The organism is Dactylosporangium sp. NPDC050688, from assembly GCF_040654515.1.
Lineage (GTDB): Bacteria > Actinomycetota > Actinomycetes > Mycobacteriales > Micromonosporaceae > Dactylosporangium.
In genome coordinates, this window is sequence record NZ_JBFAIC010000053.1 from 1 (window position 1) to 57,671 (window position 57,671).

Annotated in this window: 30 protein-coding genes and 6 pseudogenes (1 of these 36 running past the window's edge); 21 read left to right on the top strand and 15 right to left on the bottom strand. The window is 71.1% G+C overall.

Annotation, left to right across the window (positions count from 1 at the left end; genetic code table 11):
• Positions 1 to 330: pseudogene (locus tag AB0H83_RS36575) on the bottom strand (integrase); the annotation flags it as partial.
• A 182-nt stretch (positions 331 to 512) separates the two neighbouring features.
• Entirely contained in the window at positions 513 to 638 is a 126-nt protein-coding gene (locus AB0H83_RS36580) for a hypothetical protein (protein ID WP_360103242.1), read from the bottom strand.
• A gap of 140 nt (positions 639 to 778) precedes the next feature.
• On the opposite strand from AB0H83_RS36580, the gene AB0H83_RS36585 reads away from it, so the two are divergent.
• Both AB0H83_RS36585 and AB0H83_RS36590 read left to right on the top strand, forming a co-directional pair.
• Positions 779 to 1,468: an IS6 family transposase gene (locus AB0H83_RS36585; RefSeq protein WP_360103348.1), complete on the top strand. Its 690-nt coding sequence runs from the start codon at positions 779 to 781 to the stop codon at positions 1,466 to 1,468.
• A 110-nt stretch (positions 1,469 to 1,578) separates the two neighbouring features.
• Entirely contained in the window at positions 1,579 to 2,043 is a 465-nt protein-coding gene (locus tag AB0H83_RS36590; protein WP_360103244.1) for a hypothetical protein, read from the top strand.
• A gap of 4 nt (positions 2,044 to 2,047) precedes the next feature.
• Here AB0H83_RS36590 and AB0H83_RS36595 read toward each other — a convergent pair whose 3' ends face one another.
• Positions 2,048 to 2,836 carry a cellulose-binding domain-containing protein gene (locus AB0H83_RS36595; RefSeq protein WP_360103246.1) on the bottom strand — a complete coding sequence of 263 codons (789 nt, stop codon included), beginning with the start codon at positions 2,834 to 2,836 and terminating at the stop codon, positions 2,048 to 2,050.
• A 21-nt stretch (positions 2,837 to 2,857) separates the two neighbouring features.
• Between AB0H83_RS36595 and AB0H83_RS36600 the strand changes: the two genes are divergently transcribed.
• The 12 genes and pseudogenes from AB0H83_RS36600 (at position 2,858) to AB0H83_RS36655 (ending at position 36,073) form a co-directional block, all read left to right on the top strand.
• Entirely contained in the window at positions 2,858 to 3,148 is a 291-nt protein-coding gene (locus AB0H83_RS36600) for a GNAT family N-acetyltransferase (protein WP_360103248.1), read from the top strand.
• A 357-nt stretch (positions 3,149 to 3,505) separates the two neighbouring features.
• Positions 3,506 to 3,766 (top strand): hypothetical protein, encoded by a 261-nt coding sequence (locus tag AB0H83_RS36605; RefSeq protein ID WP_360103250.1) that lies wholly within the window; start codon positions 3,506 to 3,508, stop codon positions 3,764 to 3,766.
• 679 nt (positions 3,767 to 4,445) lie between these two features.
• A complete protein-coding gene (locus AB0H83_RS36610) occupies positions 4,446 to 7,238 on the top strand; it encodes a BTAD domain-containing putative transcriptional regulator (protein ID WP_360103252.1) in 2,793 nt (930 codons plus the stop codon).
• A 136-nt stretch (positions 7,239 to 7,374) separates the two neighbouring features.
• Positions 7,375 to 19,524: an amino acid adenylation domain-containing protein gene (locus tag AB0H83_RS36615; RefSeq protein ID WP_360103350.1), complete on the top strand. Its 12,150-nt coding sequence runs from the start codon at positions 7,375 to 7,377 to the stop codon at positions 19,522 to 19,524.
• On the top strand, positions 19,521 to 22,742 hold the full coding sequence (locus tag AB0H83_RS36620; protein WP_360103254.1) for an amino acid adenylation domain-containing protein: 3,222 nt from the start codon (positions 19,521 to 19,523) through the stop codon (positions 22,740 to 22,742). The genes AB0H83_RS36615 and AB0H83_RS36620 overlap by 4 nt, the downstream gene beginning before the upstream one ends.
• A complete protein-coding gene (locus tag AB0H83_RS36625; protein WP_360103256.1) occupies positions 22,735 to 23,808 on the top strand; it encodes a TauD/TfdA family dioxygenase in 1,074 nt (357 codons plus the stop codon). The genes AB0H83_RS36620 and AB0H83_RS36625 overlap by 8 nt, the downstream gene beginning before the upstream one ends.
• Positions 23,805 to 24,821, top strand: coding sequence for a TauD/TfdA family dioxygenase (locus tag AB0H83_RS36630; protein ID WP_360103258.1), 1,017 nt, complete (start codon positions 23,805 to 23,807; stop codon positions 24,819 to 24,821). The genes AB0H83_RS36625 and AB0H83_RS36630 overlap by 4 nt, the downstream gene beginning before the upstream one ends.
• On the top strand, positions 24,818 to 30,118 hold the full coding sequence (locus AB0H83_RS36635; RefSeq protein ID WP_360103262.1) for an amino acid adenylation domain-containing protein: 5,301 nt from the start codon (positions 24,818 to 24,820) through the stop codon (positions 30,116 to 30,118). The genes AB0H83_RS36630 and AB0H83_RS36635 overlap by 4 nt, the downstream gene beginning before the upstream one ends.
• An 87-nt stretch (positions 30,119 to 30,205) precedes the next feature.
• Positions 30,206 to 31,384: an aminotransferase class I/II-fold pyridoxal phosphate-dependent enzyme gene (locus AB0H83_RS36640; protein ID WP_360103264.1), complete on the top strand. Its 1,179-nt coding sequence runs from the start codon at positions 30,206 to 30,208 to the stop codon at positions 31,382 to 31,384.
• Positions 31,385 to 31,415: 31 nt separating this feature from the next.
• Positions 31,416 to 31,954 (top strand): annotated as a pseudogene (locus AB0H83_RS36645) (IS6 family transposase); the annotation flags it as partial.
• A gap of 234 nt (positions 31,955 to 32,188) precedes the next feature.
• Positions 32,189 to 32,410 (top strand): ribbon-helix-helix protein, CopG family, encoded by a 222-nt coding sequence (locus AB0H83_RS36650; protein ID WP_360103266.1) that lies wholly within the window; start codon positions 32,189 to 32,191, stop codon positions 32,408 to 32,410.
• Positions 32,411 to 32,767: 357 nt separating this feature from the next.
• Positions 32,768 to 36,073: a fibronectin type III domain-containing protein gene (locus AB0H83_RS36655; protein ID WP_360103268.1), complete on the top strand. Its 3,306-nt coding sequence runs from the start codon at positions 32,768 to 32,770 to the stop codon at positions 36,071 to 36,073.
• Between the two features lie 100 nt (positions 36,074 to 36,173).
• On the opposite strand, the gene AB0H83_RS36660 is transcribed toward AB0H83_RS36655, so the two are convergent.
• Complete coding sequence (locus AB0H83_RS36660) at positions 36,174 to 38,033, bottom strand: 3'-5' exonuclease (protein ID WP_360103270.1); 1,860 nt, start codon at positions 38,031 to 38,033, stop codon at positions 36,174 to 36,176.
• Positions 38,034 to 38,074: 41 nt separating this feature from the next.
• A pseudogene (locus AB0H83_RS36665) lies at positions 38,075 to 38,170 on the bottom strand (IS6 family transposase); the annotation flags it as partial.
• Between AB0H83_RS36665 and AB0H83_RS36670 the strand changes: the two are divergent.
• Positions 38,125 to 38,433, top strand: a complete 309-nt coding sequence (locus tag AB0H83_RS36670; RefSeq protein WP_360103352.1) for a hypothetical protein — start codon at positions 38,125 to 38,127, stop codon at positions 38,431 to 38,433. The pseudogene AB0H83_RS36665 and the gene AB0H83_RS36670 sit on opposite strands and share 46 nt — an antisense overlap.
• On the opposite strand, the gene AB0H83_RS36675 is transcribed toward AB0H83_RS36670, so the two are convergent.
• Both AB0H83_RS36675 and AB0H83_RS36680 read right to left on the bottom strand, forming a co-directional pair.
• Positions 38,414 to 40,945 (bottom strand): DUF262 domain-containing HNH endonuclease family protein, encoded by a 2,532-nt coding sequence (locus tag AB0H83_RS36675; RefSeq protein WP_360103272.1) that lies wholly within the window; start codon positions 40,943 to 40,945, stop codon positions 38,414 to 38,416. The genes AB0H83_RS36670 and AB0H83_RS36675 overlap by 20 nt on opposite strands.
• A 298-nt stretch (positions 40,946 to 41,243) precedes the next feature.
• A complete protein-coding gene (locus AB0H83_RS36680) occupies positions 41,244 to 42,011 on the bottom strand; it encodes a hypothetical protein (protein ID WP_360103274.1) in 768 nt (255 codons plus the stop codon).
• 35 nt (positions 42,012 to 42,046) lie between these two features.
• On the opposite strand from AB0H83_RS36680, the gene AB0H83_RS36685 reads away from it, so the two are divergent.
• Complete coding sequence (locus AB0H83_RS36685; protein ID WP_360103276.1) at positions 42,047 to 42,544, top strand: hypothetical protein; 498 nt, start codon at positions 42,047 to 42,049, stop codon at positions 42,542 to 42,544.
• Between the two features lie 398 nt (positions 42,545 to 42,942).
• A pseudogene (locus AB0H83_RS36690) lies at positions 42,943 to 43,902 on the top strand (tyrosine-type recombinase/integrase).
• Between the two features lie 280 nt (positions 43,903 to 44,182).
• On the opposite strand, the gene AB0H83_RS36695 reads toward AB0H83_RS36690, so the two are convergent.
• On the bottom strand, positions 44,183 to 45,043 hold the full coding sequence (locus AB0H83_RS36695; protein WP_360103278.1) for a DUF1152 domain-containing protein: 861 nt from the start codon (positions 45,041 to 45,043) through the stop codon (positions 44,183 to 44,185).
• A gap of 556 nt (positions 45,044 to 45,599) precedes the next feature.
• Between AB0H83_RS36695 and AB0H83_RS36700 the strand changes: the two genes are divergently transcribed.
• Positions 45,600 to 45,977, top strand: coding sequence for a winged helix-turn-helix domain-containing protein (locus AB0H83_RS36700; RefSeq protein WP_360103280.1), 378 nt, complete (start codon positions 45,600 to 45,602; stop codon positions 45,975 to 45,977).
• A 128-nt stretch (positions 45,978 to 46,105) separates the two neighbouring features.
• On the opposite strand, the gene AB0H83_RS36705 is transcribed toward AB0H83_RS36700, so the two are convergent.
• Positions 46,106 to 46,231: a hypothetical protein gene (locus tag AB0H83_RS36705; RefSeq protein ID WP_360103282.1), complete on the bottom strand. Its 126-nt coding sequence runs from the start codon at positions 46,229 to 46,231 to the stop codon at positions 46,106 to 46,108.
• Positions 46,228 to 47,954 (bottom strand): annotated as a pseudogene (locus AB0H83_RS36710) (SpvB/TcaC N-terminal domain-containing protein). Before AB0H83_RS36710 ends, AB0H83_RS36705 begins: the two are co-directional and overlap by 4 nt.
• A 74-nt stretch (positions 47,955 to 48,028) precedes the next feature.
• Between AB0H83_RS36710 and AB0H83_RS36715 the strand changes: the two are divergent.
• Positions 48,029 to 48,286, top strand: a pseudogene (locus AB0H83_RS36715) (heat-shock protein HtpX); the annotation flags it as partial.
• 313 nt (positions 48,287 to 48,599) lie between these two features.
• Positions 48,600 to 51,284 carry an alanine--tRNA ligase gene (gene alaS, locus AB0H83_RS36720; protein ID WP_360103284.1) on the top strand — a complete coding sequence of 895 codons (2,685 nt, stop codon included), beginning with the start codon at positions 48,600 to 48,602 and terminating at the stop codon, positions 51,282 to 51,284.
• Here the strand turns inward: alaS and AB0H83_RS36725 are convergent.
• Genes AB0H83_RS36725 through AB0H83_RS36735 form a run of 3 tightly spaced genes read right to left on the bottom strand, consistent with a single transcriptional unit; the run spans position 51,281 to position 53,786 of the window.
• On the bottom strand, positions 51,281 to 52,621 hold the full coding sequence (locus AB0H83_RS36725; RefSeq protein ID WP_360103286.1) for an amidohydrolase: 1,341 nt from the start codon (positions 52,619 to 52,621) through the stop codon (positions 51,281 to 51,283). The two genes, alaS and AB0H83_RS36725, sit on opposite strands and share 4 nt — an antisense overlap.
• Positions 52,618 to 53,319: a 7-carboxy-7-deazaguanine synthase QueE gene (locus AB0H83_RS36730; protein WP_360103288.1), complete on the bottom strand. Its 702-nt coding sequence runs from the start codon at positions 53,317 to 53,319 to the stop codon at positions 52,618 to 52,620. Before AB0H83_RS36730 ends, AB0H83_RS36725 begins: the two co-directional genes overlap by 4 nt.
• Entirely contained in the window at positions 53,316 to 53,786 is a 471-nt protein-coding gene (locus AB0H83_RS36735; RefSeq protein ID WP_360103290.1) for a 6-carboxytetrahydropterin synthase, read from the bottom strand. Before AB0H83_RS36735 ends, AB0H83_RS36730 begins: the two co-directional genes overlap by 4 nt.
• A gap of 236 nt (positions 53,787 to 54,022) precedes the next feature.
• Between AB0H83_RS36735 and AB0H83_RS36740 the strand changes: the two genes are divergently transcribed.
• Positions 54,023 to 55,267 carry an IS110 family transposase gene (locus AB0H83_RS36740; protein WP_360103292.1) on the top strand — a complete coding sequence of 415 codons (1,245 nt, stop codon included), beginning with the start codon at positions 54,023 to 54,025 and terminating at the stop codon, positions 55,265 to 55,267.
• Between the two features lie 61 nt (positions 55,268 to 55,328).
• Here the strand turns inward: AB0H83_RS36740 and AB0H83_RS36745 are convergent, their stop codons facing one another.
• Together AB0H83_RS36745 and AB0H83_RS36750 are read right to left on the bottom strand one after the other, a co-directional pair.
• Positions 55,329 to 56,666 carry a peptide ligase PGM1-related protein gene (locus AB0H83_RS36745; RefSeq protein WP_360103294.1) on the bottom strand — a complete coding sequence of 446 codons (1,338 nt, stop codon included), beginning with the start codon at positions 56,664 to 56,666 and terminating at the stop codon, positions 55,329 to 55,331.
• 40 nt (positions 56,667 to 56,706) lie between these two features.
• Positions 56,707 to 57,671 carry the 3' portion of an acyl-CoA dehydrogenase family protein gene (locus AB0H83_RS36750; protein WP_360103296.1) on the bottom strand. The gene runs 223 nt beyond the window's last position, so 965 of the gene's 1,188 nt are visible here — the last part of the coding sequence; the start codon falls outside the window, past its right edge; it ends in the stop codon at positions 56,707 to 56,709.

A 57,671-nucleotide genomic window follows, 5' to 3' on the forward strand; every position in this document is an offset into this window, starting at 1 on the left:
GGTCCGTGGCCGGCCCGGCCGTTTGGGTCGGGAGACGGCCGCGTGACGGCGGGCGACCATGTCACGATGCCAACGCAGCACCGTATCGGGGCGCACCAGCAGCCGTACCCGGCGCAGCACGTCGCGTGGCAGGCTGTGGAGCAGGGCCGCCAGGAACGCCCGATCGCTTGCGTCGAACCGCGCCTTCTGTTTGCCCAGTTGGCGTTCCAGCACCGTGATCTGATGGCGCAGGGCAAGGATTTCCACGTCCTTGTCCCGATTGCTCATCGGCAGCAGCCGCAGCACCGCAAACGCGTTCGTCACAGCCAGGTACGCCAGTCGCAGCAGCACGGCAACCCATCATGCCGCATCGATCGCAGGCAACGCCGAACCCCAGCGCCCAGCAACCGGGTCAACGTCTCCGACCCCTGCCTCACCAGGGCGGATGGGATTTTCGGCAAGGGCACGGTCCCGACATCCGCTCGAGCATGACCGGACGCCAAGATCGTTAATGTCCGACCGGTGATGCCTTATCAGGTCTGCTTGAAGTCGTTGGGCCTTTCGACGAGCCTGCGTTCCATTGCGTCCCACAGCACCTCGCGCTCGTCGACCACAATCATGCTCGTGTACTCGCGCAGCAGCACCGAGTACTCCGTCACGAACGCCCGCTCTGGTAGCCGCCGGATCCATTCCCCAAGGTGCGGCAAGGCGAAGTAGTCGTGCGGGGTCCGTTGCATTAAGCGTTGCCCTGGTCAGGCAGGCTTGGACGGTGAAGCTCTCGAGCCGTCGGCGTCCATCCCTGCCACCGCGGTCGGCGTTCGCCTGGTTCCGGTTCCCACCCGACGTCATCATGGTCGCCGTCCGGCTCTACCTGCGGTACAACCTCTCCTACCGCGACGTCGAAGAACTCCTCATCGAGCGTGGTGTCGAGGCCGACCACGTCACCGTCTTCCGGTGGGTGCAACGCTTCACCCCGCTACTCGCCGACGCGGCCCGGTTCTGCCGGCACGCACCCGGTGACAGGTGGTTCACCGATGAGACCTACGTGAAGGTCAACGGCGTCTGGCGGTACGTGTACCGCGCCGTCGACCAGCACGGGCAGGTCATCGACGTAATCGTCTCCGCCCGCCGCGACGCGGCCGCGGCACGCCGGTTCTTCCGCCGGGCGATGGCCACCCTGAAGGTGCGACCCACCGAAGTGGTCACCGACGCGGCGTCGGTGTACCCGGCAGTCCTCGATGAACTGGTCCCGTGGGCGCGGCACCATGTCGAACGCCACGCCAACAACCGGATAGAGGCAGACCATAGTCAGCTGAAACAGCGACTCAGACCGATGCGCGGACTGCGGACCGACCGGACCGCACAGACGATCATCGTCGGACATGCCTTCATGCAGAACCTACGCCGCGGCCACTACGAACTCGGACTCGACGCCCCGCGCGGACTCCGCGTCGCCGCAGCGTTCACCGAGCTCGCCGCCGCCATCTGAAGACTGGCCGCGCTCACGCAACCGCGCCCTCCAATCAGCAAACGCAACGGCGCCTGCCGCTCTCGGTCGGCCTGGTCCGCCTCGGCTTCTACCTCGGCCTCGCCTTCGTCGTGCGGGTCACCTTCGTCGGCCAGGCGCCCAACCTGCAGACCTCGCTGACCTCGACCGGCGTGTTCACGCTCGCCGGCGTGGCCGGCCTGGTCATCGCCTTCTACCTGCACAGCCTGGTGGCGCCCGGCAACCTGCGCGGCGCGGTCGTCGCCGGCGGCGTCACCGAGGGGCTGGAGGCCGCCGCCGTGCTCACCGCGGTTGGCCTGATCCTCTACGGCGCCGTCGCCGGCGACTTCACCACCTGGCCGGAGAGCCTCGCCGGGTTCGGCATGGCCCTCGGTGTGGCCTACGTGGGGCTGTACGTCGCGCGGTACCTCATCGACTGGTTCGTGCTAACGGGCGACTGCACGCTGAGGACGATCCACGCCCAGCAGCAGCAGCAGGGTGCCGCCGCGCTGCTGGCATTCCTCCTGGTGATGGTGGCCCTGCCGATCAGCGCGGTGGTCAACCTCTACGTCGAGTAGCCCTTCAGCGGGTCTCGCAGGGCGCGCCGTTCACCGTGAAGGCGGTGGGCGGCGCGTCGCTGTCGTGCCAGGTGCCCATGAAGCCGAGGGTGGTGCTGCTGCCTGGGGCGATGTTGGAGTTGTACTCCAGGTTGCGCGCCGTCACCGCCGCGCCGCTCTGCGTCGTGGTGGCGTTCCACGCGTTCGTGATGTGCTGGTCGCCGGCGAAGGTGAAGGCGAGCCCCCAGCCCTGGATCGGCGTGGTGCCGATGGCGGCGATGGTGACCTGGGCGACGAAGCCGCCGGCCCAGCTGCTCGTGGTGCGGTAGGTGACCGCGCAGGTCGGCACGGGCGCGATGAGCAGCGTCGCGTTCGCGTTCGCGGTCATCCCGCCGGCGGTGAGCGACACGGTGCCGACGAGGCGGTCGGCGGTGCAGTTCGCGAATGTGGTGTACCCCTGCGTCGCGGTGAACGTGGCGCCGGGCGCGATGGTGACGGTGCGCGGCGGCAGCGGGTCGATGACCGGGCAGCCGGGCGGGATGCCGGTGTCGGAGCCGCGGAAGAAGCGGCCGTAGGCGAAGAACGAGGCCTGTTGCTCCTGGGCCGTGCAGTTCTGCGCGGTCATGGTGAGCGTCGAGCTCTGGCCGGGCGCGATCTTCGCCGGGTTGAACGTGACCGACGTGATCTGGACGGGCCCGGCGCACGGGGGCGTCGGGTCGGCCGCCTGGGCGGTGGCGGCGTGGACGGGGGTGGCGCCGATCGTGGCGAGGGCGGCGACGACGGCGAGGCGGCGGATGCTGTGTTTGATGTCCATCAATGTTCTAGCTTGACGCACGTGACCGTGTTGACGACCGAACGTCTCGCCCTTCGGGAGGTGAGCGACCATGACCTGGACGACCTGGCCGCGCTGTTCGGCGACGAGGCCGTGATGCGGTACTACCCGCGGACCCGGACCCGCGCGGAGACGCTCGAGTGGATCCGGGTCAACCAGGCCCGCTACCGGGCGGACGGCCACGGCCTGTGGGCCATGCACCTGCGCGACGGCGGCGCCTTCGCCGGCGACTGCGGGCTGACCGTCCAGCGCGTCGACGCAGTTCCGAGGGTTGCACAAACACGAGACGTATGATGACAAACAGGTCGGCGGTGTGCTCGAGGCGCTGAAAGATGGCGCCCATCGTCCGATGTCACGGCTACACGCCGAGCCGACATCGATCAACCCACCCTTCAAGATCTGTATCAGGTGATTGTGGAGACGATTGCGGCCACCCGCACCGAGGCCGGGTTGACGGTCGAGGCCGTGCGGTGCCGATCAGTCGGGATGCCTTCCACGGAGAGTGGAACTACGTGATCCACAGTGGACCGATCCCAGAACCGATACAGGACAACGCGATCAAGCCCAAGAAGATCAAGTAGTTTCTCGGTGGCCCCTTACCGGCGTCCAACTGCCCGAGGAGGCGTCCGCTCCGCATGGACGTCCGGCGCTGTGACCTTCGACGACGAGCACCCCGCGGACTTCGATCGGGAGTTCTTCGAGTTGGTCGATTCCGCGGACGGCGGTCACCTGATCCGCGCCGACGTCACCTGGCTGCTGTCCGGATGGACGTGCGTGTTCGGCAGTGGCAGTCGCGGGATCCGCCCGGGGCGACCAGAGGAGGGCTGCTGCTCCAACGGCGCGTACCTCTCCGGCGCGGCGGACCGGGCCCGCGTCGACGCGGCGGTCGTCCGGCTGACCGCCCAGACGTGAGAGGGGTGGCGCCCGAGTCCGGTGACACATGCCGTCGATGCCGAGTTCGACGGCGCACCGGCACACCGGACCGCCACGCGGGCCGACGGTCCCTGTGTGTTGCTCAACGGGCCCGGCTTCGCCGCCGGCGGTGGCTGCGCGCTCCACCTCCTCGCACTCCACGACGGTGTGCACCCGATGCGGTACAAGCCGGACGTGTGCTGGCAGCTGCCCATCCGCTGGCGGGGCGAAACGGTGATGCTGGAGGACGGCACGACGCAGCGGGTCACCACGCTGACGGAACACACCCGCCGTGCGCGGGGCGGCGCAGGTGCCTATCACCACTGGTGGTGCACGTCGTCGAGCCGCGCACGTTGCCGGAGTGCCGTTGTTCGAGCCGAGGTCGCCGATCGAAGGCGGGGAGGTGGCGTTCGCGTGCCCGGTCCAGGTGGTGACGCATCACGGCCGTGGCCTCGTCGGGCCGGCCGGGTCGTTCGCTGGCGGATGGGCCGTCGCTCTGGTGAACCGTCGGCTCCTACCTTGCCGGTGTCGATCATGCAGACGGCGATCCGACCGGTCCTCGGTACGGCATGCGACAGAGCCGCGCGGCAACCTCGGACGGCTGCCGCGCATCTGATCAGGTGTCAGCGAAGTGATCACCGATGGAGGCCGCTACCTCCCGGTTTACAAGGGAGCGTGCATGGCAGAACCGCGTTTCGGTGTGTTAGGCCCCCTGGAGGTGGCGCTTGATGAGCGCCTGGTGGACCTCGGCGGCCCCCGACCCCGGATGCTGCTCGCCCTTCTGCTCAGCGCCGGTGGGCGGGAGGTGCCGTTCTACCGCATCGTGGAGGTCCTGTGGGGCGCTGAGCCGCCGGCAAGCGCGCTGGGCACGGTACACAGCCATCTGACCCGGCTGCGCCGGGCGCTGGAGCCCGACCGGCCGCCGCGCTCGCCGGCGCGGGTCCTGGTGCGGGTGGGCGCGGGATACGCGGTGCGGCCGGCGCCGGGTTGCTTCGACGTCGAGCGATTCAGCGGCCTGGCAGCCGAGGGTCAGAAGCTGGTCGGCCGGGGCCGATACGGGCTGGCGTGTGAGGTGCTGGACCCCGCGCTGGCGCTGTGGCGTGGCGGCGCGTACGCCGATTTCCCGGACGCCCCGTTCGCGCTGCAGGAGGTACGCCAGCTGGAGGAGCAGCGAATGCAGGCGCGGATCGACCGGATGGCGGCTGAAGTGGGGCTGGGTCGCCCCGAGGCAGCCGTCGCGGAGCTGTCCGGCCTGGCGCGCGCACACCCCGGTCGCGAGCGGCTCTGGCAGCTGCTCGCCGTCGCGCTGTACCGCGCGGGCCGGCGGGTGGAGGCCCTGGACGCGCTGCGGGAGGCTCGGTCGACGCTGACCGAACGGTTCGGCGTGGACCCGGGCCCGGCGCTGCACGAGCTGGAGGCGGCGATGCTGCGCCACGACCCGGTGTTGGTCGATGACCCGCTGTCCGACCGGTCATCCGCGCCTGCCGCGCCCGCCGCGCCGGTCGTGGTGGACGGGCCGCTGCTGCCGGTCCCGGCGACGGGCCTGGTGGGCCGCGCGGCGGAGCTGACGGTCGTGGCCGACCTGCTGCGGGTATCGCGGATCGTCACGGTGACCGGCCCACCGGGGATCGGCAAGAGCCGCCTGGTGCTGGAGTACGCCCACCGCCATGCGGCGCTGACCGGCGTCCCGCCATTGCTGCTACCGGCAGAGCCGGGTGACCCGGACCCCGAGGCGCGGCTGGTCGAGGCGGTGCGGGCGGCCGGCGCCGCAGCGCGTTCCGACCGGCCCTCCCTGGTCGTCGTCGACGGCGGGGGAGCGGTGCTGGCCGGTGCGGTGCGGCGGCTCACGGACGCCGACCCGCGGCTGCGGGTGCTCGTGGCGGGCCGGGAGCCGCTCGGGCTGCCCGGCGAGGTGCTGCTGGAGCTGCCGCCGCTGCCGCTGGACGCGGCGGTGGAGCTGTTCGCCGCGCGGGCCGCCGAGGCCGATCCCGGCCGCCGCCAGGACGCCGGCCGGGCCGGGGCGTGGCCGAGCCCGGCGGAGCGGGAGCTCGTCGCCGCGGTGTGTGCCGCCGTCGGGTGCCTGCCGCGCGCCGTGGAACGGGCCGCCGCTCTGTCCCGGGCGCTGCCCTTGCCCGCTCTCGCCGTCCACCTGCGCAACGCCCCGGCCGCCCTGCTCGGCCCGGCCGCGGACCCGCTGGACGGCCCGCTGGCACCGGACGAGGCGACGCTGCTGGGCCGGCTCGCCGTCTTCGACGGCGGCTGGGACCTCGACGCGATGGCCGCGGTCGCCCCCGATCCGGCGGGGCCGGCCCGGCTCGCCGCGCTGGTCGACCGCTCGCTGGTGCAGGTCGTGCGCGACGGGCCGGGCAGTGCCGCCCACCGGTACCGGCTCGGCCGGCCGCAGCGGCAGGACGCCGCCGGGCTGCTCGACGATGACGAGCGGGCTCGAACCGTACGCCGGCACCGCGACTGGCTGCGCCGGCTCGCCGGGGACGCCGCCACGGGACTGCGCACCGCCGCGGCCGACGACTGGCTGCGCCGCCTGCACTGGGAGCGTCGTAATGTTCGGGCCGCGCTGCGCACCGCACTCGCCGATGGCGACGGTGCCGCGGTCGTCGACATCGCCGGCGGCGTCGCGTGGTACTGGTTCCACCAGGGCGCGACAGCGGAGGGCACCGCCTGGCTGCGCGCGGGCCTCGCGGCGGCGGGACAGGACCGGACGGCGCCCAGGCGAGCCGCCCGCAGCCGGGCTCAGCTGGGCCTGTCCGCGTTGCGTTCGATCGCCGGTGACGTACCCGACGCGGTCGCCTGGGCGCACGCCGCAGTCGGTGAAGCGGAGCGTGCCGGCCACCACTACCTGCGGGCCGACGCGTTGTGCTGCCTGTCCTTCGTGGCCGCAGCGTCCGGTGACGCGGCGTTGGCCGCAGCGGCCGCGGCGCGCTCGCAACGTGCCGCGGAGGTCGGCGGATGGCCGGACCTGCGTGCACAGGCCGGCATGGTGTCGGGCAACGCCCGCTACCTCGCCGGTGACCTCGCCGGCGCGGCCGAGCTGCTGGCCGACGCGCAGCGGGCGGCGCGGGCGTGCGGGTACGGATGGGTGGCCACCGTCGCCGGCTGGCTCGGTGTCGAGGTGGCGCTGGACCAGGCCCGCCACGAGGAGGCCCGCCACGCCGCCCTGGCGCTCACCGACCGGCTGGGCAGCGGCCCGGCGGTGAGCTCCTGGCTGGTCACCACGCTGTCGCTGGCGCGTGCGCTGACCCTCACCGGCGACGGCGAGGCGGGCGCGCTGCTGTGGGGCGCGGTCACCGGCATCGGCCAGCGGGTCGGCCTTGAGGCGCAGCGCATCGGCCGGGCGAACACCCACCGCAGCCGGCACGGCGCACCGGCGCAACGGCACGCGGCCGCATACGTGCGGGGGCTGGACATGACCCGGGCGCAGGCCGCCGCCCTCATCGCCACGCTGGCGGCGTGAGACCACAGCCGGCGCCGCAGTTCGCCGTCCGATTGGCGACATGGCGCTGCAATTCGGCCACAAGTCGCGCGGCCTTCAATAGCGCCTGCCGCGGACCGCACGGCCCGGCATCGCAGAAGGAAAGGAGTTGTACCGGGTGTTGGACAAGGCCACGACACGCATCCAGGAGGCGGACGCGATGAGCGACGTCCTGAGGTCCCGGCAAGCGACGCCCGTCGCGCCGCTCCGGGTCGACTCCCAAGGCGCTGCCCCTGCCGTTGGCCTGGTCGCGGCCTCGTACGCGCAACGCCAGATGTGGTATCTGAGCCGCCTCGACTCCGAGACCGCCACCTACCTGGTGCCTCTGGCGTACCGGCTCCACGGGCCGCTGGACGTGGCGGCGTTGTCGGCGGCGCTCGACACACTGGTGGCCCGGCACGCCGCCCTACGCACCACCCTCGAGCCGGCGGCGGATGCCGCGTCGGACGGTGCTGCGCAGCGTCTGGTCCAGGTGGTCCACGACCCGTGCCCGGGGCTGTTGCGGGTGCACGACCTGAGCGGGCTGCCCACGTGGCAACGCGACCAGGAAATGCAGGCCCGGATCCACGCCGAGGCGCGCACCCCGATCGACCTGGATCGCGGACCGGTGCTGCGCGCAAGCCTGCTGCGCTGCGCGCCGGAGGAGCACGTGCTCCTGCTGACGATGCACCACGTCGCCGTCGACGAGTGGTCGCTCAGCATCCTCCACGACGAGTGGGAACGGCTCTACACCGCACACCGCACGGGGCGGCCGGCGGACCTCGACCCGGTCGATGTCGACTGCCGCGACCACGCGGCGTGGCAGCACGACTGGCTCAGCGGCGCGGAGGCAGCCGCCCAGCGCGAATACTGGCGCGCCAAGCTCGCGGACGCACCCGCCGTCCTCGAGCTGCCCACCCGCGGGCCTCGGCCCGCCGTGCCGTCCAGCGCGGGGTCCACCCTGTCGTTCCCGCTGGACGTGTCCACCGAGGCGCTGATGGCGCTCTGCCATCGGATGGGCGTCTCCCCGTACATGGTCATGCTCGCCGCTGTGCAGGTGCTGCTGGCGCGCTGGACGGGGCAGCGCGACATCGTGGTGGGCACGCCCACGGCCAACCGGCAGCGGCCCGAGGCGCAGAAACTCGTCGGGCTGCTGCTGAACACCGTCGCCATCCGCGCCCGGCTGGACGACAACCCGTCGTTCGAGACGCTGCTCGATCGAGTGCGTACCGCCGCCCTCGAGGCCCTGGGCAACGAGGAGCTTCCCTTCGAGGCGTTGCTCGAGTCGCTGCGCCCGGCCCGCCAGCCCGGCTTCACCCCGCTGTTCCAGGTGATGTTCGTGTACGGCCGGGAGGCGGCACCACCGCGCTTCGACGGCCTCGAGGTCACCCCGCTCGAGGTGCCCAGCAACACCGCCAAGTTCGACCTCACCGTCTCGGTACGGGAGAATGCCGACGGCGTGCGGACCGTGCTGGAGTATCGCACCGACCTGTTCGACGACGACACGATGGTCCGCCTCGGCGGACACTTCCAGACGCTGCTGCGATCGCTGGTGGCCGACCCTGGCGCGCCGGTCGGCTCGGCCGCGATGCTCACCCCCGGCGAGTACCGGCAGTTCGTCGCGGAGTGGAACCGCACCGCCACCCCCGCCGAGCCGGACGACCTGGTTCACGTGCTGATCGAGCAGCAGGCGCGCCGGACCCCCGACGGCGTGGCGGTGACCGACGGCGACACCGCGCTGACATATCACGAGCTGCATACGCGGGCCGAGGCGCTGGCGGAGACGCTGCGCCAGCGGGGCGTCGGCATCGGTGGCCTGGCGGGTGTGCTCCTGCCACGCTCGGTCCCGTTCGCCGTGGCAGTCCTCGCCGTGCTGAAGACCGGCGCGGCCTACGTACCCATGGATCCGTCCAACCCGCCCGCCCGACTGCGGTACATGGTCGACGACACGGCCGCCCCGGTCGTCCTCACCTGCGCTGAGCTGGCCCACCTGGTGCCGGACGGCACGGCGCTGCTGGTGCCGGCCCTGGAGACGCCGGTCACGCAGTCCGACCCCGGTCGCGGCGCCGGCAGCGCGGGCGGCGGGCCGAAGCGACGGCCGCGGCGACTGCCGACGCCGTCGCCGGAGGACCTCGCGTACGTCATCTACACCTCCGGGTCCACGGGCCGCCCCAAGGGCGTCATGGTCACTCACCGCGGCGTGTGCAACTACGTGCGCTGGGCGGCCCAGGCCTACCGGCTGCAGCCCGAGGACACCGTCCCGCTGCACTCCTCGATCGGGTTCGACCTGACCGTCACGAGCCTGCTGGTCCCGCTGACCAGCGGGGCCACCGTCCTGATGATCGGCGAACACCTCGGCCCCGAGGCGCTGGGCGAGGCGCTGCGCCGTCAGCGGACGCCGTTCGGGCTGGTCAAGATCACCCCCGCCCAGCTCGACCTCGTCAACCACCAGCTCCGCCCCGTCGAGATGGCCGACCGCACCCGGTGCTTCGTCATCGGCGGTGAGAACCTGCGCGCCGACCAGGTGGCACCCTGGCGAGCCCACTCGCCCGCCACCGCGCTGGTCAACGAGTACGGGCCGACGGAGACGGTGGTCGGTTGCGCCGCGTACGAGGTCGACCCGGCCACACCGGCTGACGGCTCCGTCCCCATCGGCCGGCCGATCGCCAACACCGAGCTGTATGTGCTCGACGCGTGGGGGAACCCGGTCCCGGCGGGCGTGGTCGGCGAGCTGTACGTCGGCGGAGCCGGCGTGGCGCGCGGCTACCTGAACCAGCCGGGGTTGACGGACGAGCGGTTCGTCCCGGACCCGTTCTCGTCCGTCCCCGGCGCGCGGCTGTACCGCACCGGCGACCTCGTGCGCATGCGCCCCGACGGAAACCTCGAATACCTGGGCCGCACCGACAACCAGGTCAAACTGCGCGGCTACCGCATCGAGTGCGGCGAGATCGAGGCGGCCATCCGGCGGCGCCTGCCGGACAGCGACGTGACGGTGCAGCTGCGCCGGGAAGACCCCGACGACCCGCAGCTCGTCGCGTACGTGGCGGGCGGGGCGGACACCGACCATGACACCGCGGTCCTCCGGACGGCCCTCGCCGCCGACCTGCCGTCCTACATGGTTCCCGCCGCGTTCGTCTTCCTCGACGCGCTGCCGCTGACCGGTAACGGGAAGGTGGACACCGCCTCGCTGCCCGCGCCCGGTCGCGCGCCCTACCTGCCGCGGCAGCGGTCCACGCCCGAGCAGGATCAGCCCGCGGCACCCGAACAGCCGATGGCCGCGTCCGCCGACCCGAGCCCGGCGCAGTGGGACTCCGCACGGATACGCCTCGAGCGGCTGGTCGTGGACGTGTGGCGCGACGTGCTCGGTGTGACGCGGGTCGGGGTGCGGGACAACTTCTTCGACCTGGGCGGCCACTCGATGCGCCTGCTGACCGTCCTCGAGCGGCTGCGCACTCAACTCGGCGACGTCGTTACGGTCACGGACCTGTTCCGGAACCCCACCGTCGAATCCCTGGCGGCGTTCCTCACCACCGCCACCACCGCAACGACGACCGCACCGGTCGCCCCACGCACCGCGCCGGCCCGCGTCGCACGGCCATCCGCTGGCGCGAGCGACGGCACCGGCCAGCCCAGCGGCATGATCGCCGTCGTCGGCATGGCCTGCCGCTTCCCCGGCGCGCGGACGCTCGACGAGTACTGGCACAACATCCGCACCGGCGTGGAGTCGGTACAGGAGTTCAGCGTCGAGGAGATGCTGGCCGACGGGGCGGACCCGAGCAGGCTCGACGACCCGGCGTACGTCCGGGCCGGCACCTACCTGCCCGGGATCGACCAGTTCGACGCGGCCTTCTTCGGTATCACGCCCCGCGAGGCGCAGACCCTCGACCCGCAGCACCGGCTCCTGCTCGAATGCGCCTGGCATGCGCTGGAGCACGCCGGCTACGACCCGTCCGGCCATCCCGGCCGGATCGGACTGTTCGCCGGGTCAGGTCGCAGCACCTACCTCCTCGACTACCTCAGCAGCAGGCCGGAGCTGATGAGCGCCATCGGCGAGCACCAGCTGTCCATCAACAACGACAAGGACTTCCTGCTCAGCCGGGTCGCCTACAAGCTCGACCTCACCGGCCCCGCCGTCACCGTCGCCACCGCCTGCTCGACCTCGCTGGTGGCCGTGCACCTCGGCCGGCAGAGCCTGCTGACCGGTGAGTCCGACCTGGTCCTGGCCGGCGGCGTCAGCATCTTCCCCGCGCAGCGGCGCGGCTACCTCTACCACGACGGTGGGGTGTACTCCCCCGATGGGCACTGCCGCCCGTTCAGCGCGGACGCGCGCGGCAGCATCGCCTCCAGCGGCGTCGGAATCGTCGCGCTCAAGCGGCTCGAGGACGCCGTCGCGGACGACGACACGATCTACGCCGTGATCCGCGGTTCCGCCATCAACAACGACGGGGCCCGCCGCACCGGGTACACCGCGCCGGGCGTCGACGGCCAGGTCGAGGTGGTCAGCAGCGCGCTGGCCGCGGCCGGCGTGGACCCCCGTTCGGTGAGCTACGTGGAGGCCCACGGGACGGGCACGAGCCTCGGCGACCCCATCGAGGTGACCGCCCTGACAGAGGCGTTCCGGCGCGGCACCGACGACCGCGGCTTCTGCGCTCTCGGCTCCGTCAAGGCCAACATCGGGCACACCGACGCCGCGGCCGGTGTCGCCGGCCTGATCAAGACGATCATGGCGCTGTACAGCCGTACGCTGCCCCCGACGATCAACGCCAGCCGGCCCAACCCGGCGATCGACTTCGAGGGCAGCCCGTTCTACCTCAACGACACCGCCCACCCGTGGCCCTCCGACGGCCCCCGCCGGGCGGGCGTCAGCTCGTTCGGCATGGGCGGCACGAACGCCCACGTCGTGCTGGAGGAGCCGCCGGCCACGACAGTCGCGCCGCCGGCCACGACAGCTGCGGGGCCGCAACTGCTGGTCGTGTCGGCCCGGACGGCCGAGTCGCTGACGCGCCAGACGCACCAGGTCCGCGACTGGCTGGACGCGCATCCCGAGGTGGACCTCGCGGACGCGGCGGCCAACCTGGGCCGACGCCAGTCGATGACCCACCGGCGTTTCCTCGTCGCGGCGGACCGCGCCGACGCGCTGGCCGCCCTCGACTCACCGCAGCGGCAGTTCACCGGCATCCACCCCGGCGGCCGGCGGCCGCTGGTGTTCGCCTTCCCCGGGCACGGCGCCCAGCACGTGGCAATGGGCGCCGACCTGTACCGCGCGGAGCCGATCTACCGAGCCGTGGTGGACGAATGCGCCGAACTGCTCCACGACGACCTGCGGCTCGACCTGCGTACCCTCCTGTGCCCCACGCCCGACGGACACGAGCAGGCCGAGCGGCTGCTCGCGCAGCCCCGGCTGATCCAGCCCGCGCTGTTCGTCACCGAGTACGCCCTCGCCCGGACGCTGCTCGCCCGCGGCGTGACCCCGGACCTGATGGTGGGGCACAGCCTCGGCGAGTACGTCGCCGCGTGCCTCGCCGGGGTCTTCTCCCTGGCCGACGCGTTGCGCCTGGTGTGCGCCCGCGGTGAGCTGGTCGAGCGGACCCCGGCCGGGGCGATGTTCGCGGCGAGCCTGCCCGAGACGGCGGTGGCCCGGCTGCTGGACGACCGGGTTTCGCTGGCCGCCGTCAACGCCCCGGAGCTGTGCGTCCTGTCCGGCGACCCGGAGGCAATCGAGGAACTCCGCCAGCGGCTGACCGGCGACGGGGTCGACTGCCGGCCGCTGCGGGTCACCCGCGGCTATCACTCCGCCCTGCTCGACCCGGTGCTCGACGAGTTCGCCGATCACGCCCGCCGCGTCACCTACCGGGAACCCGAGCGCCCCTACCTGGCCAACCTGACCGGCGGCCTCGTCACCCCCGGCCAGGTCACCGATCCGGGGTACTGGGTGCGGCACATGCGCGAGCCGGTGCGGTTCGCCGAGTCGGCCGCGCTGCTCGCCGAGCAGAACGTCGTCCTCGCGGAGCTGGGCCCCGGGCACGCCCTCGGCGGCCTGGCGCGGTTGGCCGGCCTGCGGCCCGGCCAGGTGGTGGCGGCGATGCGGCATCCACGCCACGACGCCGACGACCTCGCCACGATGCTCGACGCCGTCGGCCGGATGTGGCTGTCCGGCGTACCGGTCGACTGGACCCGGTTCCGCGGCGACCCGCGCCGCCGTCTGGCGCTGCCCGGCTACCCGTTCGAGCGGCACCGACACTGGGTGGACGCGGCGCCGCGGACGATCGCGGCGGATACGGCGCCCGCCCCGTTGGACGGCGCTTCGCCGGCGGTTGCCCCGGGCCGCCCGGACGCGCCCGAGCCCGCCGACGCCGGCAACCGGCCGGCCCTCAGCACGTCCTACGTCGCCCCGAACACACCCGCGCAGGAGTGCGTGGCGGAGATCTGGAGCGAGCTGCTCGGCATCCGGCCGATCGGGGCGCTCGACAACTTCTTCGAGCTGGGCGGACATTCGCTGCTCGCCACCCAGCTCGTCGTGCGGCTGCGTGCCCGGCTCGGTGTGGCGCTGCCGCTCGAGACGGTCTTCGCGCAGCCGACCGTCGCCGAGATCGCGGCAACGCTGCCCGCGGCCGGCGCCGCACCCGCCCGCACCGCAGACGCTGTGGCCGTCGCCGAGCAGCCCACCGCCGCGCCGGCCCAGCCGGCCATCCCTCGCGCCGACCCCGGCGCCGGACCGGCACCGCTGTCCTCCGGGCAGCACCGGCTGTGGTTCCTCGACCAGGCGTACCACCAGAACGCCTACACCGTCGGCGCCACGCTGCTGCTGGACGGCACCCTCGACGTCAACGCCCTGCGCGGCGCGCTGGCCGAGCTGGTCCGGCGGCACGAGTCGCTGCGTACCGTCTTCCCGCTCGGCCCCGACGGCGACCCCGTCCAGGAGGTGCTGTCGCCGGGCGCGGTCGACCTGCCGACCATGTCCGCGCCGGTGGGCGCGGAGACGGACATCCCGGCGCCGGATGCGCGCAGCATCGTGGAGCCGGCGGTCGCCGACGCGGTGCCGCAGTGGGTCCACCAGGCCCTGGCCGCAGACGTCCGACGCCCGTTCGACCTGGCCCGCGGGCCGCTGTTCCGGGCCGTGCTGCTCCGGATCGCCGACGACCGGCACGTGCTGTCGCTGACCATGCACCACAACGTCTCTGACGGGTGGTCCCTCGGCGTCATCGCCGGCGAGTTGGCCACGCTCTACGGCGCCGTCCTCGACGGCCGCCCCTCGCCGCTGCCCGAACTGGCCGTCCAGTACGGCGACTATGCGCGCTGGCAGCGCAGCCGGATGGCGGACACCGACAGCGACGACATGCGGTACTGGCGCCGGCAACTCGACGGTGTGGCGAGCGTCCTGGAAGTGCCCACCGACCGGCCACGGCCGCCGGTGCAGACCTTCGACGGCGCGGTCCGCACCCGCGTCCTGCCTCCGCAGACGGCGGACGAACTGCGCCGCTTCAGCCAGGCCAGGGGCGCCACCCTGGCCATGACGGTGCTGGCCGTACTGAAGGCCCTGCTCTGGCGCTACACCGGCCAGGCCGACATCTGCGTCGGCACCCCGGTCGCCGGACGGGTCCGCGCCGAGTTCGAACCGATGGTCGGCTTCTTCGTCAACATGCTGCCGTTGCGGACCGTCATCGACGGCGACTGGACCTTCGAGGAGCTGCTCGGGCAGGTACGGCGCACGGCACTGGGGGCGTACGACCACCAGGAGGTGCCGTTCGAGCGGCTGGTGGACCTCGTCGGCGCACCACGTGATCTCAGCCGGAACCCCCTGTTCCAGGTGATGTTCAACATGCTGAACGTGCCCGGACGGGACCTGGGGACGACCGCGCTGCGGATGGTCCCGTTCGCCGTCGAGTCGGGCATCGCCCAGCAGGACCTGGCCCTGTACGCCTACGAGGTGGACGACGGGCTCCGGTTCCGGCTGGAGTACAACACCGACCTGTTCGACGCGGCGACCGCCGAGCGGATGATGGGACACCTGGAGACGCTGCTCGCCGCCGCCGTCGCCGACCCGGGCGTCCGGCTGGCGGACGTGGCCGTCCTCACCCCCGCCGAGCTGGCCAGGGTCGCCGGATGGAACGACACCGCCACCGCACTCGACTGGTCCGAACGGGACGCGGAGACACCGGCGGCCGTCGGCTCGCCGGCCCCGCACGTGCCGACCCTCGTCGAGCTGATCGCACACCAGGTCGCGACGAACCCCGACCGGCCCGCCGTGACGTTCGGGGCGACCACGCTCACGTACGCCGAGTTCAACGCCCGGACCAACCGGCTGGCCCACCGGCTCCGCCGGGCCGGTGTCGGCCCGGACGTCACCGTCGCCGTCTGCCTGAATCGCTCGCACGAGCTGCCGGTCACGCTGGTCGGCGTGCTCAAGGCGGGCGGCGCGTACGTCCCGGTGGACCCCGACTACCCGATCGAGCGGCAGCGGTACGTGCTGGAGCACAGCGGCGCCGCGGTTCTGGTCACCGAGGCGGACCTCGCAGACCGGTTCTCCGGGTACGCCGGCGAGGTGGTGCACAGCGGCGAGACGCCGTCGGAGCCCGACACCGACCCCGAGCCGCTCGCCGGGCCGGACGACCTCGCGTACGTGATCTACACGTCCGGGTCGACGGGACGCCCCAAGGGCGTACGGGTGACGCACGGCGCCGTCGTCAACCTCCTGGCCGCCATGCGCGAACGGCCGGGTCTGACCAGCGACGGCACGATGCTCGCGATGGCCAGTTTCGCCTTCGACATGTCCGTGCCAGAACTCTTCCTGCCCCTCGTTGTCGGCGCCCGGATGCTGATGGTGGGTCGCGACGTCGCCTACGACGCGACGCGGCTGGCCGAACTGCTCGCCGCGGAAGGGGTCACCCTGGCCCAGGGCACCCCGGCGACCTGGCGGCTGCTGATCGAGTCCGGCTGGACCGGGATGCCCGGCCTGACGGCCGTGTGCGGCGGCGAGGCGGTGTCCGCGCCGTTGGCCCGGCAGTTGGCCGAACGGGTCGGCACGTTGTGGAACCTCTACGGCCCGACCGAGGCCGCTGTGTGGTGCACGATGGAACGCATCGAGCCCGGCTTCACGCACCTCACCATCGGCCGCCCGATCGGCAACATGCGCGTCTACGTGCTCGACCCGCAGCTGTCCCCGGTCCCCGTGGGCGTGCTGGGTGAGCTGTTCCTCGGCGGTGCGGGACTGGCCCGGGACTACCACGGCGACCCGGCGCTCACCGCGCAGCGGTTCGTGCCGGACCCGTTCGGCGGCGGCCGGCTGTACCGCACCGGCGACCTCGGTCGCTACCTGGCCGACGGCCGCATCGAGTTCGTCGGCCGCGGCGACTCCCAGGTGAAGGTACGCGGATTCCGCATCGAACTCGGCGAGATCGAGGCGGTGCTGCGCCGCCACCCGTCGGTACGCGACACCGCCGTCGTGGTCCGCGAGGACGACGGCGAGAAGACGATCGTGGCCTACCTGACGCTGACCACCGCAGCGGAACCCGGCGGGGACGCGAACGCGGACCAGGCGGCAAGGCCGGACGTCACGGCCGACTTCGGCGCCGACCCGGCGCCGTGGCGGGCCTTCGCCCGCACCTACCTGCCGGACTACATGGTGCCGTCCGCCTTCGTGGTGCTCGACCGCATGCCGCTCAGCGCCAACCGCAAGGTCGACCGCGCGGCCCTGCCCGCGCCCCGCCGCAGCGGCGCGGGCGTCGGTGCCACCGCTGCGGACACCCCGCTGCGGAAGGCCCTGGCCGAACGGTGGGCGGCGGTGCTCGGCTACGACAGCGTCGGCATCGACGACGACTTCTTCGACCTCGGCGGCGACTCCTTCAAGGCCATCAAGGCGCTGGCCGGGAACGACCCGGCGATCAGCGTCCTGGACCTGTTCCGCTACCCGACGATCCGGTCGTTGACCGATCACCTGGACGCGACCGGGGGCTCCGTCGGACGGCTGCTGCACGAGCTGACCCCTTCACGACCGGCGACGCCGACGCAGCTGACGCTGCTGTGCGTACCGTTCGGCGGCGGCAGCGCGATCACCTTCCAGCCGCTGGCGGACGCCCTCCCACCGGGCGTGTCGCTGTTCGCCCTGGAGCGGCCCGGTCACGACCTGAACCGCCCGGACGAACCCCTGCTGGGCATGGACGAGCTGGTGGACCGCTGCGTAGCCGAGATCGTCGAGGGGATCAGCGGCCCAGTGGCGGTGTACGGGCACTGCGTGGGCGGCGCCACCGCGGTGGAGCTGGGACGACGGCTCGAAGCGGCCGGCGTCGAGCTCACCGGCGTGGTCGTCGGCGCCCACTTCCCGGCCCCGAGACTGCCCGGCCGGCTGTTCACCTGGCTGCGGCGGTGGTTCCCGATGGAGCGCTGGACGTCGAAACGGCGGACCCTGGAGGGGCTGCGCGCGATGGGCTTCTTCACCGAGGTCTTCGACGAGAACGAGAAGGACTTCGTCATGCGCGTGGTCCTGGCCGACTCCGCGATGGGCGAGGACTACTACACCGATGTCTACGCCAACGGGCTGACCCGGAAGCTGGCAGCCCCGCTCGTCTGCGTCGTCGGCAGCGGTGACCGCGCCACGGAGCTGTACCAGGAGCGGTACCTGGAGTGGGAGTTCTTCTCCGACCGGGTGTCGCTGGAGGTCATCGAGGGTGCCGGCCACTACTTCGCCAAGCACCAGCCCGACGAGCTGGCGAGCATCATCATGGCGAGCTGCGGCGCGCCGACCGCGCCGACCGCGCCGTCCGCGCCGTCCGCGCCGTCCGCGCCGGCGGCGGTGTCCGTGGCGCGGCAGGAGCCGGCCGGCATCACACCGCCGAAGACCGGGGCCGCCGCAGCCATGCCGCTGCGCAGGCAGCCGGAAGACAGCGCGGCCGTCCCGGCCCCACCGACCGTTCACCGGCCCGCCGCGCGCCGCGCGATGCCCAGCCTGACCGTGTTCTACCTGATCGCGATCGGTCAGCTCGTCTCGCTCATCGGCAGCGGACTGACCGGCTTCGGCATGAGCCTGTGGGTGTACCAGCAGACCCGGTCGGTCTCGCTGTTCGCCACGGCCACCGTCCTGGCGCTGCTGCCCGCCGTGGTCCTCTCCCCGCTCGCGGGTGCGCTGGCGGACCGGTGGAACCGACGGCTGATCATGATCCTCGCAGACTCCCTGGCAGCCGCCGGCACCGTGAGCCTCGCCCTGCTCCTGTGGTTGGGTCAGCTCCAGCTCTGGCACGTGTTCACCGCCATCACCGTCACCGCGGTGGCAACCGCCTTCCAGCAACCGGCCTATCTGGCGGCCGTCACGCAACTGGTACCGAAGCGGTACTACGGGCGCGCCAACGGCATTGTCTCCCTCGCCACCGCGACGAGCACCGTGCTGGCGCCGCTGGTCGGTGGGGCTCTGGTGATCGCGGTCGGGCTGCGCGGGATCGTCGTCATCGACCTGCTCACCTTCGCCTTCGCGGTCACCATCGCCCTGTCGGTTCGCTTCCCGGACACCCTGTTCGTCAAGCGCGAGGAGCCGTTCCTGCGGGAGGTCCTGGGCGGCTGGCGGTTCATCACCCGCCGGCACGGCCTGGTGGCGTTGGTCGTGCTGACCGCGTCGCTGAACTACTTCTTCTCCATGGTCGAGGTCCTCGTCACCCCGCTGACCCTGTCGTTCGGCGATCCGGCGGTACTCGGCAGAGTGCTCGCCGCGAGCGGGGTCGGCATGCTCGTCGGCTCGGTCCTCATGGGCGTGTGGGGCGGCACGGCCCGGCGTACCACCGGCATCCTGGCCGGCGTCGTGCTCCTCGGCGCGTCGCTGCTCACCGTCGGCCTGCGGCCGAGCCCGCTGTTCCCGACCCTCGGCCTGTTCGGTATGGGCCTGGCCACGGCCCTGGTGAACACGCACTGGCTGGCCATCGTGCAGGCCAAGGTAGGGCTCGACCTGCAGGGACGGGTCCTGGCCATGGGCCAGATGCTGTCGTGGCTGATGGTGCCGGCCGGTTTCCTCACCGGCGGCCCGCTCGCCGAGCACGTCTTCGCCCCGATGGTGTCCTCCGACGGTGTGCTGGCCGCCGCCATCGGCACCGGACCGGGCCGCGGCATGGCCCTCGCGGCGATCGTGGCCGGGCTCTGCTCCCTCGCCCTCGCCGGCGCAGGCATCGCCTACCGACCGATCCGCAACGTCGAGGACGAACTCCCCGACAACGACCCCGGCAAGATCGTCCTGGCCGACAAGGAACGCCTGCAGGAGGCGGCCGACCGCCAGCTCGCGCTCCACAGGAGCGGAGGTCCACGCCGATGAGCGCACCCACCCGACCCGCCGGACCCACCCGCCGGGCCACCGGCCGCCGCCCGACCGGTGCAACGCCTGTCGCGGACTGCCTGCACCGGATGGTGGCCGCACAGGCCACCCGCACCCCCGACGCGGAGGCGGTACGGCACGCCGACCGCGCCCTGTCCTACCGCGAGCTCGACGAGGCGGCGAACCGGCTCGCCCGGGTGCTGCTCCAGCGCGGGGTGACCCGGGAGGAACGCGTCGGCGTCTGCCTGCCGCGCACACCCGAGCTGGTGATCGCCCTGCTCGCCGTGCTCAAGGCCGGCGCCTGCTACGTCCCACTGGACCCGGCCTACCCGCCGGCCCGGGTGGGCTTCATGACCGCCGACTCCGGCGTGCGGCTGGTGCTGACCCCCTCCGACCTCGCCGACCGGTTCCCCGACACGGCGATCCCGGTCGACCGGCTGGATCCGGCCGTGGACGGCACCGACCCGGCGGTGCCGTCCACGCCGACGGACCTGGCCTACGTCATCTACACCTCCGGCTCCACCGGACGGCCCAAGGGCGTGGCCATCGAACACCGCTCGGCGTCGGTGCTCATGCACTGGGCCCGGCAGACCTTCGACGACGCCGAACTGGGCGGCATGCTCGCCGCCACCTCCGTCTGCTTCGACCTGTCCGTCTTCGAGATCTTCGCCCCGCTCTGCTGGGGCGGCAGGGTGCTGCTCGCCGACAACGTGCTGGCCCTCGCCGCCCCTGGCGCGGACCGGCTGCCCGTCACCCTGGTCAACACCGTTCCCTCCGCGATGGGGGAACTGCTCACCGCGGGCGCTCTGCCGCAGAGCGTGCGCACGGTCTGCCTGGCCGGCGAGCCGCTCACCGCCGCGCTGGCCGCCCGGGTGTGGTCCCGCCCGCACGTACGGCGGCTGTGCAACCTCTACGGCCCGTCCGAGGACACCACCTACTCCACCTGGGCGGAGGTGCCACCGGACAGCGGGGACCCGCCGATCGGCCGCCCGCTGCCGCAGACCCGGGCCTACGTCCTCGACCCCGACGGGCAGCCGGTCTCGCCGGGGGAGCCGGGCGAGCTCTACCTGGCGGGGGAGGGCCTGGCCCGCGGCTATCTCAACCGGCCGGAGGAGACCCGGGCCCGGTTCCTGCCCGACCCGTTCCGGCCCGCCGAGCGGATGTACCGCACCGGCGACCGGGTCCGGCTGCGGCCGGACGGACAGCTGGCGTACCTGGGTCGGCTCGACGACCAGGTGAAACTGCGGGGCCACCGGATCGAGTTGGGCGAGGTCTCCGCCCGCCTCGCCGCCCTGCCCGGGATCCGCGAAGCGAGCGCCGCCGTGCGGGAAGGACCGAGCGGGGACCCTCTGCTGGTCGGCTACCTGGTCGGCGAGCGGCGCGACGACGTTCGGGCCCGGCTCGCCGAAGTGCTGCCCGCCCCGCTGGTCCCCGCGACCGTGGTCTGGCTGGACCGGCTGCCCACCCTGCCCAACGGCAAGGTGGACCGGTCAGCCCTGCCCGGCCCCACCCTCAGCGACGACGCCGGGCCCGACGCCAGGCCCGACGCCGGGCCCGACGCCAGGCCCGACGCCGGGCCGCTGCACGGGACGGCCGGCGCGGTGGCGGCGGTCTGGCGCGAGGTGCTCAGCGTTGCGGTCACCGGCGCCGACAGCGACTTCCTCGCCCTCGGCGGCGACTCCCTGCTCGCGGTCCGCTGCGCCACCCGGCTGGCCGCCGCGACCGGCCGGCCGGTCCGACCGGGCGACCTCTTCGCCCACCCGACCGTCGCCGCGTTGGCCGCCCACCTCGACGGGCTGACCGCCGCCCCGGCGCCGGCCGGGGAGCCGGCCATCCCGGCGCCGGCCGGCTCCCCGACGGGCGCTGCCCCGCTGTCCGCCGCGCAGACCCGGCTCTGGTTCCTGCACCAGCTCGACCCGCACGACACCTCCTACCTGCTGGCCTTCGCGCTCCGGTTCGCCACGCCGCTGGACCCGGACCGGCTGGCCCGGGCGCTGCGTCGGGTCCTGGACCGGCATCCGGCCCTGCGCACGGTGTTCCCCTCCGGCCCGGACGGGCCGGTGCAGCACGTCCGCCCCTGCGCCGACCCGGCGCCGGTCGTCGCACCGGCCGAGGCGGGCACGCCGCTCGACGCACGGCTTACCCGGCTCGCCGCCGAGGCCACCCGGGCACCCATGGACCTGGCCACCGGCCCGCTGCTCCGCACCCATCTGGTGCCGGACGACACCGGCCGCGCGGTGGCGCTGCTGCTGGTCGTCCACCACATCGTCTGCGACGACTGGTCGTTCGGCGTGATCGTGCGGGACCTGGCCCGCGCGTACGACACCGAGGCCGACGGCGCGGCGCCGCCCGAACCCCCGGCGGTCGGCCCGGCGACGCTCGCCCTGGCCCAGCGCAACTGGCTTGCCGGGCCGGCGGGGCGGCAGGCGGTGGCCGACGTGCTGGACGAGCTGCGTGGGGCCCCCGACCTGCTCGACCTGCCCCCGGCCCCGCCCCGGCCGGGTCAGCCACCGCCGCACGTCGCGCGTTCGGGCCGGGACGCCCCATCCGGCGCCGCGCTGCGCACCTGGGTGGACGCCGGCACCGCTGCAGCCGTGCGGGATCTGGCCAGGGCCGAGCGGGTCAGCCTGCACATGGTCGGGCTGGCCGCCTTCGCCACCCTGCTCGGCACGGCCACCGGCCGGCACGACCTGCTGATCGGCGTCGCCTTCGCCGGCCGGACCAGCGTCGCCGCCGAGCAGAGCGTCGGCTGCTACGTCAACACGCTGCCGCTGCGGCTGCGTCCCGCACCCGGCCGCCGCTTCGCCGACCTGCTCGACGACGCCCGCCGGGTCACCCTGTTCGCCGCGGCCCACCAGGACGTCCCCTTCGACCTGCTGGTGGAGCGGCTGCGGCCCATCCGCCGGCCGCACCGCAACCCGCTGGTGCAGGTCGCCTTCGGCGTGCAGAACGCCCCGCCGGCCCGGCACCGCGGCGCGGCAGGGGAGTTCACCGGCGTGGAACTGACCCCGGACACCGCCCGGCTCGACCTGACCCTCTGGCTCGACGAGCGGCGGGACGGGCTGGAGGCGCTCTGGACCTACCGCACTGACCTGTTCGACCACGACGGGATGGTCGCGTGGCACCGCCGCCTCACCGCGCTGCTGCGTGCCGCTGCCGCCGACCCCCGGCGCAGTCTGGCCGACCTCGCCGACACTTTTGGAGCGAAAAATGAGTGAGCAGACCCGGGTCGCGCGGACCATCCCCCGGCGCGGCCGCGAACGGAACCTGGTGGACGTGCGCCCCGGCTGGCCCGGCGGCCCGCTACCGGCGCTGGTGCAGGCCAACGTGCCGGACGTCGACCTGGCAGGCTGGCTGGCCGGCCACCGCGACGAGGTCGACGAGCTGGCCCGCCGCGCCGGAGCCGTGCTGTTCCGCGGCTTCGCCGTGGCCGGCGCCGCCGACTTCCGCACCGTGATGGCCACCCTCTCCGACGACGTGCTCTCCTACGGCGAACGCTCCTCACCGCGCAGCAAGGTCACCGAGGGGGTGTACACCTCCACGGAGCACCCCGCCGACCAGCCGATCGTGCTGCACAACGAGCAGTCGTACACGGTGAACTGGCCGCTGCGCATCATGTTCCACTGCGAGGTGGCGCCGGCCGCCGGCGGGCGCACCCCGCTGGCCGACAGCCGCCGGGTGCTCGCGCGGCTCCGCCCGGAGACCGTCGCCGAGTTCGAGCAGCGCGGGGTGCTCTACCGGCGCAACTACCTGCCCGGCATCAGCCTCTCCTGGCAGACCGCGTTCCAGACCGAACGACGCGAGGACGTCGAGGTGTACTGCGCCCGGGCGCTGATCGACGTGGAATGGGTCAGCGACCGGCAGCTGCGTACCCGGCAGGTCCGCCCGGCGGTGCGCCGCCACCCGGTCACCGGGGAGCCAACCTGGTTCAACCACGCACTGTTCTTCCACATCACCTCCCTACCCGACGACGTCAGCGCTGGCCTGCGGGCCGCTCTCGACGAGGAGGACCTGCCCTACCAGACCGCGTACGGGGACGGCACGCCCATCCCCGACGAGGTGCTGGCCGAGTTGCGGGCGGCGTACGCCGCCGAGACCCGCTCCTTCGACTGGCAGCGCGGCGACGTGCTGATGGTGGAGAACATGCTCGCCGCGCACGCCCGGGAGCCGTTCACCCCGCCCCGTCGGATCCTCACCGCGATGTCCGACCCGGTCGCCGCGCCCGAGCTGACCGAGGCGCTCCGCTCCGGCGCGGCGCCGGTCACGACGGGAGACCGGCCGTGAGCGGGCCGGCGCCGCGCCGGCGCGGAACCGGCACGGTCACCTCGCCGGTGTCCCGGCGGGTGCTCGTGGACGACATGTTCGTGCTGCTCACGGAGGCCACCGTCCCCGACGTCGACCTGGCTGGCTGGCTCGCAGGCCAGGGCGAGGCGCTGCTGCGGGACCTGGACCGCTACGGCGCGGTGCTCTTCCGCGGCTTCGAGGTGGGCACCGCCGACGACTTCAGCCACGCCGCCCGGGCGGTCAGCCCGGACCTGCTCGGCTACCTGGAGCGGGCCGCCCCCCGCCACGAGGTCGCCGACCGGGTGTTCACCTCCACCGAGTTCAACGCCGAGCATTGGATCCCGCTGCACCACGAGATGTCCTACTCGCACAACTGGCCCACCTACCTCTACTTCTGGTGCGCGCAGCCGGCGACCGGCAGCGGCGGGGCTACCCCGCTGGCCAGCGAGCGGGTCATCACGCCGCTGATCCCCGCCGACGTGCGGGAGCGGTTCCTGCGCGCCGGCGTCTGCTACGTGCGCAACTACGGCCCGCACCTGGACCTGCCCTGGCAGGAAGCGTTCCAGACCACCGACCGGGCGGAGGTGGAGGCGTACTGCGCCGCCTCGGCGACCGAGTTCACCTGGCTGGGTGGGGACGGGCTGCGCACCCGGGCCCGGCGGCAGGCGGTCGCCACCCACCCGCGTACCGGGGAGACGGTCTGGTTCAACCACGCCCACCTGTTCCACGTGTCCAACATGCCGGCGGAGGTGTCCGGCGCGCTGCTCCGCGAGTACGGCCCGGAAGGGCTGCCCCGCAACGCGTACTACGGCGACGGTGAGCCGATCCCCGACGAGGTGGTCACCGGCATCCGCGAGCTGTACCGGCAGCACGCCGTCTCGGTGCCCTGGCAGCGCGGCGACGTGCTGGTTGTGGACAACTTCCTGGCCACCCACGGGCGGGAACCCTTCAGCGGCGACCGGCAGATCCTCGTCGCCATGTCCGACCTCTACGTCAACCGGAGTGTGCTGTGAACGGATACCGTCTGTCGCCGATCCAGCGGCTGGCCTGGTCGGGGAAGCAGGACCTGGTCCGGGCCTGGGTCCAGCTGCACCGGCCGCTGGACCGGGCGCGGTTGCAGGCCGCCGTCGACACGGTGGTGGCCCGGCACGAGGCGCTGCGGCTGACCCTGGTGCACCACCCCGGCCTGCGGGTGCCGTTGCAGGACGTGGACGACAGCCGCGCCGTGGTGGTCGGCGCGCAGGGCGACCTGTCGGTCACCCTCACCGACGACGCCCTGGAACTGACCGCCACCCCGTTGATCGCCGACCCGGCCAGCCTGCGCCTGGTCCTCGCAGACCTGGCCCGGGCCTACGCCGGCGAGGCGCTGCCGGACGACCCCGAGGCGCTGCAGTTCCTCGACGTCGCCGAGTGGCAATTCGAGGAGCGGGAGCAAGCCCCGGCCCCCGCGCCCACCGCCCCGGCCGCGCGGCTGATCACCCCGCACGGGGACGACCCGAGCGCGGTGGTCACCGCGACCGTGCCCGCCGCCGCCTTGGCCGACGCCGCCCGGCCCGCAGGTGTCGAGCCGGCCACCGTGCTCCTCGCCGCCTGGGCCCTCGCGGTCTCCCGCCGGGCCGAGGCACCGGACGGGGCCGACGAGGCGGACCTGGTGCTGGCCCGGTGGAGCGACGGCCGCCAGGCCGCCGGCACCGCCGAGGTGGTCGGCCCGCTGGGCGGCTACGGCCCGCTCCGGCTGGCCCTGCCGCTGCCTGCCGCCCCCGCCGACCTGCTGATCCACGTCCGCGCCGCCGAGGTCGCCGCCGACGACACGTTCCACCTGGTCGAACCGGTGAACGAGCAGTCCGAGGCCGTCGCCGGGTTCGCGGTGCTGCCCGCCGTGGACCCGGCCACCGTGGCCGGCCTCGACGGCGCCGCGGTGGAGGTCCCCGTCCCGCCGCCGGCCGCCGGTCCGCAGCTCACCGCGCTGACCGACGGCGACCAGGTCACCCTGCGGGTGGTCGGCGGGCAGTGGCTGCTCGACGCGCTGCTGGCGATCCTGCGGACCCTGCCCGCCGCGCTCACCGAGGGCGTCCCGCTGGCCGTGCTCAGCGACGGGGAGGCCCGCTGGCTGGCCGACGCGGCCGGGACCACGTCCGAGGCGCCCGGGCGTACCCTCGTCGACCTGCTCGACGCGGGCCTCGCCGGCACCGACCAGGACGCCGTGGCGGTGGTCGCCGCAGACGGCACGTACACCGTCGGTGAGCTGCGCGAACGGGCCGCGCGGGTGGCCGGCGCGCTGGCCGCGCGGGGACTGTCCAGCGCCCCGGTCGGGGTGCTGGCCACCCGGTCCCGGGACACCGTCGTGGCGTTCCTCGGCGTGCTGCGGGCCGGGGCGGTGTTCGTCCCACTGGACCCGGACGCCCCGGCGCAGCGCCTCGCCGCCCAGGTCCGCGCGGTCGGCGCGGAGGTCGTCGTCGGCGTCGGCGGCCCGTCGATCGTGACGGTCGACGAGCTGGTCGCGGCCGGTGGCCAGCCGCCCGCCGCGGTGCCGGCCCCGACCGACCCGGCGTACGTGATCTTCACCTCCGGCTCCACCGGCACGCCCCGCCCGGTGCAGGTGTCGCACGGCGCCGCCGCGCACCTGGCCGACGCCCTGGAGCGGACCGTGTACGCGGACAGCCGCCCGGGGCTGCGGGTGGCGGTGAACGCCCCCCTCACCTTCGACGCCTCGGTGAAGCAGCTCGTGCAGCTCGGCCACGGCCGCAGCCTCTACCTCGTGCCCGAACAGGTCCGCCGGGACGGGGCGGCGCTGGCCGCCGCGCTGGCCGACCGTGACGTCGACGTGCTCGACCTGACTCCCTCCCAGCTGCGCATCCTGCTCGCCGGCGCGGGCGACACCCGGCTGCCCGGCCTGCTGCTGCTCGGTGGGGAGGCCATCCCGCCGGACCTGTGGGAGACGGTGGCGGCGCTGCCCGGCGTCTGCGCGGTCAACCTGTACGGCCCGACCGAATGCACGGTGGACACCAGCGCGGCGCAGGTGCGCACCGGGGACGCCCCGACCATCGGCCGGCCGCTGCCCGGCGTCGCGGTCTGGGTGCTCGACGAGCGGCTGCGGCCGGTGCCGCCGGGCGTGGCCGGGGAACTATGCGTCAGCGGGCCGCAGCTCGCCGACGGGTATCTCGGCGACCCGGAGACCACCGCGCGGCGGTTCACGCCGGTGGCCCTGCCATCCGGCCGCACCGAACGGGTGTACCGCACCGGCGACCGGGTCCGCTTCGACGCCGGCCTTCGGCTGCGCTACCTGGGCCGCCTGGACGACCAGGTGAAGATCCATGGCTTCCGGGTGGAGCCCGGCGAGGTCGCCGCGGTCCTGCGCGAACATCCGGAGGTCGCCGACGCCGCCGTGGTGGCCCGCGACGACGACGGGCACGCCGACCGGCTCGTCGCCTACGTCCGGCCGGGGAGCCGGGCTGTGGCCGTTGACCTCGAGCGGATCGCCGGGATCAACCCGCACGAGACCCGCTACCTCTACGACGAGATTTTCGTTCAGCAGGTCTACCTGCGCGACGGCATCGTGCTGCTGCCCGGGGCGACCGTGCTCGACGTGGGCGCGAACATCGGCATGTTCTCGCTCTTCGTCCACAGCGTCTGCCCGGACGCGACCATCCACGCGTTCGAGCCGGTGCCGTCGGTGGCCGACGTGCTGCGGCGCAACGTCGCCGAGTTCGGCGTACCGGCCACGGTGCACGGGTGCGGGCTGTCCCGGACGGCCGGGGAGGTGTCCTTCACCTACTACCCGGGCTACTCGATGATGTCCGGCCACGCCGTGTACGCCGACCCGGACGCCGAGGTGGCGGTGATCAAGCGGTACCTCGCCAACGAACGGGACGCCGGCGCGAACGAGCGGGACGTCCTGCTCGACCGGGTCGACGAACTACTCGCGGAACGCTTCGCCGGCCGGGAGCTCACCGTGCCGGTCCGGCCGCTGTCGGCCGTCCTCGACGAGCTCGCCCTGGAGCGGATCGACTTGCTGAAGATCGACGTGCAGCGCGCTGAGGCGGACGTGCTCGCCGGGCTGGAGGAACGGCACTGGCCGCTGGTCGCGCAGGTCGCCATGGAGGTCCACGACGCGGTCGGCACCGACACCGAGGGCCGGCTGGACGAGCTGATCGCGTTCTTCGAGGAGCGCGGCTTCGACGTCGTCACCCGACAGGACGACCTGCTCGTCGGCACCGATCGGCACACCCTGCACGCCGTGCGTCCGGAGTACGCCGCCGATCCGCGCCCGACGGTGGTCGTCCCAGCCGAGCCGGCAGCCCGCCCGCTGGAGGAGCGCCTGACCGGCTGGCTGGCCGATCGGCTCCCGGCCCACCTGGTCCCAGCCACGGTGGTGCTCCTCGACGAGTTGCCCCTGACCCGCAACGGCAAGCTCGACCGGGCGGCGCTGCCCGCGCCCCGCCTCGACCGGCCCCGCGACAGCGCGGCGGTGACGCCCGCCAACCGGGCCGAGGAGATCCTGGTCGAGGCGTGGCGCGAGGTCCTCGGGGCGGCGACCGTCGGCGTGACCGACAGCTTCTTCACCCTCGGCGGCGACTCCATCCGCAGCATTCAGATGCAGGTCGCGGCGAACAAGCGGGGGCTGTCCTTCCGGCTCAGCGACATCTTCACGTACCAGTCGATCCGGGAGCTCGTCACGCACGGGCAGATCACCCTCACCGAGGCCGAGGCCACCCCGGCCGCCGAGGCGGAGCAGGCCGCGCGCTTCGCGCTGATCACCGCCGCCGACCGGGTGCTGCTGCCCGCCGGGCTCGCCGACGCGTACCCGATGACCGCACTTCAGCAGGGCATGGTCTACCACTGCGAGCTGACCGGCGACCCGGCGATGTACCACAACGTCACCGCGCACCGGATCGCCGCGCCGCTGGACGCGGCGGCGCTGCGTCGCGCGCTGGCCGGTCTGGTGGCCGCCGGCCCGGTGCTGCGGACCGGGTTCGCGCTGGGCGCATACTCCGAGCCGTTGCAGCTCGTGCACGCGGATGTGCCGGTCGAGGTGCCGGTGACGGACCTGGCCGACGCCGACCCGCAAGCCCGCCGGGCGCGGGTCGACGAGCTGGTGGCGCAGGAGCGGGTACGCCCCTTCGACTGGGCTCGCCCGCCGCTGCTGCGGCTGCACGCCGTCCGCGAGGACGCCGACGCGTTCACCCTGATCGTCGCCGAGTACCACGCCATCCTCGACGGCTGGAGCCTGCACCTGTTCCTCACCAGCCTGCTCGCCGCGTACGACCAGGAGCGGGGCGGCACAGCCCGCCCGGCCCGCCCCGGCCTACCGTTCCGGGAGTACGTGGCGGCCGAGCGGCGCGCCCTCGCCGACCCGGTCACCCGCCGGTTCTGGCTGGACGGCCCCGGCGCGGTGCCGCCGCTGCTGCTCGGCGGGCCGGACCCGCAGACCACCACCACCCAGCGGGTGCCGCTCAAGGAGGGCACGACCGACGCGGTCACCGAGGCGGCCCGGACCGCCGGGGTGCCGATCAAGTCCTGGCTGCTCGCCATCCACCTGCGGCTGATCGGCGAGCTCTCCGGCCGGGACGACGTGGTCAGCGGCCTGGTGGTCGGCGGCCGGCCGGAGGGGGACGGCAGCGACGCCACCCTCGGACTGTTCCTCAACACCCTGCCGGTGAGCGTGGAGCTGGGCACCCGGTCCCTGGCCGAGCTGGCCGCCGAGGTGTGGCGGGTCGAGCGGGAGCTGATGGGACACCACCGCTTCCCGCTCGCCGAGATCGTCCGCGCCGGTGGGGCCGGCCCCCGCTTCGACCACTTCTTCAACTGGACCCACTTCCCGAACGGGCCGGCCGACGGCGGCAGCCGCATCGTCGACAGCCGGGGCATCACCGTGGACGTGGCGTTCAGCCTCGCCGTCGACGCCGAACTGGACGCCGACACCGGCCGCCTCGCCCTCACTGTCCAGTACGACCACCGGCACGTCGCCGCGGACTGGGTGGACACCTTCGCCGACGGCTTCCGCCGGCTGGCGGCCGACCCGACCGCGCCGCTGCCGGCCCTCGCCGACCCGGCCACCCGCGGACCGGCGGCCGACGACGACGCGCGGGCCCGGTGGGCGCCCCGGGTGGCGGCGGCCTGGCAGGAGGTGCTCGGGGCCGCGCCGCGCGACCCGGCCACCGACTTCCTGGCCGCCGGCGGGGACTCGTTGCGCGCCCTGCGGCTGGTCACCGTGCTGCGGCAGCGCCACGGCAGCGACCTCACGCTGCCCGAGTTCGTGGCGCTTGGAAGCTACGCCGCGCTGGTGGACAGGGTCGCCCGCGATGCCTGACAACCCGTGGCCGATTGGGCCGACCCGCCCAGGTGCCGTCCCCGTCGGCTGACCCCGACGCGTACCCGACCCGTGAGAGGAGCACCTGTGACCGGCTTCGGCACCACCGCCGTGCACGGCGACGACGGCCTGATCCCCGGTGGGGCGGTGGCGCCGCCGATCGTGCAGAGCGTGACCTTCAGCGCCGAGTCCGACGAGCGGTTCACCGCGATCGCCACCGAGACCCGGGGCAGCACCTTCTACACCCGGTATGGCAACCCCAACCACGCCCAGGTGGCCGCCGTGGTCGCCGAGTTGGAGGGCGCGGAGACGGGTCTGGTCACCGCCTCTGGGATGGGCGCGATCAGTACCGTCGCGCTGGCCCTGCTCTCCGCCGGGGACCACGTGGTGGTGCAGCGCAGCATGTACGGCGGAACCACGTCGCTCGCCACCGGCCTGCTGCCGCGCTTCGGGGTCTCGTGCACCCAGGTCGACCAGACTGATACCGGGGCGTTCGAACGGGCGTTGCGTCCGCGGACCCGCCTGGTGCTGGTGGAGACGCCGAGCAATCCGCTGCTGGAGCTGACCGACCTGACGGCCGTGGTCGAGTTGGCCCATGCGGCGGGCGCGCTGGTGGTGGTCGACAACACCTTCGCCACGCCGGTGAACCAGCGTCCGATGAGCGCCGGGGCAGACCTGGTCTGGCACAGCGGCACCAAGTTCCTCGGCGGCCACTCCGACGTGTCGGCGGGAGTGGCCGTCGGCTCCGCCGAGCTGGTCGAGCGGGTGTGGCAGACAGCGATCGTCACGGGCAGCACCCTCGGCCCGGTGGACGCCTGGCTGCTGCTGCGCGGTATCCGTACGCTGCCGCTGCGGGTGGAGCGGCACAACGCCAACGCCCTCGCCCTGGCCCGGGCCTTGGAGGGGCACCCGGCGGTGGCCCGGGTCCGCTACCCGGGGCTGCCGTCGCATCCCCAGCAGGCGCTAGGCCGCCGGCAGATGACCGGCTTCGGCGGGGTGCTCAGCGTCGACCTGAAGGCGGGTCGGGCGGGGGTCGCCGCGCTGCTGGCTGGGCTGAGGTTGGCCAAGCGGGCGGCCAGCCTGGGCAGCGTCAGCACGCTGGTGGTGCACCCCCGGTCGATGTGGGCGGGGATCGTGGACGCCGAACAGCTGGCCGCCACCGGTATCGGGGACGGGCTGGTCCGCGTCTCCACCGGCATTGAGGACACTGCCGACCTGGTGGACGACTTCCTGGCGGCGTTGGACAACACGGCCGACCTGGGTTAGCCGTGTGTTGGCCGGCGCGACCCGGCAATCACGCGACGTCGAGGAACTGCTGATCGAGCTCGGCGTCGAGGTCGATCACGTCACGATCTTCCGCTGGGTGCAACGCTTCACACCGCTACTGGCGGACGCCGCCAGATTCCGCCGGCACGCGCCCGGTGACAGGTGGTATGTCGACGAGACCTATGTGAAGGTCAGCGGTATGTGTACCGGGCCGTCGATCAGCACGGCCAGGTCATCGATGCGCTCGTCTCCGGCCGCCGGGACGCTGCTGCGGCACGGCGGTTCTTCTGCTGGGCGATGGCCATGTTGAAGGTGCGACCCCGCCGAGGTGGTCTCGAGCACCGCCGGTGCACCCGGCGGTGCTCGATGAGCTGGTTCCGTGGGCGTGGCACCATGTCGAACGGCATGCCAACAACCGGGTCGAGGCCGATCATAGTCAGCTGAAACAGCGGCTCAGACCGATGCGCGGGCTGCGGACCGACCGGACCGCCCAGACGATCATCGCCGGACACGCCTTCATGCAGAACCGAGGAGGTTGATCAGGCGTTGCACGCTCCGCCGGGTCTGCGGTTCGAGCGCCGGATCGGCGACCTGCTCCTTGTGGTGATGGGGGTGGCCGGCAGCGCCCGAGTCATCGCCGTCATCTGTGAGCAGATGTATCGCACCACGACCTACGGATTTTGAGCGTGAAGGTTCTGGCTGGTGCGGAGTTGGATGAGTGGAGGAGGCGAGTTCTGTGAGCGGTCCTGACTTCGAGCGGACGTCCAAGGACGAGGTCTGGTCTCGCCGGCGGCGGACGGGCCGATGGCGATGATCAGCATCCGGCTGCCGGTTGCGATGGTCGAGGAGTTGGACGGTCTCGCGGACGTGCAGCAAGCGCGGCGCTCCGACGTCATCCGGGAGGCGTTGGCGTCCTACATCAGGGAGCGGACGGCGCCGGTAGGGCCTGACGACGCGCGGCAAGCACTCGAGGTGCTGCGGAAAGTCGTCGCCGGTCGGTTCGGTAACCATTCCGAGGCGGCGTAGGCGCAGCCCTTGCGACACGGACCCCTTGACTCGGTCGGTTTATGCTTACGGTGACCTGGGAGAACGTGCTTGAGCACGTCGCTGGGGCCTCCGACGACCTGGTTCCCAACGCTGCTTGATGAGGACGCTATGACCCTGTGCCTTCATGCCAGCAGAGTTGAACAGATGGAAGAGGGCGTCCTCCTGTCTTTCGGCGGGGACCGATCGGCGGGGTTGGTCGGCGGTACGGTCGATGACTGCGAGCCGTAACGCGAGTGCTACTCCGTGCGATAGCGGGCTACTTTTCACACAGATAACGAAGCAGGAGGGCACATGCGGCGATGTATCCGTTGGTGGGCTCGAGCGCTGGCCGTTGCTGTGGGGCTCGGCTCAGTCACCGTCGCGGCAGCGCCCGCCCGTGCGGCAGCGCAGATCACTCAGATCGGCAGCCTGGCCGGGCAGACGAACTCCAATGAGTTCCACGTATCGGCGGCGGTCAGCGACGACGGGAACGTGGTCGTGTTCCGGTCCAGCGATCCGGCGCTGGTCGCCGCGCTCGGCAACGGCTACCGCCCGCCGCAGCTGTTCGTCTGGCGCCGTGGCGTCGCCGGCGTCGAGCAGGTGTCGGTGAGCGCCGGCGGGGAGAAGGCCAACTCCTACGTCACCGAGTTCAGCCTCGCGGGCAACGGCCGGTACGTGGTGTTCGCCTCGACTGCCACGAACCTCGGGCCGGGTTGCGTGGGGCAGCAGCCCTGCCTGTTCCGCAAGGACCTGGTCACGGGTGCGGTCATCTCGGCGTCGCCCGGCCTGTTTAACGGCACGCCGGGCGGGAGCGGGGTGTTCGCGAACCAGCCGTCGACGTCCAGCGACGGCAGGTTCGTCCTGTACCGCACCGGCGAGGTCAACGCGGTCGTGCTCTCCGACCTCGTGCTCGGCATGAGCCGCAGGCTGACCCGGGCGTCACTCACCGGCGATGTACCGCAGTCGCTGCTGTACCTGGCCGGGACGGAGTCGTACCACGTCACGCGGCAGACAGTGTCCGACGACGGCCGGTACATCCTCGTGTACGGCCAGGACGCAGGTACGCGCGACGACCTGTTCCTCGTCGACACCACCTCGAACGTCTCGCGCAGGATCACCCGCGCCGTCGACGGCGGCCCCAACAACGGTAGCTCCCAGGGCGTTCAGATCACCCCGGACGGCGCGACGGTGCTGTTCGTCAGCAGCGCCACCAACCTCACTACCGACGGTGTCGCAGGTGTGTTCACCTATGACGTCGCGACCGGCGCCTCGCGGTTGGTGAGCGCCGGCGCCGACGGCCAGTACCTGCCGGCCACCAACGGCCGGGCGATCACCGATGACGGCCGGTACGTCGTGCTCAGCGACCCGATGACCGTGCGGGACCTGACCTCGGGCGTGTCCCGGCGGATCACCGACCTGGGTAGCTCGGCGCCGTTCATCGGGCTGCGCGGCAACTTCGACGTGTCGGGCGACGGGTCCACGATTGTCGGTGTCGGCACCACCGGCCCTCAGATCGACCTGAACCCCACGCACGGCGGCGTCTACGTCTTCGACGGCTACACCAGACCCGTCGTCGACCACACACCGCCGGCGGTGACCAGCAGCCCGGACCGCGCCCCGGACCAGGACGGCTGGTACCGGACGCCGGTGACGATCACCTGGTCGGCCAGCGACCCGAGCCCGTCGTCCGGGACGCCGTACACGCCGCCTCCGTCTGTCGTGTTGACGCAGGGCGCCGACCAGGTGATCACCGCGACGTCCTGCGACCCGGCAGGCAACTGCGCGCTCGCCAGCATCACCGTGAGCATGGATCGCACAGCACCGTCGGTCGCCGTCGCGGGCGTCACGGCGGGCGCTGTGTACCAGCGCGGCGCGGTGCCCGTCCCGACCTGCTCGGCCACCGACGCGGACTCCGGAATCGCCGCGGCCTGCGTCACGACGGTGACCGGCGGGAATCCGGACGGTTCCGGCGCCTTCACCGTCACCGCCACGGCCCGCGACGTCGCCGGTAACACCGGACAGGCCACGCTCACGTACACCGTGGAGGGCGCCCACGTACCGGCGACGCCGCTGCTGGCGTCGCTGGTGATGGGCGACCACTCGGCAACGGTCACCTGGCTGCGCCCGGACGACGGCGGAAGCCCGATCCTCGGCTACACGGTCACCGCGACACCGGGCGGCCGCACCTGCTCCACCGACGGACCGGACCAGTTGTCGTGCACCGTCACCGGGCTGTCCAACGGCGTGAACCACACGTTCACCGTGACTGCCCACAACGCCGCCGGCAGCAGCCCGCCCCCAGACGGTGGATCCAGCGGCCCCGGGACGGGCACCGGCAGCGGCACTCCGGGCACCCCACCGGGCGAGGTCCCGGGCGTCGAGCCGACCCCGGATCCTGCCGACGGGACACGGGTCACCCTGCGCTGGCTCGCGGCGGCATCGGAGCCGCCGATCGTCGGGTACCGTGCGACGTCCGAACCGGGCGGACAGTTCTGCGCCACCGACGGCGCGCTGTTCTGCACGATCACCGGCCTCACCCCTGGCGTGGACTACGCGTTCACCGTCGTGGCCGTTAACGGCGCCGGGTCCTCGGACCCGTCCGACCCGGTGGCGCTGCCGCCGACGCTCACGGCCGTCAGCCCGTCGCGAGGCCCGAGCTCCGGCGGTACCGCCGTCACGATCACCGGGTCCCGCCTCGCCGGCGCCACGGCGGTGCTGTTCGGTGCCAACGCCGCGACCGGTCTGACCGTCAACGCTGACGGCAGCGTCACCGTGACCGCGCCCGCCCACGCACCCGGCACGGTCGACGTCCGCGTCAGTACCCCGGCGGGGACCAGCGTGGTCACCGCATCGGCCCGGTACACGTACGAGCCGACCGCGGACCTGCGCACGGCCATCCAGTCGCCGGGTCAGGTCGCCCTCGGTGACGCGGCCACGGTCACGATCACGGTGACGAACCGCGGACCGGACCCGACCCAAGCGGCCACGACCGTCGCCCTGGCGGGTGCCGGCGCCCGCCCGCTGGCCGCCGTGAGCACCGCGGGTACCTGCACCGTCACCGGCTCGATGATCACGTGCGAACTGGGCGACCTGCTCGGTGACGCCACGGCGATCGTCACCGTGACGGTCGAACCGCAGTCGACCGGGACGTTCACGGCCACGGCGACGACCACCGGCCAGCAACCGGATCCCGAACCGGCCAACAACACGGCCGGCATAACGGTGCACGTCGCCAACACGCACGGCTGCACGATCACCGGCACCGCAGGCAACGACACGATCGCCGGCACGAACGGACCCGACGTCATCTGCGCTCTCGCCGGCGACGACCACGTCTCCGCCGGCAACGGCGACGACGTGATCTACGGCGGCTCGGGTCGCGACACCCTCGACGGCGGCAACGGCGACGACACCATCTACGCCGGCAACACCGGCAGCCTACTCACCGGCGGCAACGGCAACGACACTCTCATCGGCGGCGCCGGCGACGATACGATCCACGGCGGCAACGGCAACGACGTCATCACCGCCGGCGCCGGAGCCGACGTGATCTACGCCGGCAACGGCAACGACACTGTGGAAGCCGGCGACGGCACCGACAGCGTCGACGGCGGCAACGGCACCGACACCTGTACCGGCGCCGAGTCCCTACTCAGTTGCTGAGCCATACGGGCGCGCAAGTGGCGGTGTCGTAAGCGAGTTAGACCTGGAGCCACCTACGGGACAGTGGCTTCGTCGGTCGCGCCGCTCACTCGCGCCCGTCCTAGCGTTTGGCGAGGCGCTTCTGACACCGGGCCGCCCTCTTGGTCAGGCTTTCCAGAGGCTGGTCGACGCGAGCAAGTGCTTGGTCGATCACTGCCAGCGCGCCGGGCCAGTCGCCGCGCCGTTCAAGGGCCAGCGAGAGTCTTTCGAAGGTGTTCTGTTCCGTGCTGCCGGCGTCGATCGCCAACCGCCAGATCGAAAATGCTTGATGGAACTGCTCCAGGCGCTCGTATGACCGGGCAAGCTGGTCCAGCAACCAAAATCCGTCCTCAGTAGACTGCAGCGCCGCATCCTGGCTCAACGGTGCGAGCAGATCGATCACCATCTGGTAGCGCTTGCCATACATCAGATGACCGTACGCGCGGGCCACCTCGCGCAGCGCCGTTGCGAGGCTGCCAACGGCGACGAGATGAGCCTGGACGGGTCGCCAGAACTCGGCCGCGGTGGCGTCCTCACCGGCGTCGACGTATCGCCGAACTCGCTCCTTCGCCAGCCTCACCAGTGGCATGGGATTCGGATCGCGCATCAACGCTGGGGTCAGCACGTCCATCCGTCGATGAAAAATCTTGTCAGAGATCTCGTAGTCGTCGATTTTCCAGGAAAGCTCGTCGGCCAGATCGGCGGTAGCGCACGGCAACCTCCCCAGACAACCGCGCGAAAACTCGCCTTCCTCACCGCATGAGCCACACGCCGGCAGCGCGGCAAGACGGTCGACATGCGCGACGTACCAGCCGATCAACTCGTCACATCCGGTGGCTGATTCACCGACGGCCAGAGTCAAGTCGCTGATGAACCCATCCAGGCGTTTCCGCGTCAGGTCAGGCTCTTCCAGCGCAACCGCCGCCGCTTGCCGGCTGAGCTCGCGTCGGCGGCGTCTTCCTGCGCGCGAGTCATCGCAGCGACATGTCCAATCCTTCCAAGCATCCGCGACCTCGTCACACCCACTGGCGGCAAGAGCCTCCAGCACCGGCTCCCAAGCCGCAGGTCGCCAGTCCCGGGAATCGACGGCGTCCCAGAGCCGATGCGCGTTGCTGTGCGCTGGCGTCATCAGCGCGTATCTCGCCTCGCGTTGCGCACGTTGCTGCGTGCGCCATCGCTGGAGCGCTGCCTCAACGTCCTCGTCCTCTGGACGCCAGCCAGCCTCGCGAACCAGCCAATCCATGAGTAACTGGTCGAGGTCGAAGGTAATCTCGATACTCAGCTCGCCGTCAGACCTGGTAGGCAGCAAGGCCGTGACAAGGTCTTCGGAGGTCCGCCATCCTCGCTGCGCCGCCAGTGGCAACAGCTGAGCGAGCAGTTGCGCTGTTGCCTCAACATCCTCGTCCGCGCGATGTCGCCGCAGATGCGCGATGCCGAACGCGGCGCAGGAATCGACCAACGACAGCGACGCAACCTCGACCTCAAGCCTGCGGACCAGCTGCATCGTGCACACCACCGGAATGTCCGGCATGGTCCGCTCGCTGCGAGCGAACTCCTGGCGGAGGAAGGCTACGTCAAATCGAGCGTTGTGAGCTACCAGGACAGTGTCGTTTAGATGGCCGCACAGGGCGTCGGCGATCTCGGTAAAGGTCGGCATCCCGGCGAGTGAAATGCCGTTGACCAGCCGCGTCGTCTCGGTTCCGGGATGTACTAACGTCGACCAGCGCTCCAGCACGGTGCCGTCTTCGACGACTGCGAGCGCAAGCCAGACGACCCGGTCACGCACCGGGCTCAGCCCGGACGTCTCAACATCGAGAACTACAAAGCGCATCGCATGCCTGCCCTGTGGAGATCCGAGCCAGTCCCATGCGCAAGCCTTCCGAAGCGCAACGCCGAGCGCTACTGGCCAGACGGCTCGATGCGGTTGAGGGCGCTGTTGCATTGCCGATCGGAGGGCGCGTTGAAGCGAGTGCCGACCGGTCTTCAGATGGCGTTGGCGAGTTCGGTAAACGCTGCGGCGATGCGGAGTCCGCGTGGGGCGTCGACGCCGAGTTCGCAGTGTCCGCGGCGGAGGTTTCTTCGAGAGCGCGCACCGCGGCCCGCGGAAGTTGGCGGCGCTGGAGCTGCGGGCACAGCAGCTGACGGTGGAGGCGGTCCGCGGTGCGTCGCGGGCCGCCGCGGTCGGGGCCGTGCGGCGGATCACGACCGACCTCGGGCCGCTGATCGAGCAGTTGGCGGCGCGCTGCCAGCTCACCGTAGCCGGGCCGTTGCCGGCACGGCCGGCGCCGCGGGTCCGCCGGGTCGGTGACCGGCGGGTGAAGGTCACCGGCCGAGTTTTTTGAGGCGTTGTTGCGCTGTCTGGCGTTCCTCGGCGGTGAACAGGTCGCGGTACTTGGGCTCGAGCACTAGAGCCTCGACCGTCAGATCCAGCCGTCCGCGTTCCCAAAGCGCCCGGAACCCGTCTGACACAGCCGGACTGTGCAGCAGCTGCCGGGCCGCCTCCAACCCGCCTTGTTCGGCCACCATGCGCAGGAAGAAGGTGGCCTTGTAACCCGCCTCGTCGCGCGCGCGGGCGTACACGTTGACCATGGCGGTGTGGAAGTCGATCTGTAGCCTGGCGACGTCGACGACGGCGGGCGCGGTTCGCGGGACCGCCTGCTGTGCGGTGATCGGGGCCGCGGCGGCCGCCGGCGCCGGCTGCGGGCTGGTAGCTGGTGTGGGCTGGTTGACGAGAGTGCCGGCCAGGTGGCCGGCCTGATTGGTGGTGGCTTCGACGCCGCTCACCGTCCCGCGGTTGAGGCGTTCGCGGATGGCACCTGGACTCGCGGCGCCGGTCGGGTACTCCTCGGACGTGGCCGACGCCAACTGCGACACCGTGAGCACAGTGCCGGCTGGTCTCGCCTGGAGGACTCGCTGGATGTGCAGGCCGATGTTGCGCCGACGCGGTGCCTCATGCACCATCGCCCGTTCGACCTCTGCCTCCACCTCCGCCTCGACGTCGGCCAAGCGTTCGGTGGTGTCCGGCTTCTCAGCGGTGTTGGTCGTGGCCGGTGGGCGCGGCAAGGCCCGGCACAAGACGTTCGCGAGATGACCTGCTCGGGCCTCGATCTCGTCGTGACCCCAGGTGTTCGGCAAGGTGCGGTTGATGTTCAGCGCGCTGTGCTCGAGCAGCGCGGCACGTTTCGCCGGCCACGGGCCGTTGGACAGGGCCGCATTCAGGTGCTGGGTAGCCAGTGTGAGATTGCCGAGGGTGTCGACGAGATCATGCCGACGCTTGAGCTCGTCACCGGGCGCCACGGGCCAGTGTGCCTCCCACGACTGGGGCAGCAGGTGCTCCACGGTGAGGTTGTCCAGATCCCGGACTACGCGCTCCGTTTTGGCGGTGTGCGAGTGCTGCTCGACGAGGCCGAGGATCAACCGGAGCCGCCGTTTGTTGCCCGCCCGGTATAGGCGCCGGGCCGTCGCTGCGTGGCGGATGTCGTCGTCAGACGGCCAGTGATTTGACTGTGCGGTCTGACCGGCGAAGAACTCCCGCACCACGTCACCGGGCGGCTGTGTACTAACGCCGAGGCGTTGCAGGAGATCCAGCATCAATCGGTTGTAGTTCTTGCTCGTGTACTGGCAGATCATCCGACGCATGAGAAACGAGTCGAGGACGGCGATCGCCGGTCGCCTCGCGTCCGGACCGTATCCGCCGAGGAGCCGCAGCAGGACCGGGTGGATGACGCTGGTGTCCAACGCCCGGAGCCTGTCGGCGAAGCCTCGTTCGTAGGCGTCGAGCCCGGCACCGGTGTCGAGACCGCTGTAAATGTCGCCGTACCGTGCGAAACGGGCTAGCAGCTCAGGTAGTGGCGGCCGCGCCGGCTGCTTCAGGTAGGTCCGGAACGTCATGAACAGCTGCGCGGCCGGAACCTCTCGGCCGAGCTCCATGGTGAGGAAGTGCCCGAGGAACGCGTCGAGCCGCGGCCGGAACAGGCGGCCCTGACTGACCTCCTCTCGCCAGTACCCGTCGTCGAAGCGCGCCCAGTGCTGCTCGTACAACTTCTGAACGGGCAGGCCCTCCTGGTCGCAGGCATGGAAGACGTGGTTGCGGACGAGATCCGACGCCCGCAGAGGGGTGCCCCTGGCGTTGAGGCTCTCGAAGATCACCTGTGGGTTGTCGCCGCCGTCGAGATTGATCACGACTGCGTACATGCCGGTGTTCAGTACCTCCACGAGGCGTTCGAATGCCTTGGCGAGGTCGGCGTCGGACATCGAGGCGGCCCAAGCGTTCGCCTGGTCCGCGAAGAACAGGTACGCCTGCACGATCGTCGGTCGGCTACTCGGGTAGCGCCTGAGCAGTTCAGCCTCCGACCCGGCGCTCATCGCGTCTCGGAACGGCGCCCGGTCAGCGTTGGTCGGCCAGACCTTGAAGATCTGGTCGGGGTCGTCGCTCATCTCGTCGTCGTTGACGGTCAACCGGTACAGCGACCGGTAGAACCGGTCCGGCAGATCCGAGGCTTGGGCCAGGTCACGGATCGCGGCCAGCAGGAGTTGCAGCGTTGTCAGGCGCTGCTGCCCGTCCACGACCTGACGTACTTCGGTTGTGCCCAAGGGCCCGCGGACGTGGTCCAGGACCACTGCGCCGAGAAAGTGTGAAGCATCGCTGGAGTTGCTGGCCGGTTCCAACGCGGCGAGGAGGTCATCCCACAACGGCTCCCAGTTGGCCTCTTTGGTCCAGACGTACGGCCGCTGGAACAGCGGCACCACGAACCGGACCTCACGCCGAAAGAGATCCTTGAGGTTGAGAGGTCTGGTCTCCACCGCGTTTCCATTCCAGGTTCGACCGTGCCGACGAAACGCTAAGCATGCCACGCCACACCGGCGTCACAGCGCGACGACCGGCATGGTAAGACGCTGATCGCCGGCACCGCCGACATGGGACCTACTCCGTGTTCGAGAGCAGATCATCGATGGCTCCTGGCCGACTCCCACGCACCACATGTCGCCTTGGCAGGTGCCGGCGGAGCGGTCCAGAGCAGGACGGACGCGTTTGTCGCACGGTTTGCAGTCCGACAAAACTGACGACGGGCCTCACGAGGCAGGACGAATCCTCGACGAACTGTTTGTCCTCAACGTCGCGAGACCGGCGGGTACTGATCTCGGGGTGGCCTCAACCGGCCGGGCTCAGTTGAGCGATCACTTCGATGGTGGGGGACTTGGGTGCGGTCTTGACGCCGAGGACGTTGATCGAGAACGGCTGGGGTGCGTTCGGTGGGAAGTTCGCGACCTCGGCGGGGTTGGTGCCGGCGGCCACGACGGGTCCCTGGGCGGAGGATCTGACGACGACCATGAGGAACGGCTGCCCGACCGACTTGTCACCGGTCCAGGTGACGGTGCCGGTGACCGAGCAGCCGACGACGCCGGTGTTGCAGTTGATTTTCAGGTTGTTCGCCTGCCAGCGGGTGATGGGCTCGACCGGGGCGCCGGTCGGTACTGCGGCGAAGACCGAGACCTTTGCGGTGCGAGGGGAACGGGTCGTGACCGTCGAGCGGTCGTCGAGGTCACCGGGCACTGATGGGTCCAGCTCACCGTCCACGACGAGGCGGGTCTCTTTCGCGGCCAAGGGCACGTTCCGCGGGCCGCTGGTACCCAGGGAGGTGCCGGCCTTGTCGAACAGCTCGTACTGGTAGGTCGCCGCCGCGAGTGGCTTGTCGCTCGGATTGGTGAGCGTGAAGACCACGGACGTGTCGAAACCGACCTCGTCCGGTAGGCCGTACGGCAACGAGACAACTGTCGGCTCGCCCACCAGGAGTGGCGTTACCGGCGACGCGTTGGCGACCGGCTGGCCGATGCCGTCATCGGGTTGCTGATTGGTGGAGTCACCGCAGCCGGCGGACAGGAGTGCTGTGGCGGCTGCGGCAAGGACTCGGATCTTCACGTAAACCTCCGGGTCACAGCATCTCGGCAACCACCTTGGTCCGGCTCCGCCAAGGCGGCAACGCCACTCGATGGAGCTACAGCAAAGATCGTCCGTTTGCCGCAGTCATCGAGCGGTTCCGTTGCATTGAGCGCTGCCCCGGTCAGTCAGGCTTGAACGGTTGTCGGCGTCGAGTTGTCACCACGGTCGGCGGTCGCCGGGTTCCGGTTCCCGCCCGACGTCATCACGGGCAGCCGCTGCGGCCGGACAACGTCAGTAGCCGGTTCAACCAGCTCGCGGCCGCCGCGGGGGTCCGTCCGCTCGGCCGCACCAGATCCGGCACCTGCTCGCCTCGAACCTGCTGGATCTCGAGATACGGCATCCCGGAAGTCGCCGAACGTCTGGATCACGACCCAGCGACGTTGATGCGTCACTACTCCCGCGTCAACGCCGGACACCGCCGCCAAGCCGCCGACGACCTTGCCGAACTCGTCGCACCGGCGGAGGCCGTCACGCACCTCGACGCAGTCGCCGGGACGCTGACCGCAACCTGAACACCGGCAAACCCGTTGGGCTCCGCTTCTCCGCGCGCAAGTTCAGTGTGGACGCAGCATCAGGAACGGCACTTGATTGGAGGGCGCTAACAATGCGCTCACAGCGGAGATCAACTCTGGGCGGACACGGAAGCATGACGCAACACTGGCCGACACGCAGCGGTGTTAATATGAGGAGGTCACTTGGATGTGAGAACACTGGCCGACATGAGCCGACACTCCACAGTGGAGTCGTTGCAAGCCTGGGGGTCAAGGGGTCGTGGGTTCGAATCCCGCCGTCCCGACAGCGCAAGGGTTTTCGCAGGTCACAAGCCTGCGGGAGCCCTTTTTTCGTGTGTGAGCAGTTCGTCGAGGTCGAGCACGCCGCTGTTGGACCCCTTGACTCGACGGGTGACGAGATGCCCCTGCTCAAGATCGAAAAGCTCACTGAAGGCCTCGCCGGTGACTGGCCCGGACACCTGCGCGACTGGGACCGGACCCTGCGCGCCGCGAACCATCCGGAGACCACCCGCTACAACTACCTGCTCGCCGCGGCGCAACTCGGCCGGTATCTCGGTGAGCATTCCCCAGACCCCGACGCGGAGGACGCGGCCGAGGATCCGACGGACGTGACGAAGGCGCACGTCGAGCATTTCCAGGCGTGGGTGATCGAGACCCGCTCCGCCGCGACCGCCTTGAACAAGCACAAGGGACTGCAGCAGTTCTTCAAGTACCTCGTCGCCGAGGACGAGATGGACCGCTCGCCGATGGACCGGGTGAAGCAGCCCAAGACGCCGAAGAAGCTCATCCCTGTCATGCGCGACGACGAGACGAAGAAGCTGCTCGACGCGTGCAAGGGCAAGTCGTTCGTGAACCTGCGCGACGAGGCGCTGATCCGGCTGTACTACAACACCGGCGCACGCCTGTCGGAGGTCGGCAACCTGCTGCTGACCGACCTCGACCTGAACACGGAGTCGGTGCGGTTTCACGGCAAGGGCGCGAAGGACCGGCGGGTGCGGTTCGGGCCGAAGACCGCCCGGGCGCTGAGCCGGTAGCTGCGGGCGAGGGCAAAGCGCCGCGATGTCGAGCAGGTCCCGAACCTGTGGCTGGCCGAGCGTGGGGCCCGTCCGCTGCTGCCGAACGGGATCAAGATCCGGCTCAAACGGCTCGGGCTCGCCGCTGGCCTCGACGGTGTGCACGCGCATCGGTGGCGGCACAACTTCGCCCACGAATGGCACCGTGCTGGCGGCAACACCGGCGACCTCATGCTGCTGCTCGGCTGGACGTCCGAAGACATGCCACGCCACTACGGCGCTAGCGCTGCTGCCGAGAGAGCGCAGGAGATCCAGGCACAGTTCGGGATAGGTGAACGCGTCTGACATTCCATGCTGACACGGCCGTCGCGGCGTCATGCCGCGACGGCCCGTTGTCGTTCCCTGCGGTTCACGGCGCTGGCTGTGTCTGGCGAGGCCCGCTCGCAGCATCGATTGCGGCGGCCAGCGGCTCGGTTGCTCCGCAAAGGTCGTCCGCTTCCGCCACCACGGGTGCACGCTTACCGTTGCGACACGAAGTCACGCCTTGCGAGTCGACTCGCTGATATGCAGGCCGATTGATGTCGGCGGTGTAGTCCTGGGCGCGTACTCACTGCTGCCTCACCCTTCAGCGGTCTTTCGTGACGTAGCCCGGGACGTCGAGTTCGGTCCAGCCAAGGACGTCCCGCGTGCGTTGTTCCGCTTGCGCCAGGCTGGTTGATTCACTCAGAGGGCGGATGAGCGGGTTGATCTCTGTAACCTCGCTGAGTGACAGTTCGTAAACGGCCGGGCTGAGGTCGGTGAGGGGGACCAGAAGGCCGGCGCCGCGGATCTCGACAGCGCCGCGAGCGCCGAGGGATGCCGCCGCCAGCAGGGCGGTGGCCTCGGACGGATGCCACGAGAGGATGGCCAGAAAGTCTTTCCAATGCTCGGCGGTCAGCGACGCCCGCGGCGGACGATCGCCGAGCCGTTCGAGAACGACTTGCTCAGGAAGTTCGCCGTCGAGGCCTGGACCGGCTATCCATGCGCGGGCGGGAAGGTCTGTGCATGCAGCCGCCGTCAATGCGTCGGCCAGAGGGCTGCGGAGGCCGGCATCGCCGGGCCTGCCGACGAGGTCACCGCCGACGTCGACCAGGGTTACGGTCTCGGCTCCGAGGTCGCGGGCGGCATTCGACAGTTGTTCACGCATGCCGACGGCGCCGGCTGTTGGATCGAGCAGGACGATCGGGACGTCGAGATCTCCGGCGAGACGGGGCAAGGTCGATCCGGCAGGCGCTATCGGTCGAGTGCGCACCGTGACGACGCTGTATCCGGCGCGCCGGGTCAGACCGTGGAAGTCTGCGGCACAGCGGGGGCCGGGAAGCGGGTCGACGAGGAGACGGTCCCATGCCATCGTGGCTACCCCTACCGCGTCGATCGCGGGGTCGGCGCCCAGCGCCGCAGCTGCAATAGCATCGCCGCCGCCTGCGGCGATCATGAGCGTTCCCATCGTGTCAGCGTATGGGTATCTTGGTGATCGGTGGCTAATGGAATAGGCCAGTTCCCGGGTTCCGCAGTTCGTGGTCACACGACGGGCGTGATCATGCCCCTGGCCAGGTCAAGGCCTTGGGTTCATGATCGGGGGCGTGTGCCTACGGCAATTCGCTCATATCGGACGGAAAACCTGGACATACCGTGTCGACCAGCATAAACAATGCTCGACATTAGGTCTCAGGCGCCACGTTGCCCGATGAGCTCGATCGAGATCGTCTCATGTGGACAACAGCGTCCACAATGGACGAATAGCCGTAGCCGGGTGATTTGCTGATGGATACTGTGGAGAGAACGTCCAGGTCAACGCCCCGGTAATGGTTGTTCCGAACCCGGGTGAACGCCATTGTTTGGGGCGGATGTCCGAAATGCTGGGGACATATCTGGACAGAATAGGTCTTCCGTGTGGGCACACGAGGGCTTCAGTCGATGTGCGCGTATCGCCTGGTCAAGGCTCGTTTTCAGCCGTCCGTATTCCTACGAACTGCGGAACGCGGGAGTTACAGAGAGTTCATATGCCCGAACTGCAGCGTGTCCTGCCGAAGTACCTCCAGATCGCCAACTACATCCGGGATCGGATCCTTCGCGGCGACCTTCCGTCTGGCGCGGAGGTGCCGTCGGAACGTCAGATCGCCGTGGACTGGGAGGTCGCCCGGCCGACGGCGGCCCTCGCGTTGGAGGCGTTGCGGAATCAGGGCTTCGTCGAGTCGCGGAAAGGCTCAGGGACGTTCGTCCGTCAGCAGGGTCAGCCGAACCGGCTGGCCCCGGGAGCGTTATTCGCGGGCTCAGGAGACCGGCTTCATCTACCCTCCGAACGAACGCGCCGAGATCGTCGCAGCCGGCGTCACATCTGTTCCGGCCGCCGTCGCCGCCGCGTTAGGGATCCACCTTGATGTCTTTGCGGGTGTTCCGGCAGCAACGGCGCCGCGAGATGCCACAACGCATCCGGGCAGTACTTCTCCACGTCATCCACACCGGAGTCAACGAATGACCTTGAACTTCAACAACCCCAACTGATTCCCTATCGAGGATGGGCTGTCAAGGTCTGATGGATCTCGACCTTGTGCCGCAACTCCAGGAACATGAAGTACGTCTTGAGCGTCTGCGCCCGCGCCAGCCGGGTGCCCTTGGCCGCGTCGCGGATCACCCGACCGAAATACGCATCAGCGTCCGCCGGTTGCATCTCCCACAACGGCCGCCCGAACCAGGTACGGAACTGCTCCAGATGGCCGACATCGTTGCGGATCGTCGAGTCCGGCCGTCGAGGAGCAGGTCGGCCCGGCCGTCGCCGGTGAGGTCGACCAGGCGTAGCCGTGGGTCGGCCCGATCGAGCACCGGAACCGCGCCGTCCGCGCCGATCGTGACCGGGCTGAGGTTGGGCTGGAACCACCAGCCGGCGTCCGGCCCGCCGGTCAGCACCCCGGCGGCGCCGTCACCGTCGAGGTCGACCAGCTGGTATCCGCCGTCCGGGCCGCCCGGCTGGTACCCGGCGGCCAGCTCCCGGGGCGCCGGGTCGGGACGCGGCCGTGACCAGTCGAACTCCACCGGCGGGTACGCCCGGCGCAGGTACCCGGCGCCCTCGCGGCGGTACCCGGCGCGGGTCACCGAGCGCAGCAGCGCGTACGGCGGCCGGGTCGGGTCGGCTGCCGACGGGTCGGTGTGGTCGAGGTCGAGTGAGCTGACGAGGCAGTCTCGCCCGACCGCCGCGACCTCCGGGAAGTGGTGGAAGACGAGGATCCGCCGGCACAGCCGGTAGGTGCGCAACTCGAACCCGGGCCGGTAGGTCGAGACCGGGTCGGGCCGGCAGGGCCACGGCCGGACGGCGGTGCCGGGCAGCGGGGGCGCCTCGTCGTGCTCGCCGTAGTCGAGGACGACCTCGAAGCACCAGTCGTCGTCGGGCAGAGCACCGGTCGGCGGGTACGGGGTGCGGTTGCCGTACCGGATCCGTTTCAGGTGGCGGTTGGCGCCGCGGGTGGCGGCGTCGCGGTTGCGTTCGTGTGCGGCGGTCGGGTCGACGCCGTCGCCGTTGTCCGGGATGTACGCGAAGGTCATCGCGTTGCCCCGGTCGTCGTAGCGTTCGCTGGCCAGCCACGAGTACACCCGGGTGGAGGCGCGCGGGTCGGCGATGCGGCTGTGCGCTGTCCGGCCGTACCAGGTGGCCACGTTGCCCGCGGAGATGGTCCGCCAGCGGCTGCCGGCTGGGTCGCCGACGGGAGTCCACCGCTCGACGCGTGCGAACGCCCCTCGAGGCGCGGCCGGTACGCCGTCACCGACCACGCCCGGCCGGCCAGTTCCCGGGCGCGGGGCGGCGCGTCAACGGCGACGAGGTCCTCCGCGCCGGAGAGCAGAAACGTGTCGGTGTCGTCGTAGCGTGGCAGGCCCCGGTCGGTACGCCGGGTCACCGCGGGGGCGTCGAGCTGCCAGCCGAGCCCGAAGACGCTGGCACCCGCGCCGGAGTCGTAGCTGAGGGCCAGCTCCGGCTGGAAGCCGCCGCGCGCGCCCGGCACCGGGACGGGGAGCGTCAGCCCTACCGAGCCGTTGACCGGGTTGGTCTGGAACGTCTCGCCGATTGCGCGGACCGCGCCGCCACCGGTCGGCAGCAAGACGGCGGGCAGCGGTCCGGCCGACCCGGTCGCGGTGTCGCCTGGCGGCGCGGACTGCGTCGGCAACGGCTGTGACGGCGGCCCCCTGATCGGCTCCCCCTCTGACGGATCGTCGTGGCCGACGCACTCACCGTAGGAGCCGGGCGGCGCCGGGCGACCCGGCTGGTCGGCATGCCGACTCCCGTATGGTCGCGCCGGTGCGGGTGGGCCGCCGACGCCAGCCACGTGTGCCATGAAGTTGCGTAGCACGCGGGTTGCGGTCTCCATCGCCTCTTGAGCCTGTCGTGCCCGGTCTTCACGGGTGATTACGAACGTCACCTCGCCCCTCGCTCCAACCGGATTCCCAGCCCGCTGAAAAGATCAACACGTTCGCGGTGCAGGTGATGGCCGAGGTCGGTATCGACATCACTGCGGCGGTACCGCGCAAACTCGACGACGAACTGGCCGGGAGCAGCGACGTCGTGATCACCATGGGTTGCGGTGACGCCTGCCCGGTGTTCCCCGGCAATCGCTACGAGGACTGGAAGCTCACCGACCCGGCCGAACAGCCCATCGAAGTCGTCCGGGTCGTGCGCGATGAGATTCGCGGCCGGGTCCAAACCTGGACAACGAGCTGGTACCCCGCCCGAGCTGATGCCCCAGCCGTACCCGCCGTCGACCCACCTGGCCACCGAGAGCTGGCCGGAGCGACGTCTCCCCAGCTCAACCCGCGAAATCCAGCTCACCTGCGACCACCAACCGCGGAACCCGGCAGTCCCGGCGCTGGCCACCGCGCCGAGCCGTCACGCGAACTTGGCGATCGGATATGGTAACGACTGCGAAGTGATGCGGACCTCTCGCAAGCGGTGATGCCAGGCGTCGGCAGGGTCCTCGCATTGATCAAGCTGGCAGCAGCACCGGGAGGGTTGGCCGATGAAGACGGCAGAGATCAGGCGTCGCTACCTGGCGCATTTCGAGGCGAACGGCCACACCGTCGTGCCGAGCGCCCCGCTGCAGGCCATCGACGACCCGAATCTGCTGTTCGTTCCGGCCGGCATGGTGCCGTTCGTGCCGTTCTTCCTGAATCACCGTACGCCGCCGTACCAGCGCGCGGTGAGCGTGCAGAAGTGCGTCCGGACGCCGGATATCGACGAGGTCGGCAAGACGTCGCGGCACTGCACGTTCTTCCAAATGAACGGCAACTTCTCGTTTGGCGATTACTTCAAGCAGGGCGCGATCGACCTGGCCTGGGCGCTGTCGACGAAGACGGTGGAGGGCGGTGGCTTCGGTCTGGATCCCGAGCGGATCTGGCCGACGGTGTACCTGGACGACGACGAGGCGTTCGACATGTGGCGCCAGATCGGTGTACCGCCGGAGCGCATCGTGCGCCGGGGTAAGAAGGACAACTGGTGGCACATGGGCATCCCAGGGCCCGGCGGCACCTGTTCGGAGCTGTTCTACGACCGTGGCCCCGAGTACGGCAGGGATGGCGGCCCCGAGGTCGACGAGGACCGATACCTCGAGTTCTGGAACCTCGTCTTCATGCAGTACGAGGTCACCGATGTGAAGTCCAAGGAGAACTTCACCGTCGTCGGTGAGCTGCCCAAGAAGAACATCGACACGGGCATGGGCCTGGAGCGGGTCGCCTCGATCCTGCAGGGCGTCGACAACCTGTACGAGATCGACGAAGTTCGGCCAATCTTGGCGCGGGCGGCGGAGCTGACCGGCAAGCAGTACGGTGCCCATTCCAGCAAGGTCGCGGGCGAGTCCAATCCGGATGACGTACGGCTGCGGGTGATCGCCGACCATGTCCGCACCGCGCTGATGCTGATCGGCGACGGCGTGACGCCGAGCAACGAGGGGCGCGGCTACGTGCTGCGCCGGATCATGCGCCGGGCGATCCGGGCGATCCGCCTGCTCGGCTGGCAGGAGCCGGCGCTGCCGATCCTGCTGCCGGTCGCGCGGGACTGCATGTCCCCTTCGTACCCGGAGCTGGCGGAGGAGTTCGGGCGCATCTCGTCATACGCGTACCAGGAGGAGGAGAGCTTCCTCTCCACCCTGCGCGCGGGGACCGTCATTCTGGACACCGCCATCACCGAGGCCAAGAAGTCGGGCAGTAGCCAGCTCGCCGGCGACAAGGCGTTCCAGCTGCACGACACGTACGGCTTCCCCATCGACCTGACCCTGGAGATTGCGCAGGAGCAGGGCCTGGAGGTCGACCAACAGGGTTTCCGCCGGCTGATGGCGGACCAGCAGGCACGCGCGAAGGCAGATGCGGCGGCGCGCAAGATGGGTCACGCGGACCTGTCGGCGTACCGTTCGGTGCTCGACGCGGGCGGCCCGATCACCTTCACCGGCTACCAGGAGCTGTCCCGCGAGTCGCGGGTGCGTGCCCTGATCGGCGGCTCAGGCAGGCTGGAAGTCGCCGGGGAAGGCGACTTCGTCGAGCTCGTGCTGGACACCACGCCGTTCTACGCGGAGGGCGGCGGCCAACAGGCCGATCATGGCGTGATCAAGGTGGGCGGCGGCCAGCTCGAGGTGGTCGACGTGCAGCAGCCGCTGCCGGGCCTGATCGTGCACAAGGTACGGGTCCTGCGGGGCGAGGTGCGCGCGGGTGAGGCGGGCTTCGCGGAGATCGACGTTACTCGTCGCCAGGCGATCTCCCGATCGCACACCGCAACCCACCTGGTACACCAGACAATGCGCAACTTCCTCGGTGAGTCGGCGACGCAGGCGGGTTCGCTGAATGCACCCGGACGCTTGCGGTTCGACTTCAACACCCCGGGCGCGGTCTCGCCGTCCGTGCTGCACGACGTGGAGCAGCAGATCAACGAGGTACTGCTGCTCGATCTCGATGTCAACTGGTTCATCACCAGCCAGGAGGAGGCGCGCCGGCTGGGCGCGATGGCGCTCTTCGGCGAGAAGTACGGTGACAAGGTCCGGGTTGTCGAGATCGGCGACTACGCCCGCGAACTCTGCGGTGGCACCCACGTGGCGCGGTCCAGCCAGCTCGGCTTGGTGAAGATTCTCAGTGAGGCGTCGATCGGCTCGGGCGTGCGCCGGGTGGAGGCGCTGGTCGGCCTGGACGCGTTCGGCTTCCTGGCCAAGGAGCACGTGCTGGTGTCCCGGCTGGCCGAGTTGTTCCGGGTGCCCGGCGATCAGGTCGCCGATCGGGCGGAACAGATCGTCACGACGTTGCGTGACGCGGAGAAGGAGCTGGAGAAGCTGCGGGCGCAGATGGTGCTGGAAGGCGCGCGTGCACTCGCCGAGCAGGCCACGGAGCTGCGCGGCATCGCGTACGTCGGCACCGAGGCGCCCGAGGGCGCGGCCGGCAACGATGTGCGCGCCCTTGTCCAGGAGATCCGTGGCAGGATCGATCCTGCGCGTCCCGCGGTGGTGGCGATCACGGCCCGGGCGGGCGGCAAGGCCTCACTGGTCGTGGCGCTGAACGCGGCGGCGAAGAGCCGCGGGCTGTCGGCGGCGGATCTGGTCAAGGCCGCGCTGTCCGGCCGCGGTGGCGGCAACGCTGACCTGGCGCAGGGCGGCGGTGTCCCGGCCGGTCAGGTCGCGAACCTGCTCCAGTCGGTACGGACGGCGATTGAGGTTGCCACCGACTAACAAAGCAGGGACAGCCCGGACAGGCCGGATCGGCGCGCCAGTTCCCGGGCCAGCCCACGCGATTCCCGCACCACGTCGGCGCGGTCGACGGTGAGGACCCGGCCGTCGGCCACCGACCGACGGCCGCCGACCCACACCTCGCGGATGTCCCGCGGCGAGGCCCGGTAGACGATCGTTTGGTACGGGTCGTGAACGTTGGCCAGCGCCGGCGAGTCACCGTCGAAGACGACGATGTCGGCGCGTTTGCCGCGTTCGAGGGAGCCGATCTCGCTTTCCAGACCGAGGGCACGAGCCCCCTCGATGGTGGCCATGGCGACTGCGGAGCGGGCGTCGGCGTCGAGCGACAACGTCGCCGCCCGCTGCAGGAGCACCGTTGTCTTGATCGCCTCCAGCATATTCTGGCTGTCGTTGCTGGCGGCGCCATCGACGCCGATACCGACCGCCAGCCCGTGGCGGCGCAGGTCGGCGACCGGGCAGATACCGGAGCCGAGAATCATGTTCGACACCGGGTTGTGGGCCACCCCCACGTCGGCGTCGACCAGGATCTGCCGGTCGCGGTCACTGAGCCAGACGGCGTGGGCGGCCACCGTGGGGTGCTCGAAGACGCCCGCCTCGGCGCACCGCTCGATGGGGCTGAGCCCGGTTTCGCGCCGGGATTCGATCACCTCCTCGCGCACCTCGTGCAGGTGGAGGTGAACCCCGCAGCGCAGTTCGTCCGCGAGGTCGAGGCCGCCCTGCAACAGCTTCGGTGACTGCGCCCCGACCGTCGCGATGCCGAGCCGGAAGGACGTCATCCGGCTGGCGGCGGCGGCCTCGGCCAGCGCCCGGTGCTCCTCGATGAGGCGTCCGACGGGTACGCCCCGGCGGTCGGTGGCGCCGAACGAGACGACCGCCCGGAGGTTGACCTCGTCGAGCGCCGTCACCACCTCCGGCGTCACCGGGCCGTCCGGGGGATCACAGACGAACATGTCGTTGGTGGTCGTGATGCCGCTCTCCAGCTGCTGCACGGCCGCCAGCAAGGTGCCCACGTAAGCCATCGGCCGGGTGAGGTGCCCGGCGATCGGAGCGATCAGGCAGTCGAGCCACTCGAAAAGGGTCCGGTCCTCGGCCATGCCGGCGACCAGCGCTTCGGAGAAGTGGCCGTGCGCGTTGACGAAACCGGGCACGACGATGTCCTCGGCGCCGCCGGACACGTCGTCCCCGGGGTGCCTGGCGGCCAGCTCCGCGTACGGGGCGACGTCGTAGATGATGCCGTCCACGATGCGGACCGCACCGTCGGTCAGGTCGTCACCGGTCATCGTCAGCACGTGCCGACCCCGCACGATGGTGCTGTTCAATGGCCTCTCCTGTCCTGCCACGCCAGCACGTGCAGACGGTGGGTCGCGTTGATGTCGTGGTCCGCGGCGGCCGACGCGATGACTGGCCACCGCTCACCGAGCACCGCCGTGGTGACCCCCTCCGGCATCGCCCACACCTGCCGCGGCGGCCAGCCGAGCCGGCGACCGAGGTCGGCCGCGGCGGTGACGTCGCCCGCCGTCTCGCACACCACCTTCAGGTGCGCCCGCCCCGATCGGGCGATCTCGGTCCAGCCGTCGGCCGGGGCCGGGTCCTGGTTGCCGCGGTGGGGTCCCGCGTTGGGCAGCTTGGGGGAGACGACGAACAGGTCGATGTGCGTACGGGCGAAATCGTTCGGCAGGATCGTGCCGTTCGTCTCGACCTGGATGGTGCACCCGCGCTCGTGCAGCGCCGCGACGAATTCCTGCCAGGCCGGGCGGCCCTGGTGCATCATCGGCTCGCCACCGGTCAGCACGACGAGGCAATTCTCCGGCAGCATCGCGAGGACGTCGGCGACCGGGGTCATCGAGATCTCGCCCCGCAGGTTGAAGCGGCTCCCGTCCCAGGTGTACGGCGTGTCGCACCACGAGCAGGAGAGGTTGCAGCCGCCGAGGCGTACGAACCAGGACACCCGGCCGGCGTACGGGCCTTCACCCTGCAGCGTGGGGCCGAACACCTCGGAGATCGGCAGCGCGGTCAAAGCCGGACCTCGGCGGCGTTCACATGGGTCTCGTCGACGCGCACCCGGGTCACCGCCACTCCGGGCCACCCCTCCGACCGGATGTACTCCTCGGTCACCCGCCACAGCAGCGCCGCGACATTTTCGACCGTGGGCCAGTCGAGCCCCGACGACGGCTTGTCCGCGCCGAAGAGGAAGACCTTGGAGCCGGCGGCGGTGAGGGCAGCGGCGAGCTCGTCCCGCTCACCCAGCATCGCCCCGTGATCCAGGTACGTGTCGATCCACTCGCGGATCCTCGCCTTGAACGCGCCGAACTCGAGGACGATGCCGTCCTCGCTGGCGTCTCCGGTCACGCTGATCTCGATCCACCAAGAGTGCCCGTGCAGGCTCTGGCACTTGCCGCCGAGGTGGGGCAGGCGGTGGGCGGTCTCGAAGTTGTGCCGGATCATCACGCTGGTGGACGCGGGAAGAACTGCGGGTTCGGTCACTAGGGCACCATCCTTCCGACAGGGCCTTCTGAGAGGGTTGCTGTTGGAACTCGGCAAGGATCGAGAGACGGCCTGGTGCGGTCGCCCTTCGAGGGCCTGCATGACACCGCCGCTCTCGGTTCTTGTCGGGGCTGCCGACCGGCCACAGGGAGATGCGCCGTAGAACGCCGGTTAGTGACCACCCGGCAGTCAGCCCCGTTCGTCGAGTCGCGTCGCTGCCATCGCAAGGAGAAGTGTTGTCCCTCAACGTTGTTGGAGCTGTGTTCTTCGTCGGTATCGACTGGGCCTCGGCCGTGCACGCCGTGTGCGTGCAGGACGCCACCGGGCGGCGGGTCGCTGCGTTCACCGTGGAGCACTCGGCCGAGGGGCTGGCCGAGCTGCTGCGCCGCCTGGCCCGCCTCGGTGAGCCGGAGACGATGCCGGTCGGGATTGAACGACCCGACGGGCGGCTCGTCGACGCCCTCCTCGAAGCCGGGCACCCGGTGGTGCCGGTCAAACCCAACGCGATCAAGACCTGGCGCGACGGTGAAGTGCTGTCCGGCGCGAAGTCCGACGCCGGGGACGCCGAGGTCATCGGCGAGTACCTGCGGCTGCGCCCCCACCGGCTGCAGCTGGCCACCCCGTACACGGCGGAGACCAAGGCGCTGCGCACCGTGGTGCGGACCCGCGGCGACCTGCGCGTCGCGGCCACCAACCAGCTCGCCGCGCTGCTCGACACGCACTGGCCCGGCGCGAAAGCGGTCTTCGCCGACGTCGGGTCGCCGATCGCCCTGGAGTTCCTGACCCGCTACCCGACCGCCCGCCACGCCCAGCACCTGGGCGCGAAACGACTGACCGCGTTCTGCGCCAAACACGGCTACTCCGGCCGGCGCACCGGCGAGCAGCTGCTCACCCGGCTGCGGGCCGCCCCAGCCGGCACCACCGACGAGACCCTGTCCGAGGCCGTCCGCGACGCCGTGACCGCCTTGGTCACCGTGCTCAAAGCCCTCGGCATGGCGCTGAAGGACATCGGCCGTAGTGTCGTCGCCCACCTCGGGGAGCATCCGGACGGCGAGATCTTCACGTCGCTGCCAAGGTCTGGTCAGATCAACGCCGCCCAGATACTCGCCGAGTGGGGCGACTGCCGACAAGCCTATGACAGCCCCGACGCCATCGCTGCGCTCGCCGGCGTCACCCCCGTGACCAAGGAGTCGGGCAAACACCGTGCCGTGCACTTCCGCTGGGCGTGCAACAAACGCTTCCGGGCAGCGGTCACCACGTTCGCCGACAACAGCCGTCACGACAGCGCCTGGGCCGCTGACGTCTACGCCAAGGCCCGCGCCCGTGGCCTTGACCATCCCCACGCCGTCCGCGTCCTGGCACGGGCCTGGATCCGGATCATCTGGCGATGCTGGATCGACCGCAAACCATCCGACCCCGCCCGGCACGGCAACGCCCGCCGGCTCGTTCAACCCGGACCAACTGAACTGCTCGCTGCCTGAGGTTGACACAGGGAGTGTCATGGTGCCTCCTCGTGTCGACGTTGAACCGGTGGACGGCATGTCACGGCGTTCGCGTCTCGGCCACGAGCTCCCGCAGCCGTTGCTCGTACACGTCGGCCGCCTTGACGTCCTGCGCAACGACGCAGAACTCGACGGCCTGGGACTGCGCGGTGTGGTCGCACGTGACGAGTACGCCTTCGCCGAGCGCGGGGTCGAAGGCCAGTCCCGCGCGCGGCAGCGCCGCCAGCAGGCTTGCCAGTGAGGCCACCCGCAGGTCGTTGTCGCTCAACAGGAAGCGGCGGTGCAGGTAGTCGTCGCCGATGAACCGTCGGCCGATCCGGTGCAGATGGGTGGAGCCGCCGAGACGGCCGTTGAACTCGTTGAGCACCACGGTCTCACCGTTGCCGGCCACCAGACCGTCGACGTTGATGAGGCCGCGATACCCCATGGCGCGGACGACATCGGCCAGCGCCAGCGCCTGCCGGGAGAACTCCGCGTCACACCGCTCGGGGATCGTGCCCGGCGGAATGAGCAGTCCGTTGAACACGGGCGTCATCCGCATCTCGGCGGTGTGCCGCAAGGTCACCCCGGCGTCGGTCACGCTCAACTCACAGCCCAGCGCGACTGCGTTCTGCAGGTAGTGCTCGAGGACGACCGGATCACGACCGTTCGAGCTCACCCGTGGCCAGATCACGCGCAGCCGCTCCTCGACCGTCCGACGGTCCGTCACGACGGTGAGCGAGGCCGCCCCGAGCTGGGCGACGTCCGCGGCGTGCGCGAGGATCTCGTTGCCGAAGCCGCCGATGTGGGCATCCTGCTTGACGATCAACGACCGTCCTGATTGGACATACGAGGAGGCGAAGTCGACCGCGTCACGCACTGATCGGGTGACCAGGCCGGCCGCGACCGGCACGCCCGCGCCTCCGCACAGCGCCCGGAACACCGCCTTGCGGTTGAGCAGTTCGACCCCGCCGGCCTCGCAGAACGCGACGCTCGGATCGTCGGCTCCGATGCCGGCGTGCCGGGCGATCGACGCGATCGTCTGGTCGTAGCAGTAGGGGACTACCCGATCGAAGCGACGGCTGACGCTCAGGGCGCGCAGCCGGTCGAGGAACCCGCTGTCCCGCAGCCGATCCGCGGTCAGGACGTCCTGGCCGAACTCGCCCGGCGGGGGGACGACGATCGAGTCCGGCGTGATCGGCACGCCGGTGAGCCGGGAGACGTAGTCGACATATTCGTCGGCGATGGGCTGCGGGCAGACCAGGACGTCGTCGGGGCCCAGGAGCCAGACCAGCCGGCACGCGAGATTGCCGCCGATCCGGCGTTCGGTCGGGTCGAACTGGCTCAGGTCGCCCACCAGTGTCTCGTTGTACGAGTTTCCTACATAGAGGGTCGGCACGATCGTCCTCGGGCGCGTTGGTCAGCAGCGACTGCGTGGTTCATCGCACCGCCCGCCGTACGTGATTGAAGATATTTTTCTTCTGCATCTCATCGGTCCCGGCGGCGATCTTGAACGCGACCGAGTCGCGGAGGTTCCGCTCCGCCGCACTGCCCGATTCGTAACCCGAGTGACCGAACGCCTGAACCAGGTCCAGGCCCGAGCCGACCAGCCCGGTCGAGGCGAACAGCTTGGTCACCGAGGCGCTGAGGCTGTACCCGCGATCCCGCGCGTCGAGCAGGCCGAACGACCGGTAGGCCAGGGCGCGGGAGCCCTCGATCGCGGTCGCCATCGACACCACCTTCTCCTGCATGTACTGGTGCTCGGCCAGCGGCGAGCCGAAGGCTTCCCGCTGCGCCAGCCTCCGCATCAACTGCGGGAGTTGCGCCTCCAGGGAGCTGGCCACGATGACGCCGAAGAGCACCCGGTCGTAGGCCAGGGTGTGGTAGAGGCAGTTGAGGCCGTTGCCGACTCCGCCGATCACGGCCTCGTCGTCCACGCGTACGTTGTGGAAGGCGATCGGGCCGGTCGGGCTGCTCCGCAGACCGAGCAGGTCTTCGCCGGCGCCGCGCTCGATGCCCGCGGCGTCGGTGGCGGTCACGAAGAGGCTGAGTTCGAAGGCGCCCGGGTCGGTGTCGGTCCGGGCGGCCAGCATGACCACGTCCGCCACTGGCGCGTTGGTGATGTGCGCCTTGTCGCCGTTGATGACGAAACCGCCGCCGGCCTGACGGACGGCCCGGGTCGAGATCCCCCGGATGTCGGAGCCGCCGGACTTCTCGGTGGACGCCGTCGCCGCGATGGCACCGGACGTCAACCGAGGCAACCAGTGGCGCTGCTGCTCGGCTGTGCCGCTGGTCAGCAGCAGCCGGATGAGTCCGCTCTGCGACGCGACCGACATGAGAAATCCAAGGTCGCGCGCGCCGAGCGAGAGGCCTTCCATGGCGGCCAGCCAGTCCCAGCTCTCCT

Coding starts and splice junctions, on each gene's coding strand:
- alaS (WP_360103284.1), top strand. CDS start 48,600: ATGAAGACGGCAGAGATCAGGCGTCGCTACCTGGCGCATTTCGAGGCG.
- AB0H83_RS36595 (WP_360103246.1), bottom strand. CDS start 2,836: ATGGACATCAAACACAGCATCCGCCGCCTCGCCGTCGTCGCCGCCCTC.
- AB0H83_RS36695 (WP_360103278.1), bottom strand. CDS start 45,043: ATGGGAACGCTCATGATCGCCGCAGGCGGCGGCGATGCTATTGCAGCT.
- AB0H83_RS36620 (WP_360103254.1), top strand. CDS start 19,521: ATGAGCGCACCCACCCGACCCGCCGGACCCACCCGCCGGGCCACCGGC.
- AB0H83_RS36650 (WP_360103266.1), top strand. CDS start 32,189: ATGGCGATGATCAGCATCCGGCTGCCGGTTGCGATGGTCGAGGAGTTG.
- AB0H83_RS36610 (WP_360103252.1), top strand. CDS start 4,446: ATGGCAGAACCGCGTTTCGGTGTGTTAGGCCCCCTGGAGGTGGCGCTT.
- AB0H83_RS36660 (WP_360103270.1), bottom strand. CDS start 38,033: ATGCAACAGCGCCCTCAACCGCATCGAGCCGTCTGGCCAGTAGCGCTC.
- AB0H83_RS36700 (WP_360103280.1), top strand. CDS start 45,600: ATGCCCGAACTGCAGCGTGTCCTGCCGAAGTACCTCCAGATCGCCAAC.
- AB0H83_RS36625 (WP_360103256.1), top strand. CDS start 22,735: ATGAGTGAGCAGACCCGGGTCGCGCGGACCATCCCCCGGCGCGGCCGC.